Source organism: Sphaerimonospora mesophila (assembly GCF_001417795.1).
In the GTDB taxonomy this organism is placed as follows: domain Bacteria; phylum Actinomycetota; class Actinomycetes; order Streptosporangiales; family Streptosporangiaceae; genus Sphaerimonospora; species Sphaerimonospora mesophila.
This window is the reverse complement of record NZ_BCBX01000039.1, coordinates 228,734-282,111: the sequence shown is the minus strand read 5'-3', so window position 1 is coordinate 282,111 and position 53,378 is coordinate 228,734. Positions and strand designations below refer to the sequence as shown.

The window sequence follows — 53,378 nt, the reverse complement described above, 5'->3', positions numbered from 1 at the left end:
TGTGGGTGGGGGCGGGTGGGTGCTCCGGCCGGCTTGAGACCGTGCCCGAGACCACCGCGCCCGGGGAGGCCGGAGGCCTCTGCCGCCAGAGCGCAACTGTCACGGCCGGCCGGAGCAGCCACCCGCCCCTGCCCGCACTGTTGTGGCACCAGACCCCGGCCACCCCACCACAAAACCCGGCCGACCCGGCCGCCCCACCGCATCAGTCCCAACCCCAGCCACCCACCCACCGAACCCACCCGACGACCGAACCCGGCCGCCCACCCGTACTGGCCAGCGCACCGGACCGCTGACCGGCGCCGGATGGGACCCCCGTCCACCGACCGGCGCGGGGATGGGCAGGAGGTGCTGCGAGAGCAGGAGGTGCTGCGAGATGGGAGGCCGGGGGTGGAAGGCCGGTCTGGCCAGCGGGACCGTCTGGACAGCGAGACCGTCTGACCAGACCACATCGCGGCCGTCTGGGTCCGTGTCTTGGTAGCGGGATGGGTGGTGTTCTGGTCCAGGAGGCGTCGTCAGGATGCCGAGAACTCCACCGCCGCGGTGAGCCCGTACGCTGATGGTCGTGGAATACCGAGTCGCCGAGCAGGCCATCATGGCCAGAGGAGTGGAGTGGGATTTCCACCCCTCCCTTGAACGGATCAGCGCGCTGATGGAGCTCATCGGCGATCCGCAGAAAACGTTCCAAGTCATCCATATCGCCGGGACCAACGGCAAGACGAGCACGGCTCGGATGGTCGAGAGTCTGCTGCGGGAACGCAATCTGCGTGTCGGCCGTTACACGAGCCCTCATCTCACCTCGGTCCGTGAACGCATTTCGGTGGATGGGGAGCCTCTTTCTGAGGATCGTTTCACCGATGTCTATCGGGATATCGAGCCGTACCTTGAAATGATCGACACCAAGGTCGGACGGCTGAGTTTCTTCGAGACGCTCACCGCGATGGCATTCGTCGCGTTCGCGGATGCGCCGGTCGACGTCGCGGTGATCGAGACGGGCATGGGTGGGGTCTGGGACGCCACCAATGTCGCGGACGGCGCGGTCGCCGTCATCACGCCGATCTCGTTGGATCACACCGACTATCTCGGTCCGGACGTCGCGACGATCTCCAAGGAGAAGGCCGGCATCATCAAGCCGGGGGCGACGGCCCTGCTCGCGCAGCAGCCGCTTCCGGCGGCCGAGGTGCTGATGAGACGGGTGGCGGAGACGGGAGCCGTCGTCGCGCGTGAGGGGCTGGAGTTCGGCGTGCTCCATCGCGAGCTTGCGATAGGCGGTCAGATGCTTCAGCTCAAAGGCCTCAAGGGGGTGTACGAAGAGGTCTTCCTGCCGTTGTACGGCGCGCACCAGGCCGGGAACGCGGTGTGCGCGCTCGCGGCGGTCGAGGCGCTCACGGGTGGTGACGATCCCCTGGGTGACGAGGTCGTCCGGCAGGCGTTCGCGGGGGTGACGAGCCCGGGGCGGCTGGAGGTCGTGAGGCGTGGCCCGACGGTGGTCCTCGATGCCGCGCACAACCCCGGTGGCATGGAGGCCACGGTTGAGGCGCTGACCGAGGCGTTCGGCTTCACCCGGCTGGTCGCCGTGGTGGCCGCCATGGGCGACAAGGACGTCAACACGATCCTTGAACTGCTCGAGCCGATAGCCGAGGAGGTCGTGGTCACCAGGAATTCCTCGCCGCGTTCGATGAAGCCGGACGAGCTGGGTCTTCGGGCACAGAGCATCTTCGGATCGGATCGGGTCCATGTGGCGGAACGGCTCGATGACGCGATCGACATGGCCGTCACCCTGGCCGATCAGGGTGACGAGCTGGGGTCGGGGGTGCTCATCACGGGTTCCGTGGTGACCGTCGGCGAGGCCCGCATTCTGCTCGGGGTCGAGCGATGAGGCGATCTCGCGGGGCGGGGGCGACCTTCCGGGGTGCCCGCGACGTGCGGCGCCGTGGAGGCGGAATCCGGACGGACGACATGGGAAGAGCGAGATGAACTACCTGTTCGAGGTGACTCCCGGCAAGCGCCGGCTGTGCGCGAGCGTGCTCGGCATGGAGGCCATCGTCGTAGCCCTGACCACTCCGGTCGCCATCGCGATCAACCATGTCCCGGTGCCGCTCGCGGTGACGGTCGGGATCGGGCTCGCGGTCCTGTGCGTCGTGGTGACAGGTATGCTCAAGCGCCCGTTCGCGTACGTCGCGGGATCAGTCGTCCAGATCCTGGCGATTGCCACCGGATTTCTCGTTCCGGCCATGTTCTTCCTTGGATTGATCTTCGCATTGCTCTGGATTACGGCCATCTTCGTCGCTCACCGTGTCGAGGGGGCGACGAAGCGCTAAAGTCGGCAAGCATGGCCGTCCCTCCCGTTTCGCAGGCCCGGACCGCCGTCGCGGTTCGCGCCGTGCGCGTCCCCCTGCTTCTGGACGTCGTCGCAGGGCTGCTCACCGTGGTGGCCCTGCCGCTCGCGGTGGTCGCGATCCCGAACACGATTTCGGTCGTCGCGGCGCTGCTGCCTCCGGGCGTCTCGCACGTCGACATGATGCGGGCGCATGGTCTGGCGCTGCCCGCCATGCTGCTGACCGTGCCGCTCGCGTCGGTGGCCGTACGCCGGTTCCGTGCCGCGCCGATTCTCGTCGCGGGGCTCGCGCTGCTGGCGGTGGCCGACGCGGCCGGCGGGTACGCGGACTCGACCGGTGTGGTCGGAGTGCTGCGTGTCCTCCACGGCGTGGGGGCCGGGGCGCTGATCCCGGCGACGCTCGTCGTCGTCTCAGAACGGCCGCGCAGGAACGTCCTGTTGCCGATCTGGGCGGGGATGCTCACGGTGAGCCTGCTGGCGGCCCAGGCGCTGGCGCTCTGGCCGCTCGACGGTTCGGGTTCCTGGCGGGTCACGCTTCAGCCGTACCCGCTGCTGACCGGCGTCGCCCTCGTGCTGGCCGCCGCCTATCTGGTCCTGTGGTTGATCGAGGGCGCGGGTGAGGCGGAGGAGGGTGGCGTCGAAGAGCCCGGCGGGGCACGCGCTTCCACGGCCGAGCGCAGGCGGCTCATGCTGGCGGTGGTGCCGGCGGCGGGCATCGCGGCGCTCGCCATCTTCCTGACCTTCGACTGGCCCCCGATCCTGGTCGTCGTCGCCGCTGCCGTCGCGGCGGCCGCTGTGCTGGCGATGCTGGGGCTCGGGGCGGCCGGCACGTTCGAGGGGCCGGGCGGGCGTACGCTGGCCTTCGTCAACGTGGCGATCGGTCTGATCGTGCTGCCCACGGCGGCGCAGACCACCTACATCGAGCTGGGCGGGCTCGGCGGGCCGGGGTTGAAGGGCCTGTGGCTGCCGTTCCTCCTCGCCGCTGTGATCGCTCTCGTCGCCGCCGTCGTCGTGGGCGTGCTTCCGGAGCGGAAGGTCGCGCAGTTGCCGGCCGCGGGGCTGGTGACGGTGGTGGCCGGTCTCTGCGCCATCTGGTGGCTTGTGCCGGAGCCCTCGGGGTGGCCGCTCGTCGTCCCGTTCACGCTGCTCGCGGCGGGTTCCGCGGTGGCGCTGGTGAGCGCGTTCCGGCTGGCGGGAGTGGGGTCGGCGCTGCTGGGCCTGTCCATGTGCTTCCCCGCGGTGCTCGCGGGCTTCCTGCTCGGCACCGGCATCCAGGTCCTCATGCTGAACCTGATCAGCGAATCCGGGCCGGCAACGGGAGAGGCGGTGGCGAACGGTTTCATCGACGCCCTGCACAAGTGGGCGCAGGTCGGCGGTGGCGTGGTCGTCGGGATCATCTTGCTGGCCCAGTTCCTGGCCCGTCGCGCCGCCGCGCTTCCCGGGGCGGCCACGGCCGCCGGTACGGCTTCGCCCGCGGAACGTGGGCAGGACGCGCAGGTGACGATCCCGGCGCCCACTCCGTCGCCCGAGGGGGACAAAGGCACGGCCGGAGAGGCGGGCGGGGACCGGTAAGCTGCCGTTGCGGTTGGAGCCCTGGGAGTGACCCGGGCGCCGGGATGATCTCGCCAGAAAACAGGGATCTCCGGGTGGACACCGCCACCGAGCCGCGTACATCCGGCGAGCAGCCCCGCTGCCCATTCGACAAGGAGAGAAACCGTGTCCGAGCGTACGCTTGTCCTGATCAAGCCGGACGGGGTCCGTCGCGGCCTCATCGGCGACGTCATCGGCCGGATCGAGCGCAAGGGCCTGAAGGTCGTGGCGATGGACCTGCGCACGCTCGACGCCGAGACCGCCAAGGCCCACTACGCCGAGCACTCCGAGCGCCCGTTCTTCGGCGAGCTGGTCGAGTTCATCACCTCGGCTCCGCTGGTGGCGCTCGTGGTGGAGGGGCCGCGCGCGATCGAGGCGTTCCGTGCGCTGGCGGGTGCCACCGACCCGGTCAAGTCGCCTCCCGGCACCATCCGCGGCGACCACGCGCTGGAGATCGGCGAGAACGTCGTGCACGGCTCCGACTCGCCCGAGTCGGCCGCCCGCGAGATCAAGATCTTCTTTCCTGACCGATTCTGAGTCTTCGCTTTGCCGCACCGCAGGCCCCGGGCTAAACCCGGGGCCTGCGGTGTTTTCCCAGGTGGTGACCATCATCTGGCCGGGGTGGCGGCGATTTTCCCCGTGCCTGATGGCTCGATGTGCCGAGTCATGGACGCACCGAGTTACGATTCGAGTGCGATGAGTTATCCCGCTAACCACCTGAAGGAAGGCTTCCTTCCGCATGGGCAGCAAGCTGACATTCCTGGGCCGTGACATGGCTGTCGACCTTGGCACGGCGAACACTCTGGTCTATGTGCGAGGCCGCGGCGTCGTGCTGAACGAGCCGTCGGTCGTCGCCATCAACGTCACGACAGGAAAGATCGTGGCGGTTGGCATAGAAGCGAAGCGCATGATCGGGCGTACGCCCGGCAACATCGTCGCGATTCGCCCCCTGCGCGACGGGGTGATCGCGGACTTCGATGTGACCGAGCGCATGTTGCGATATTTCATTCAAAAGGTGCACAGGCGTACGCACTTCGTGCGGCCTCGCATCATTGTGGCGGTTCCCAGCGGCATCACCGCGGTCGAGCAGCGCGCGGTGAAGGAAGCGGGATACCAGGCCGGTGCCCGGCGCGTTTACATCATCGAGGAGCCGATGGCGGCCGCGATCGGGGCCGGTCTGCCCGTCCACGAACCCACCGGAAACATGGTGGTGGACATAGGAGGTGGCACCACCGAGGTGGCCATCATCTCGATGGGCGGCATCGTGACCAGCCAGTCGATCCGGGTGGCGGGTGACGAGCTCGACGAGGCGGTCGTCGCCTTCGCCAAAAAGGAATACTCCATGATGCTGGGGGACCGGACCGCAGAGGAAGTGAAGATCTCGATCGGCTCGGCCGGCCCCTCCGGGGAGGAGATCCACGCCGAGGTCCGCGGCCGGGACCTGGTGACCGGGCTGCCCAAGACGGTGGTCATCTCGAGTGAAGAGATCCGCCGGGCGATGTGCGAGCAGGTCAACGTGATCGTCGACACGGTCAAGACCACGCTGGACAAGTGCCCGCCCGAGCTCTCGGGCGACCTCATGGATCGGGGCATCGCGGTGACCGGCGGGGGCGGCCTGCTCAAGGGCATGGTCGACCGGCTGCGCGAGGAGACGGGGATGCCCGTTCACCTGGCGGACAACGCGCTCGACTCGGTCGCGATGGGGTCCGGCAGGTGCGTGGAGGACTTCGAGGCCCTGCAGCAGGTGCTTGTTCCCGAGCCCCGCAACTAGGGAGCGTCTGGCAAATCGGCGACGGGCGGCATTTGCCAGACACTCCCGGGGCTCGCCCGGACCCGTGTCGCCCTGCCCAGTACAGGTGCGGTCGCCTGACCTTCTCGGTCCCTGGACACACGACTTAAGGAGCGGTCATGAGAGACACCCGCCGCGCCCGTCTCGCGGTCGGACTTCTCCTCGCCGCCGCACTGGTCCTGATCACCGTGGATCACCGGGTGGGCAGCGGGCCGGTCCTCGGTCCGGTGCACGACATGGCATCCGGGATCTTCTCCAAGGCCGAGCAGGTGAGTGCGACGGTCACCAAGCCGGTCAGGGACTTCGTGGGCATGCTCCGGGCGGCTCCGGAAGCGGAGCGGACCATCGCCGCACTGCGCAAGGAGAACGCGAAGTTGCGCACCGAGGTCGCCTCCCTGCAGCTCGACGGCACCCGGGCCGCGAAGCTGGACCGGATGCTCGGGCTGGCGGGCCTGGGCCGCTATCGGGTCGTGCCGGCGCAGGTGCTGGCGCGGCGGGACTTCCCTGGGTTCGAGGACGCCGTCGAGATCGACGCGGGCGCGAACGACGGAGTGCGGCCCGACATGACCGTGCTCACCGGGGACGGGCTCGTCGGCCGTGTGGTCAGGGCGGCCGCCGACAGCGCGACCGTGGCGCTGCTCACCGATCCCGCCATCTCGGCGGGGGCCCGTCTCGAAGGCGGCAACCAGATCGGTGTCGTGAGTGGTCTGGGTGAGGCGGGTGGCGGAGAAAACCTGATCAAGTTCCGGCTGCTCGACTCGACGGTGCCGCTGCCCCCGGGCGGCCGCATCGTCTCCTTCGGCTCACAGCGGAGCAAGCCGTACGTCCCGGGCGTGCCCATCGGCGTGATCCAGCGGGTGGAGTCGCTGCCGGGAGATCTCACCAAGATCGCCTATGCCAAGCCGTTCACCGACTTCTCGTCGCTGGACGTCGTCGGGGTCGTGGTCCAGGCGCCCAAGCGCGATCCGCGCGACTCGGTGCTCCCGCCGGTTCCGCAGCAGGCCAAGCAGGCGCGCGAGCGTGCGGACAAGCGGGCCGGTCGTGACGACGAGGCGGCCGATGAGTCGCGGGCCCAGGCCGAGCCGTGGGCCCAGATGGAGGAGGGAAGAGCCGGTGCGGCGCCGGGGAACCGCCGTCCGCGCGCACATGAGGCGCCGCGCCGCCGTCCGGCGGCCGCAGGTGCGGCGCGCAGCGACGGGAGGAACTGACCCTGATGCTCCGCAACCTGTCCGCGGCACTGATCATCTTCGCCGCTCTGGTGCTGCAGGTGAGCCTGGTGAACCGGTTGCTCGGCGCGTACGCACCGGATTTCGTGCTGCTGACCATTCTGACGCTCGCCGCGCTGCGGGGGCCGACGGCCGGCGCGGTGATCGGCTTCTGCGGCGGCCTCGCCTATGACCTGCTGCCGCCGGCCAGCCACACGCTCGGGCAGTACGCGCTGCTGCTGTGCGCGCTCGGTTTCGTCGTGGGCCGGTTCGGCGAGAACGCGCCGATGCTCACGGTGGCGGTCTTCGCCGTCATCGCGCCCGGTCTGGCGGCGGGCATCGGCGCGCTGCTGGGCAATCCCGGGGTCACCTGGACCGTCCTGAGCTCGGCCTGGCCGCGGGCCGCGCTGTGCGATCTGGTGGCCGCCCCCGCCGTGGTGTGGCTGCTGTCCGGCCGCTACCGGCTGCGAAGACGCGGCGGCAGGAGCGGGTCGACCGGGATGGGGCGGACGACGAGTTGGGGACGGGGGATGGCATGACACGGTTGCGGGGGCGACTGTTGGTCCTGCAGGTGCTCGTGATCGCGATGATCATGGTGCTCGTCGTCCGGCTGTGGCAGGTGCAGGTCGTGCAGGGGGACAGGTACGTCACCGTCGCGACCGAGACGCGGACCCGAGAGGTGCGGGTGCCGGCCGTACGCGGCTCGATCCTCGACTCGTCGGGCCGGCCGCTGGTCCGCAACCGCACGAGCCTGGTGGTGTCGATCGACCGGTCCAGGCTCGAACGGATGCCCGACGGCGGCACCGCCGTGCTCCGGCGGCTGTCGCCTGTGCTGGGCGTCCCGTACGAGAAGCTGAAGACGCAGATCCGTGCCTGTGGGCCGGGCGTCTCGAAGCCCTGCTGGCCGGGTTCGCCGTACACCCCGATCCCCGTCGCCGAGCACGTGAAGACCCGGCAGGCGCTGCAGATCCTGGAACGCCAGGAGGACTTCCCGGGGGTGACGGCCGAGATCCAGGCGAGGCGCGACTACCCGCACGGCAAGGACGCCGTCCAGTTGCTCGGCTACCTCCAGCCGGTCACCGAGCAGGAGTTGGAGAAGCGCGAGGGACTCAAGGCGAACTACTCCGGTGTCGACCTGACCGGCCGGGGCGGGCTTGAGGCGACCTATGACGCGGCGCTGCGCGGCAAGCCGGGCCTGCGGCGGGTCCAGGTGGACCGGATGGGCAAGGTCATCAGGGTGGATCAGCGGTCGAACCCGGTGCCCGGCGACATCCTGGTCACCAGCATCGACGAGCGGGTCCAGCGGATCGTGGAGAAGTCGCTCGACCAGGCGATGAAGGAGACGCCACAGTCCGACGGGGCGGCGGGCGTCGTGCTCGACGTGAAGACCGGGCGGGTGGTCGCGATGGCCAGCAGGCCGAATTACGATCCCAAGGTCTGGGTGGGCGGCATCTCCGAGAAGGACTATCGGTGGCTGCTGTCGGATAAGTCGGGCAAGCCGCTCATGTCGCGGGCGATCAGCGGCACGTTCGCCCCCGGGTCCACCTTCAAGATCAGCTCGGCCTCGGCGATGATCGCCGACGGCGCCTCGCTGAACGGCACCTACGAGTGCCCGAGCTCCTACACCGCCGCCGGCCGCTCGTACAGCAACGCCGGCGGCATGTCCCTGGGATCGATCTCCCTGCACACGGCGCTCGAGAAGTCCTGCGACACGGTGTTCTACAAGGCGGGATACGAGCAGTGGAAGCGCGACGGGGGTGAGAAGCCGACGGGCACCCCCAAGGAGCCGATGACCCACATGGCCAAGGCGTACGGCTTCGGCCGGCGCACCGGCATCGATCTGCCGGGTGAGAGCCCGGGCCTGATCCCGAGCCGGGAGTGGAAGAAGAACCTGTGGGCCTCGATGAAGGACACCATGTGCCGGCGGGCCAAGACCGGCTATCCCGAGATGAAGGACGCGGCCAAGGCGGCGTACGCCAAGCGGCTCGCCCACGAGAACTGTGTGGAGGGCTACATCTGGCACGCCTACGAGGCGATCAACTTCTCGATCGGCCAGGGCGCCGTGCTGGTGACGCCGCTCCAGCTCGCCCGCGCGTACGCCGCGCTCGTCGGCGACGGCAACGTGCGCAGCCCGCGGATCGGCTGGGCCCTGGTCCGGCCGGACGGCACGCTGGTCAAGGAGATCCCGGTGCCGATCGAGGGCCATCTGCCCATCAGCGACGAGGTGCGCGACTACATCCGCAAGGCGCTGGCCCAGGTGCCCGTGACCGGTACGGCCGCGGCCGTGTTCCGCGGGTTCGACTTCAACCGCGTGAAGGTCGGCGGCAAGACCGGCACGGCGGAGGTCTACGGCAAGAACGACACGTCGTGGTTCGCCTCCTTCGCCCCCGCGGACAAGCCGCGCTTCGTGGCCGTCGTGATGGTGTCCCAGGGTGGATGGGGCGCCTCCACCGCCGCGCCCGCCGTACGCCGGATCTGGGAGGGGATCTTCGGAGTGGGCAAGGGCGAGGACGGCAAGCCGCTCAAGCCGGCGCTTCCGGACGGCATGCCCCCGGCGGCGCTGCCGGTGATCAGGGATGGGGTGGCGGCCCAGTGATGCGAGATGACTGACGCGCTGCGGGTTCGAAGGCGATCGTTCGTACGGCGGGCCGTGGGCCAGGGGGCGCCCCTGTGGCGGATGGACGGCATCCTGCTCGGTGCGGTCGTCGCGCTCAGCGTCATCGGCACGCTCCTCGTCTGGTCGTCCACCCGGCAGTGGAACTCGGCCGAGCCGACCGTGATGGTCAAGAAGCACGTGCTCAACCTGGGCATCGGCCTCGCGCTCTACAGCGCCGTGGCGGTGTCCGACTACCGGGTGCTGCGCCGGTACGCGCCGCTGGTGTTCGGCATCGCGACCCTGGGGCTGGTGCTCGTCCTCACCCCGATGGGCGCGACGGTCAACGGCCACCACTCGTGGATCATGCTGGGGGGCGGCTTCGCCGTACAGCCGGGCGAGCTGGCCAAACCGGCGCTGGTGCTGATGCTGGCGATGCTGCTGGCCCGGACCGGGGACAAGAAGAAGGACCGGCCGCGCTATCTGGACGTGGGGCTGTGCATCGTCATCTGGGGCGTCACCGTGACCCTGGTCATGATGGAGCCCGACCTCGGTACCACGACGGTGTTGACGGCGATCACGGCCGGCATGATCGTGTACGCGGGTGTGCACAAGCGGCTGATCCTGGCCGGGGTGGTGCTGGCGGCCGCGGGCGCGGCGGCCGTGTGGTTCCTCGGGCTGCTCAAGCCGTACCAGGTGGCCCGGTTCACCGCGCTCATGGACCCCTCGACCGACCCACGCGGGATCGGCTACAACAGCAGACAGGCGCTGGTCGCGATCGGTTCGGGCGAGCTGTTCGGCAAGGGCCTGTTCCACGGTGGGCAGACGACCGGCCGTTTCGTGCCGGAGCAGCACACCGACTTCATCTTCACCGTGGCCGGGGAGGAGCTGGGCTTCGTCGGGTCGGCCGTCGTCGTGCTGCTGCTCGGCGTGGTGCTGCTGCGGTGCCTGCGGATCGCCCGGCTGTGCGAGGACCGGTTCGCCGCGCTCGTGGCCGGGGGCGTCGCCACCTGGCTGGGGTTCCAGACTCTGGTCAACGTCGGCATGACCATCGGGATCATGCCGATCACCGGTGTGCCCCTGCCGTTCGTCTCGTACGGCGGCACCGCGACGTTCGCCAACATGATGGCGGTCGGTGTGCTACAGGCGATCCACATCAAGGACCGGGTGTTCGGCTGAGGGCATCTCCGTCGAGCGAGCCGAGGCCGCGTTGGAGCCGATACCCTGGAGCCATGTCTGTCGAGTCGTTGTTTCCCCGCCTGGAACCGCTGCTGCACAAGGTGCAGAAGCCGATCCAGTATGTCGGAGGTGAGCTGAACTCGACGGTCAAGGACTGGGACGAGGCGACCGTCCGGTGGGCGTTGATGTACCCGGACGCCTATGAGGTCGGCCTGCCCAACCAGGGGGTGCAGATCCTCTACGAGATCCTCAACGAGCTGCCCGAGACGCTGGCCGAGCGGACGTACACGGTCTGGCCGGATCTCGAGGCGCTCATGCGGGCCGAGGGAGTTCCCCAGTTCACCGTCGACGCGCACCGGCCGGTGCGGGCGTTCGACATCCTGGGTGTGTCGTTCGCCACCGAACTCGGCTACACCAACCTGCTCACCGCGCTCGATCTGGCGGGCATCCCGCTCCGCGCGGTGGAGCGGACAGCGGAGGACCCGATCGTGCTGGCCGGTGGCCACGCCGCGTTCAACCCCGAGCCCGTCGCCGACTTCCTCGACGCCGCCGTGCTCGGCGACGGCGAGCAGATCGCCATCGCGATCAGCGAGGTGCTGCGCGAGTGGAAGGAAGAGGGCTCGCCCGGGGGCCGCGACGAGCTGCTCATGCGCCTCGCCTCCACCGGCGGGGTGTACGTCCCGAAGTTCTTCGACGTCGAGTATCACCCCGACGGCCGCATCAAGCGGGTCGTGCCGAACCGGCCGGGGGTTCCCTCGCGGGTGTTCAAGCACACGGTCATGGACCTGGACGAGTGGCCGTACCCGAAGAAGCCGCTGGTCCCGCTCGCCGAGACCGTTCACGAGCGGTTCAGCGTGGAGATCTTCCGCGGCTGCACCCGCGGCTGCCGCTTCTGCCAGGCGGGGATGATCACCCGTCCGGTGCGTGAGCGGTCGATCACGACGATCGGCGACATGGTCGAGGTGGGCGTCAGGGAGTCGGGCTTCAGCGAGGTCGGCCTGCTGTCACTGTCCAGCGCGGACCACTCGGAGATCGCCGACGTCACCAGGGGCCTCGCCGACCGCTACGAGGGCAGCCAGATCGGCCTGTCCCTGCCGTCCACGCGGGTCGACGCCTTCAACATCGACCTGGCCAACGAGCTGTCGAGGAACGGGCGCCGTTCGGGGCTCACCTTCGCGCCCGAGGGCGGCTCCGAGCGGATGCGCAAGGTGATCAACAAGATGGTCACCGAGGAGGACCTGATCCGTACGGTCACCACGGCCTACAGCCAGGGCTGGCGGCAGGTGAAGCTGTACTTCATGTGCGGACTGCCCACGGAGGAGGACGCCGACGTCCTCGCCATCGCCGACCTGGCCAAGAAGGTCATCAAGGCGGGGCGGGAGGCGACCGGCTCCAGGGACATCCGCTGCACGGTCTCCATCGGCGGGTTCGTGCCCAAGCCGCACACGCCGTTCCAGTGGGCGGCCCAGTGCGACCACGAGACGGTGGACCGCCGTCTGCGCGCGCTGCGCGACGCCATGCGCGCCGACAAGGAGTACGGCAGGGCGATCGGCTACCGCTACCACGACGGGAAGCCGTCGATCGTGGAGGGACTGCTGTCGCGCGGTGACCGCCGCGTCGGCGCGGTCATCCGGGCCGTGTGGGAGGACGGCGGCCGGTTCGACGGCTGGAGCGAGCACTTCTCCTACGACCGCTGGATGGCGGCGGCCGAGCGGGTCTTCGCCGACGAGCCGGTGGACGTCGACTGGTACACCACCCGGGAGCGCGACGAGCACGAGGTCCTCCCGTGGGACCACCTAGACGCCGGGCTCGACCGCGAGTGGCTGTGGCAGGACTGGCAGGACGCGCTGAGCGGTGCGGAGGTCGAGGACTGCCGCTGGACGCCCTGTTACGACTGCGGCGTGTGCCCCACGATGGGGACGGAGATCCAGGTCGGCCCCACCGGAAAGAAATTGCTGCCGCTCACGGTCCTGTGACCTCGGGGTCGTGCCCGACAAATCACGACCTGCCGGGCACGGCTCGGCGGGTCGTGTGATCTGGTGGCGGGCGGCACTCTCCGGGCGCGGCTATTCTGGAAGATGATTGACCGAAACCGGAAGGATGGCGGAACCCTGAAACCCGTACCCGATGGGCCATCGCCCGAGCCCGTGGTGCAGCGCCTCAGGGTGCGGTACGCCAAACGGGGGCGGCTGCGTTTCACCAGTCACCGTGACATCTCCCGCGCCGTCGAGAGGGCGGTACGACGGGCCGGTGTCCCGGTGGCCTACAGCGCGGGATTCAGCCCCCATCCGAAGATCTCCTATGCCGGCGCCGCTCCGACTGGAGTGGCGAGTGAGGCCGAGTACCTCGAGATCGGTGTGAACCGGCCGTGCGACCCGCGGCGGATCCGTGCCGAACTCGACGCGTCGCTGCCGCCGGGCCTCGACATTCTGGACGTGATAGAGGCGCGCACCGGGACCCTCGCGGACCGGCTGGAGGGCTCGGTGTGGGAACTGCGGCTTCCCGGGGCCGATCCGGCCGCGGTGGAGCAGGCGGTACGGGAGTTCTCGGCGGCCGACCGGGTGGAGGTCGAGCGCCTGACCAAGAAGGGGATGCGGCGGTTCGACACACGCCAGGCGGTGTGTTCGCTGGCCGTCGTGAACGGGACGGGAACAACGGCAGGTCAGGAGACCGTTCAGCCGTGTGTCATACTTCGTATGGTTGTTCGGCACGAAACACCTGCCGTCCGACCCGACGACGTGCTCATGGGTTTGCGTCTCGTGGCAGGCTTCGCGCCGCCGTCGCCTCCCGAGGTGACCAGGCTGGCGCAGGGGCCGCTCGACGCTGCGACCGGTGAGCCCGCTGACCCGTTCGACCTCGACCGGGCAGGCGGAGACCGATAAGACTTGCCGCTGCGGCACCCTCGCGGAGCGCGGCGGACCACGAGAGACGAGAGCCTCCGTGCGGCGCGGCGACGCGCCCGGAGGCTGACGGGAGAGCGCCCGCATGCTCGACAACGAGCCCACTGACGGGGCTGTGAGCCTTGACGGTGATACGACGACAGGTGATACGACAACCGAAGAACGGGAGCCCGGCCTCGGCGTGAGCGAAGCCTCGCCCGCCGGCGCGGCCGAGCCGCCGCGGCGCCGTGCGGCGAGCCGCCCGGCAGGGCCTCCGCCGGAGCCGGACGAGCTGCCGCCCGTCGCCACCGTGAAGACGGTGGCCGCGGGCGCCGCGCACGTCGTGGCCGAGCCGGCCGAGGCGCCGCGACCGCGGCGGGCCACCCGTCGCCGTGCCGCCCCCGAGCCGGAACCGGCCGAAGCGTCCGGAGCGGCCCCTGTCGAGATCTCCACCGAAACCCCGGCCGCGACCGCGGAGGCCCCCGAGCAGGTCGCGGAGGAGCCCGCCAAGCCCGTACGGCGCAGCCGTACCCGCAAGCGGGCCGAGGCACAGGAACCACAGGATGACCACGAGGCGACCGGCGAGACCCGGGCGGAGCGGCCCGAGGCGGTCGAGACGGTCGAGGAGACCCCGGCCAGAAGCCGGCGGCGTGTCGGCCGGAAGAAGGACGACGAGGCGTCGGCTGCACCGAAGCGATCCTCGGTGACGGAGCGGGCGGCCACGGAACGATCCAGTGCGGCGATGAGCGCGGCCGAGGCCGAGGTCGCGGCGGCGCTGCAGCTCGGCGTGCCGTCGGCCGATCTCCTGGCGGAGCCGGCCGATGTGGAGCGGCTCGACGAGGAGCCAGAGGAGCCACTCGACGAAACCGATGCCGGTGCGGAAGCGGCCGAGAACGGGCCGCCGGCCGTGCTGACCGACCCGTTCGGCCTGCACGTGCAGCGGCCGGCCGTCCCATCGGTGTCGTTCCAGGCGCCGTCGGCGCTGTTCCAGCCGCTCTTCCAGGCACCGGATCCGTTCGCCGTGCCGGCCCAGCGCACCGCGGAGCCGGAGGAGCAGGCCGAGCCCGACGAGGCGACCGCGGCCGCCGAGGAGGAGTCCGAGGGGGAGGGCACGCCACGCCGGCGCCGCCGCCGCCGGGGCGGCCGCGGACGCAACCTGCGCGGCCGGGACGGCGATGAGGGCGAGGACGGCGAGGAGTCCGATGCCGAGTCCGACTCCGACTCCGAGGCCGAGGAGACGCAGGAGGAGCCGGTCGAGGACGAGGACGGCGCGGAGACGGAGGCCGAGGGCGCGCAGGGCACCTCGCGCCGCAGGCGGCGCCGCCGCCGCAGGGGAAGCGAAGAGGCCGAGCCCACCGCCGACGACCCGCCGAACACGGTGGTGCGCATTCGCGCGCCCCGCGCCACCCGCGCCACCTCCCTCGACGAGGTGCAGGGCGTGCGCGGCTCCACGCGGCTGGAGGCGAAGAAGCAGCGCCGCCGCGAAGGCCGCGAGCTGGGCCGCCGCCGTCCGCCGATCATCACGGAGTCGGAGTTCCTGGCCCGCCGTGAGTCGGTCGAGCGCGTCATGATCGTACGCCGTCACGGCGGCCGCACCCAGATCGCGGTCCTGGAGGACGGCGTGCTCGTCGAGCACTACGTCGACCGCGAGTCGAGCCAGTCCTACGTCGGCAACGTGTATCTGGGCAAGGTCCAGAACGTGCTGCCCTCGATGGAGGCGGCGTTCGTCGACATCGGCAAGGGCCGCAACGCCGTGCTGTACGCGGGCGAGGTCAACTTCGACACCGTCGGCCTCGAAGGCCAGCCGAAGCGGATCGAGGCGGCGCTGAAGTCGGGCCAGTCCGTGCTCGTCCAGGTCACCAAGGACCCGATCGGGCACAAGGGCGCGCGGCTGACCTCCCAGATCAGCCTGCCCGGCCGCTACCTGGTCTACGTGCCGGACGGTTCGATGACCGGGATCTCCCGCAAGCTGCCCGACAAGGAACGGGCACGGCTCAAGCAGATCCTCAAGAAGGTGATGCCGGAGAACGCGGGCGTGATCGTCCGTACGGCGGCGGAGGGCGCCTCGGAGGAGGAGCTCAGCCGCGACGTGGCGAGGCTGTCGGCGCAGTGGGAGAACATCCAGCGCAAGGCCAAGTCGGCCAGCCCGCCCGAGCTGCTGTCCGGTGAGCCCGACCTGACGATCCGGGTGGTCCGCGACATCTTCAACGAGGACTTCAGCTCGCTGGTGGTCGAGGGCGAGGACGCGTGGGTGACGGTGGACGAGTACGTCCGCTATGTCGCCCCGCATCTCGCCGACCGCCTGTCCAGGTGGGAGGAGGAGACGACCGACGTCTTCACCGCCTACCGGGTGGACGAGCAGATCGCCAAGGCGATGGAGCGCAAGGTGTGGCTGCCCTCCGGCGGCTCGCTCGTGATCGACCGTACGGAGGCGATGACGGTCGTCGACGTCAACACGGGCAAGTTCACCGGGCAGGGCGGCAACCTCGAGGAGACCGTCACCCGCAACAACCTGGAGGCGGCCGAGGAGATCGTCCGCCAGCTCCGGCTGCGGGACATCGGCGGCATCATCGTGATCGACTTCATCGACATGGTGCTGGAGAGCAACCGCGACCTCGTGCTCCGCCGGCTGCTGGAGTGCCTGGCGCGGGACCGGACCAAGCACCAGGTGGCCGAGGTCACCTCGCTCGGCCTGGTCCAGATGACCCGCAAGCGGGTCGGCCAGGGCCTGCTGGAGGCGTTCTCGACGCCGTGTGACTGCTGCAACGGGCGCGGCATCATCGTCTCCACCGAGCCGGTCGAGGCGAAGCCGGAGCCACGCGGCACGCAGGGCAAGATGGCCGTCGAGAAGGCGGTGGCGGACAAACTGGGCGGCTCCGGCGAGAGCGCGGCGGTGGCCGCGTCCGCCACCGTACGGAACGGCGTCACCGACTCCCTGTCGTCGGCCGCGTCCTCGGAGGAGGACGACGTCTCGGCGCAGCCGCGTACGCGACGCCGTTCCCGCAGGAAGACCGCGGATTGACGGCAGTGACATCCGAGTGATGTCCGAGTGACGACTCGGGCTCCCCGGCTCTCCACCCGGTTCGACCTCGGTGCCGATAATCCGGTACTCTAGTCAACCGGCGCGTCTGGTGAGCGCGCCTGGCTTCGCGCGCCTGCCCGGAAAGCCGGTCGTTTAATCGACAGCAGCTGGATGCGGGGCGCGGCATCTCAGCACTTAGCCAGAAGAAGGGTTCCGCGGTGTACGCGATCGTTCGTTGCGGCGGCAGGCAGCAGAAGGTCTCCGTCGGGGACGTCCTCGAGGTGGACAGGCTCGCCGGCGAGGTCGGTTCCTCGGTGTCGCTGCCGGCGGTGCTCGTCGTCAACGACGGCGATGTCACCACCGACGCTGCCACGCTTGCCAGGTTCCAGGTGACCGCCGAGATCCTCGGCGAGATCAAGGGCCCCAAGATTCGCATTCTGAAGTACAAGAACAAGACCGGTTACAAGAAGCGCATGGGGCACCGTCAGCGGTACACCCAGGTCAAGGTCACCGGTATCAACCCCGGACAGTGATTTCCCGGGGGGACGACCCCCGCTACCCCCGAAAGGGAGTGAACCATGGCACACAAGAAGGGCGCCTCGTCCACCCGGAACGGCCGTGACTCGAACGCGCAGCGCCTCGGCGTCAAGCGCTTCGGCGGGCAGCTGGTGAACGCAGGCGAGATCATCGTCCGCCAGCGCGGCACCCACTTCCACCCCGGCGACAACGTCGGCCGCGGCGGCGACGACACCCTGTTCGCGCTGGCCGCCGGTCACGTTCAGTTCGGCATGAAGCGTGGTCGTCGCGCGGTGAGCATCGTCCCGGTCGCGGAGTAGATCCGCCGGGACAGCAGCACGACCTTATGAGGCGGATCGAGGATTCGGTCCGCCTCATTTGTTGTTCATAGGAGCGTTTCGAAGGGGGGCGCGGCTGATGGCCGAGTTCGTGGACACCGTCATCCTGCACATCAAGGCGGGTGACGGCGGCAACGGCTGCGCCTCCATCCACCGGGAGAAGTTCAAGCCGCTCGGCGGCCCCGACGGAGGCAACGGCGGCCGTGGCGGTGACGTGATCCTCGAAGTGGATCCCAACACGGCCACCCTGCTGGAGTATCACCACCGTCCGCACCGCCGGGCCGGCAACGGCAAGCAGGGCATGGGTTCGAATCGGGACGGCGCCAACGGTGAGGACATCGTCTTGACGGTGCCCAACGGCACCGTGGTCAAGGACGCAGAGACCGGCGAGGTGCTGGTCGACCTGATCGGCGTGGGCACCCGCTACGTCGCGGCCAAGGGCGGTTTCGGCGGCCTCGGCAACGCGGCGCTCGCCAACGCCAGACGCAAGGCGCCGGGTTTCGCGCTGCTCGGCGAGCCGGGCGACGAGGCCGACATCATGCTGGAGCTGAAGACCGTCGCCGACGTCGCGCTGGTCGGGTTCCCCAACGCAGGAAAGTCGTCCCTCATCGCCGCGCTGTCCGCGGCCCGCCCCAAGATCGCGGATTATCCGTTCACCACGCTCATCCCCAACCTCGGCGTGGTCACGGCGGGGGAGACCGTGTTCACGGTCGCCGACGTGCCCGGCCTCATCCCCGGCGCGTCCCAGGGCAGGGGGCTCGGCCACGAGTTCCTGCGCCATGTCGAACGCTGCTCGACGATCGTGCACGTCCTCGACTGCGCCACGATCGAGCCGGGCCGCGACCCGGTCACCGACTTCGACGTGATCGAGGCCGAGCTCGCCGCCTACGGCTCGCTGACCGACCGGCCCCGGCTGGTCGTGCTGAACAAGGTCGACGTCCCGGACGGCCGCGACCTCGCCGACATCGTCCGTCCCATGCTCGAGGAGCGCGGCCTGCGGGTGTTCGAGATCTCCGCGGCGACCCACGAAGGTCTGCGGCCCCTGGCGTACGCGATGGGCGAGATGGTGGCGCAGGCCCGGGCGCAGGCCCCGATCGAGGAGCCGACACGGCTGGTCATCCGGCCCAGGCAGCTCGGCGAGACCGGGTTCTCGGTGCGGCGCGTCGACGACAACACCTTCCAGGTGACGGGTGAGAAGCCCGAGCGGTGGATCCGGCAGACCGACTTCGCCAACGACGAGGCCGTGGGTTACCTGGCCGACCGGCTGAACCGGCTCGGAGTCGAGGAGGCGCTGGTCGAGGCCGGCGCCCGGCCGGGAGCCGAGGTGATCATCGGGTCGATGGAGGATGGTCACGTCTTCGACTGGCAGCCGTCCCAGGAGGCCCGGGTCCCCATGGGTCCGCGTGGCTCGGACAGTAGGCTCGGCTGAGGATCGACACCGCGACCGGATGGGGACGAGTGAGATGGCGTGATGGACGGAAATCAGGAGGGTCGGCACCAGATCGGCTCCGCCCGGCGGTTGGTCGTCAAGGTGGGTTCGTCCTCCCTGACGACGCCGAAGGGCATGATCGACGTGGATCGCGTCGACGCGCTCGTCGACGTGCTCGCCGCGCGCAGACGGGCCGGCACGCAGCTCGTGCTCGTCTCTTCGGGGGCGATCGCGGCCGGGCTCGGCCCGCTCGGGCTCAGGGCGCGGCCCAGGGACCTGGCCACCCAGCAGGCCGCGGCCTCGGTCGGCCAGGGCGTGCTCGTCGCCCGCTACACCTCGTCCTTCGCCAGGTACGGCCTGCGCGTCGGCCAGGTCCTGCTGACCGCCGACGACATGATGCGCAGGTCGCAGCACCGTAACGCCCGGCGCACGCTGGCCAAGCTGCTCGAGCTCGGCATCGTCCCCGTGGTCAACGAGAACGACACGGTGGCCACCGACGAGATCCGCTTCGGTGACAACGACCGGCTGGCCGCGCTGGTGGCCCACCTGACCCACGCGGACGGCATGGTGCTGCTCTCGGACGTGGACGCGCTCTACGACGGCGATCCGCGCCGGGCCGGGGCCTCCCGGATCGCCGAGGTGCGCGGGCCGGAGGACCTGGAGGGAGTCGAGCTGGGCACCTCCGGCCGGGTCGGCACCGGCGGCATGATCACCAAGGTGGAGGCGGCCCGCATCGCCACCGGCGCCGGCGTGCCCGTCGTGCTGACGGCGGCGGCGCACGCGGCGCAGGCCCTCGCCGGCGCCGACGTCGGCACCTACTTCCACCCCGGCGGCCGCCATCCCGGCACCCGGCTGCTCTGGCTCGCCTACGCCACCACCGGGCGGGGGCGGCTGCACCTGGACGAGGGCGCCGTCGAGGCCGTCGTGGCGCGGCGCATGTCGCTGCTGCCGGCCGGCGTGGTGAAGGTCGAGGGCGACTTCGCCGAGGGCGATCCCGTCGACCTGTGCGGCCCCGCGGGCGTGCCCGTCGCGCGGGGTCTCGTCAACTACGATGCGGCCGAGATCCCGGAACTGCTCGGCAGGTCCACCCGGGAGCTGGCCAGCACGCTCGGCCCGGAATATGAGCGCGAGCTGATCCACCGGGACGACATCGTCATACTGGAACCCGCCCGGACCTGATCGGCGGGCGGTGCACGACCAATGGAGCGCGAGGCGAATGTCTGAGGCAGAGGACTTCCTGAAGGTGGCGCACGCGGCGCGGGAGGCCGCCACGGTGCTGGCGCCGATGCCGCGCGCCCCGAAGGACGCGGCGCTGCGCGTCATCGCCGACGCCCTCGTGTCGGCCACCGACGAGATCGTCGCCGCCAACGCCGTCGACGTCGACAAGGCCAGGCAGGGCGGCATCTCCGAGGCCATGATCGACCGGCTCCGCCTCGACGCGGCCCGGGTCGAGAAGATCGCGGAGGCCGTACGGCAGGTGGCCGACCTGCCCGATCCCGTCGGCGAGGTCGTGCGGGGGAGCACGCTGCCGAACGGTCTGGAGCTGCGTCAGGTCCGGGTGCCGCTGGGCGTCATCGGGATCATCTACGAGGGCCGTCCGAACGTGACCGTCGACGCCGCCGCGCTGTGCCTCAAGAGCGGCAACGCCGTACTGCTGCGCGGGTCGTCCAGCGCGTACTCCTCCAACACCGCGCTCGTCGAGATCATGCAGAAGGCGCTGGAGCGTACCGACGTGCCGGCCGGAGCCGTACAGCTCGTGCCGGGCCTCACCCGCGAGTCGGCCAAGCACCTCATGCGCGCCCGCGGGCTGGTCGACGTGCTGATCCCCCGCGGCGGCGCCTCGCTGATCAACAGCGTGGTGGAGGAGTCGACGGTCCCGGTGATCGAGACCGGCACCGGCAACTGCCACGTCTACGTCGACGCCGACGCCGACGTCGAGACCGCCCTGGAGATCCTGGTCAACGCCAAGGCGCAGCGGCCCTCGGTGTGCAACGCGGCGGAGACGTTCCTCGTGCACGCCGCCATCGCCGACGCGTTCATCCCGCGGGCGCTCGCCGCGCTCAAGGACGCGGGCGTGACCGTGCACGGCGATGAGCGGGTGCGTGGGTACGGCGCCGACGTGGTGCCCGCCACCGAGGACGACTTCGGCGCGGAGTATCTCTCGCTCGACATCGCCGCGGCCGTCGTCGACTCGCTGGACGACGCGGTCGCGCACATCAGGAGGTACGGCTCGGGCCACACCGACGCGATCGTGACCCGTTCGCAGCGCGCGGCCAGGAGGTTCACGGCGACCGTGGACTCCGCCGCCGTGGCGGTGAACGCCTCGACGCGGTTCACCGACGGCGGGGAGTTCGGCTTCGGCGCCGAGATCGGCATCTCCACGCAGAAGCTGCATGCGCGTGGTCCCATGGGCCTGCCCGAGCTCACCTCCACCAAGTGGATCTACACGGGCGAGGGGCACCTCCGTGACAGTCCTCGTACGGTGACGGACTGCGCGGGAAGATAACGGACACATCGTGGGCGGCGCGCCTCCGGGTATTCGCCGCCGCGGGCCGCTATGGTTGGCGCTCCTATGGCTGGACGTCTTGGGCGGGTCGGCCCGTACGCGCTGCTGGAGCGCCTGGGCCGGGGTGGTATGGGCGAGGTGTACCTCGCCGCCAACCGCCGGGGGGAGCATGTCGCCCTGAAGATGCTCCGCGACCCGATCGAGAGCGACCCCGACGCCCGATTACGCCTGGAACGCGAGGTCCGGGCGCTGCGGCGGGTCGAGAGCCCCTACGTCGCCCGGGTGCTCGACGCCGACCTGTCCGGTGACCGGCCCTACCTGGTCATGGAGTACATCGAGGGGGAGACCCTCCTCGACGCCGTACGGCGCGGGCCGCTGCCCGAGGCCGAGCTCATCCCGGTGGCCCAGGGCCTCGCCACCGCGCTCGCGATCATCCACGCGGGCGGGGTGGTGCACCGTGACGTCAAACCGGCCAACGTGCTCATCGGCGAGGACGGTCCGGTGCTGATCGATTTCGGCATCGCCCAGGTGCACGACGCGACCAGGATGACCATGACCGGGACGTTCCTGGGCACCCCCGGCTACAGCGCTCCCGAGCTCTTCGCCGACGAGGCGGTGGGGGAGCCTGCGGACGTCCACGCATGGGCCGCCACCGTCGCCTTCGCCGCCACCGGCCGCCCCACCTTCGGGCGGGGGACGGCCGAGTCCCAGATGTACGCGATCCTCAACGGCAAGGCCGACCTCGCCGGGGTGCCGGCCGCCCTGCTGCCGCTCGTCCGCGCGGCGCTCCATCGCGATCCGGCCCGCCGTCCCACCGCCGCGCTGCTCGCCGACCGGCTCACCCGCCTCGCCCGGGCCACGATCGAAGCGCCGAGCCGTACGGCACCGGCCGCCGCTGCCCGGCGCGCCAGGCCGGAGCCGAACGGCAAGCCCGTGCCGAAGGCGGACAGGCCCACCACGAAGGCGGAGAAGGCCGCGGCGAAGCCGGGGGCGAGCCCGGCGAAGACCGCCGTGACCGAGGTGGAGCAGCGGCCCGCGGAGGCTCCGGAAGGTGAGCGACCGGAGAAGCCGGGGAAGGCGGAGAAGCCCGGCAAACAGGGGAAACAATCGGGGAAGGCCGATGGCGGCCCGGCGACGGTGCCCGGAACCCGGCCGGTCCGTCGGAGAGGCGGCGCCACCACCGGTCGCGGTCGCCGGGCCGGCCGTCCGGTGGGCGAGAGCCGTACGCAATCGGCGCTGGCCGTCGAGACGCCGCCCGACGCGGCGGGCTCGGAGCAGTCGCTCGGCATCCCCACGGGGAACGCCGCACTGGCGGCGCTGGCGGTGCTCGCCGTGCCGTGCGTGGTGCTCTCGGTGATCTATCCGCTGGCCACGGTCGCGATCACGGCGGCGTTCGTCGTCGTGACGAGAGCGGGCTGGCTGAGCCACTGGGTCGTACGCAACCGCAGGTCGGCACGGATGCGCGGCCTGCTGCGCGTGCTGAGCTTCCCGCTGACGCTGCTCGCCTCACTGATCACGGCGGCGGCCTGGCCGGGGCTGCCGGCCGCCACCGCCGGCTTCGTCGCCCTGTGGCTCACGGCGGGAACGCACCTCGAACCCCAGTGGTGGACCCAGACGATGCCCGTCACGATCGCCGGCGTGGTCTTCGGTGTCATCTGCGGCGGCATCATCGGCAGGGAGATCGAGCGCGCCTGCGCCAAGATGCCGGGCCTGCGCAGCGAGGGCCTGCGGGCGCTGGCCGTGCTGGGCGGCTTCGTCGCCCTGTGCGCCGCCGCCGTCCACGCCGTGGCCCTGTTCTTCTGACGGCGCGTTTCTTCTGATGGCGGCGTTCTGCTGATCGTGGTCTACCATCCGCAGGCTTTGGCGGATCCGCTTCTGCGACCGGCACCGGTATTGATGCCACCGAGAGAGTCCAGCCCTGACGGTCAAGTCACGGCTGTTCGCGTCTTGCCGCCATGACGTCCTCCGACAATTCCGGAGCAGCACGAGGAGATCCTGCAGGTCGCTGAGTCACGTGGTGGGCGTGATCGTCCAGATGTCCCGGCCACTCGACCAGAGTTCGTTGACGTGGGAAGAGAACCGGTCATAAAGGCCGTCGTTCCGGTGACGCTTGAGATGCAGCATCGGTTAGTCGTGACCGACCAACCTGGCCAGGTGGGGGGTGACAAGCGTCTCGTCGTCGAACTGGAACACCGACAGTGAGATGTGCTCATCCCCGAAACGCGCCTCGACGCCGGAAACCTACCGCAACTGATCGAGCTCGGCGAGCGTGATCCGGATCCGGGTGGACACCGTCAGCGGTACGGCCTCGGCCTTCTCCCGTCGGTGGGTGACCTCGCTGTTGGGATCTCCGAGCAGGAAGCGGACACGGCATCCCTGCTCTGCCCACGATCATGGCCAACGGTCTTGTAATTAAAAGGATGTCGAATCGATTTTGGCGCAGAAAGCCATGTAACGGGCGAACCGAGCAGATGGTATCGCTTCCTTATGGAAGGGATGACGGAGCACGGGGCCTTGGGTCAAGATTGCTATGTCTGTCGGTCAGATGGTGGAGGTAGGGGCGTGCGCGGTGCGCGGATGGCGATGGCGGTTCTGGTGGTCGGTGGGGTGATTTCCGGGTGTGGGCCCGGCCCGACCCTGCAGTCCGCCACCGCGGAGCTGCAGAAAGACATGCAACGCCTGGAGACGGATAGGTATTTCAAGAACCCCCTGACCAAACTGCGTATCGTGGAGCGTCCGGACAAGGACCTGCCCTGTGACAAGGACAAGTTCCAGCGGGTGCTGCGTGCTACGGCCGATTACGGACCGAAAACTTCGGATGTGGATGGTCATCTTGACCTTGCCCAGTCGTTGATGGAGAGCCGACTGTCTCGGGTTCTCCACTACAAGATGACCTATGACCTGAGCCAGGCGGACTGGAAGGATGCCCGGTTGGTAGAGGGCAGGAAGGAGGTCCCCGGAATCACGGTCAAAGTGATCGTGGTGCCGGAGTCTCCCACCTGGAGGTTGGTCGTGAAGACCGACTGTCTGCCTCGTTGATGGATTCGTTATCCCCAAAGCCGGATGAGTTCCTTGGCCTGCTCGTTGGTCATGTGGTCTGAGGCGTCCTCGACTTTACGGTCGAGGGGGTCGTTGCTGTCCATCCAGTGCTCGTAGGGGGTCAGCTTCGTCCGGAGAATCTCCTCCCAGCTCTTTCCGGTGCGGGTTGCCTGCTGCTTGGCCTCGGCCATCAGTTCATCGAAGCTCCTGAGACGGCCTGTTTTAGGGCTGATCAGCTCAGCCGGTGGCTTGCTCGCCGGGTAACCGGCATTGTGCAGCAGCTCCGCCATGTCGTACTTCTGCCGCAGAGCGAAGTTCGCCCGGGCCTCGGTTAGCTTTTCGACACGAGTTTCGAAGCTGGCGGCCCAGCCGTCGAGGAGCTTGCTCGCGCCGTAGGCATTCGCGAGCGTCCAGCCCGTGCTCACAGCGGTGTTCGCCATGGGGACCTCGCCGAGGCCCATGGCTATCGTGTTCTTCGCCAGATCTCGGATCAGGTTGTCGGTGGCGTCCTTCGCGCCGCGCACCTCCATTGCCGCCTTGAACTCCAGCCCGCCGAGGTCGCCGAACATTTTCGCGGCACGCTGGAAGTGGTTGTCGTCTCCCTTGGCGTCCAGCTTGGCGGCGGTGGTCAGGGTGTCGTAGCGGAAGCGGGCCGCGGTCTTGTCGAAGTCGTCGGTGAGGCGTTCCTCTCCCACGAAGGTCTGCAGGAAGCGGTAGGTGTCGGCGGGGCTCAGGTAGAAGCCGGGGGTGACGCCCGGGATCGGCACCCACTCATCGGGCACCGCCATGCCCGATGTCCGATAGACGGCTTTGTCGAAGCGGGCGCCGGCGGCGAGTTCGTGGATGTAGGACTTGGCGATCACGGACATCGAGTCCCTGGCTCGGCTGGGCAGGTCCCTGCCGAGGGAGCCGGCCGCCAGCATCGCGTCCATGGTGAACGCCGCGGCCTCCGGTGAGTGCTTGCCCGGCTTCTCGGTTGTGACCTCGCTGCCGGCCTCCATCACCCGGCCGAAGGCGTCGGCGACGTCGTCGCCCGTGCCGACTCGTCTGGCGTAGTCCAGGAACAGCTTCATCTTGTCGACCTGGCTGAGCTTGACGCTCTCGCCGCCCATCTGGGCGAACGCCGCCCGCGCGGCAGCGCCGTCGCCGGCCAGCACCTCAAGGGCGAGGGCGACCACATCGGAGGAGTAGCCGTACGTCTTCGTCTCGTTCGGTCCGGCGCCGCGCCAGTCCCGCTTGGGGTTCTTGACGAACTCGTCCAGTGCGAGTGCGCGGGCCGCGGCCACGCGGTAGGCCGTGGGGGCTTTCGCCCCCGCCAGCAGCGCGAGCCGGTTCCAGGCCCCGGCCGGGCCGGCGGGCTTGTTCAGCAGGTCGGTCTTCACCTTCTCCCACGCGGGGACGCGGCCGGGTGCGCGCAGCGCCGCACCCAGCACCGCGCTGAAGGCGGCCAGATCCTCCTTGGCGGTCGGGCTGCCGGTGTTCATGATGAGATTGGGCAACGCGTCGCGCACCGAGGCGGGCAGCGTGGCGAAGAACGCCGCGGCGGCCGCGGGATCCTTGGCCAGCCCGGCGAGCTCCTTGACGTGCTGGTGGACGAGCTCGCCCTTGGATTCCGTGCTGATGTTGTCGTTGGCCAGGATGCCCCCGCCCCCGAGCTTCGCATCTCCGCCGTACATCAGGGCAAGCCCGCGGCCGGTTTCGAAGCTCTCCAGTGCGTCGGGCAGGCGGGCGAAGGTGTGATCGCCGGTACCGTTCAGCGCTTTGATCAGCTCGGCCCGCTCGGCGAGCATCGGGGCCTGGCTTCTGCCCCAGTCGGCGATAGAAGCGATCTGCGCCAGCGGCGTGGTGCTTATCTCATTGGCCCGAAACAGCGCCTCGAAATCGGAGCAGAAGGTGGTGAGCTGCTTGGCCGCCTCATGTAGATCGTCCGCCATCGCGTGCATCGCGGCCGGGTCGATGCCACAGAAATCACCGGTGGGGGATGTCATCGCGGGTCCTCTTTCTCCGGGGATCTGGGATCTCGGGTTGGAGGGGCGGCACAGCTCCTCGCCGGGCGCCCGGGACCTCGGGTCAGCCGCCTCTGATCTGCCGTCTGATGAGCTCGGCCTGGGAGCGTGTCACCGATGGCGGATGCCGGTGCAGCTCGCTTTCGATCGCGTGCACCATCGCCTGAACAAGCCGGCCCAGGTGGTTGTGCCGGTCGCCGACCTCGTTCGTCCACTTTCCTGCGGTCGGCCCCGTCCAGACCTTGCCCGACTGCATCGAGCCGTAGACCCGCTGATAGGCCTGCCTGACCTCTTGCGATCTGTTGTGCACCTCTTTCAAGAGGTACTTCAGCTGCTCGTGGCGAGGGTTGGGCACCAGCTCCTCTGCCATGCCGTCCCCCGTTCCTGGCTCATCGCCCGCGCCCCCAAGCCACATTCGATGTCAAAGGTAGACATCGTCCGGTATTGGCGGCAACCCCCGAAATATCAGACCATTTTGTCGATAAGGGACTGCCGAAATGCCTTGCGCTTTTTGGATGTCGGAGGAGGAAAGTTTCTACCCGAATAGAAACTTATCCACAGCACAACGGCGCCGCCAGAGTGCAATCCCAATTACCTGGAGCGACAGCCAACTGTGCTGTCGCTTGTGAAAACCTCCGGAGGCGCCGTGCTGAGCATGTCGCCGTCAGGGGGCGCAAAAGCGCGGTCCGGCCCATCTCCCTGGAGCCTGCGCCCTTCACTCGGCAACGGGTTGGGGGACGGCCCGACCTCGCGACCGGGTGATCGCTGCCGGGCGACGGATGAGTTGTAGCCGGGGGCCGATGGTCCGGACGATTTCATCAGGTGACATGGAGCTGATCGGCTCCAGGCGAAGGATGTAGCGGGTCACTATCAACCCGGCGACCTGCGCGCAGAATGTCGTCGCGCGTTGACGGGCGTCCGCTCCGCCGATCCGGGCGGCGATCTTGTCGACGACTTCCCGCTCCAGCATCTCTTTCACCAGGTGGGCAAGAGTTTCATCCTGTACGGCGCCGGCCAGTAGCGCACGCAGGGGCGCGCCGGCTTCGGGGTCTTCCCAGGTGATGAGCAGGTCGCGTAAAGCGCGCTGGGGCAGGGTGGCCGGGTCGCCTTCCACCGCGCGGGCGAGGATGTCGGCCGGGTTCGCGGACAGGGCGAGCGCCGCTCCGAACAGGCCCTTCTTGGAACCGAAGTAGTAGCTGATCAGTGCCAGGTCCACGCCGGCCTCGGCGGCGATCGAGCGCAGGGTGACGGCCTGGTATCCGCCTTCGAGGAAGCGGCGGCGGGCGACGTCGAGGATCTGGGCACGGGTGTCGGGACTTCCGACCCTCCGTCCTCGGCGTGGCGTTTTATTCATCACAGTTGAGATTTTAGATGTGTCGCGGCGAATCTTTGCTGGTCGTATCTCCCCAGTTCAGGAGGCCGCCTGTCATGCCCCACCCGTACCCGCCAAACGGTTTCCAACAGGCCGGGCGCCACGGCGTGGTTCTCGCCGTCACCTGCCTGGCGTTGGCCGTCGTGGTCTCCAGCATGGCCTCGCTCAATGTGGCTCTTCCGGATATTGCGCGACAGACGCAGGCCGACCAGACCCAGCAAACCTGGATCATCGACGCCTACAGCCTGCTCTTCGCCTCGCTGCTGCTGCCCGCGGGTGCGCTGGGCGATCGATTCGGCAGGCGCCTGGCGCTGCTCGTGGGGTTGGCGATCTTCACACTGGCGGCAGGACTCGCCGCCCTCGTCACCGACCCCGGCCAGCTGATCACCCTGCGCGCGGTAATGGGGATGGGAGCGGCGCTGGTCATGCCCGCCACGCTCTCGACCATCACCGGCACCTTCCCACCCGCCCAACGGGCTCGTGCGGTCAGCGTCTGGGCGGCGGTCGCGGGTGCCAGCGGCGTGCTCGGCCTGCTCGCCTCGGGCCTTCTTCTTGAGGTCTGGTCCTGGCCGTCAGTGTTCTGGTTCAACATGGTCGTCGTCCTGGTCGCCATGGCCGGGACCCTGCTGTTCGTGCCGGAGTCGGCCGAGTCGGCTTCGTCTCCGTTCGATGTGGTGGGCGCCATCCTGGCCGCGTGTGGGGTGGCCGTGCTCGTGTACGCACTGATCGAGGCCCCGGTGAACGGCTGGACCGCGCCGACCACCGTGGGCGGGCTCGCGCTGGGCGCGCTCATCCTGGTCGGCTTCGTCGGGTGGGAGCTGCGGCGGAGCCATCCGCTCCTCGACCCGCGCCTGTTCCGGAACCGGCGATTCGCAGCGGGTTCCCTGTCGATCACTTTGCAGTTCTTCGCCCTGTTCGGCTTCCTCTTCCTGCTCATGCAGTACCTGCAGATGATTCGCGGCTACAGCGCGCTCGCCGCCGCGCTCAACCTCGTGACGATGCCCGTCGGTATGATTCCGGCAGCCCGGTTGAGCCCTCGGCTGAGCGCGCGTTTCGGCGCCCGCGGCCCCTGGACCGCCGGGCTGCTGCTCCTGGCCGCCGGCCTCGCCGTACTCGCCCACCTCGACGTGGACAGCCCGTATGGGATGCTCGCCGCCGGTCTGGTGCCGCTCGGGGCCGGGCTGGGCCTGGCGATGCCTCCGGCGACCACCGCCATCACCGATGCGCTGCCCCCGGCTCTGCAGAATGTCGGCTCCGCCGTCAACGACCTGGCACGGGAGCTCGGCGGGGCACTGGGCATCGCGATCCTCGGCAGCGTCCTCAACGGCACCTATGAAGCCCGGCTCGACCTGCCCGGCGTGCCGGTCCGGATCGCGGACGAGGCCCGCTCCTCCCTGGCGATCGCCGAGGCCATCGGCGGACCGGTTCTGGATCAGGCGCGAGACGCGTTCACCGCCGGCCTGCAGTTCGCCCTGCTCGGCGCCTCGGTCGCCGTCCTCATGGCAGCCGTCGCCGTGCCCACGTTGTTGCGGCGGCGCGCCGGGACACAGCCGGCAGACCGCTCATCGGTGGTGCATGCGGCACCGGAGTCGAAGCGACGGTTCGAACACGGGTGAGTTGGTGAAGCCCGAGGGCGACCCCGGGCCTCCTCCGCTGTAGACGGGCCTAGTTCTCCCTGCGGGCGAACCTGTTGAAGATGCGCTCGCCGGCGCTGACGGCGCCCTCGGCCACGTCGCGCAGGACACCGATGAAGGGGTCCTGGGACTGGGACCACGACTCGCGATAGGAGTTGGCCGCCGCCTTGACCTCTTCGGAGATCTTCGCGTTGGCATCGTCCTCGCGGCGGGGGTAGTCGCCGCGGAGGATGCGGTCGTAGTCGCCGCCGCGGCGCCAGCGGTCCAGCTCGGCGACCCGGGACACCGCGAAGGGGTGGGTGGTGCCGAGCATGTTGAGGACCTTCAGCAGGCCGTCGCGTACGTCGCCTGCCGTGTCGTACTCCCTGGCCTGGTCGAGGAAGGCCTCGATGTTCATCTCGTGGAGGCGTGAGCCGCCGGCCAGCTTCATGAGCGCGCGCAGCGCGGCGTCGGGGTCCTGCCCGGCCAGCAGACCGCCGCGGTCGGCCGACATCTCCGCCTTGCGCTGCCACTCCTCGAGGGCGGCGACGATCACCCGCAGGCCGATGTAGCCCAGCGGGATCCACGCCACGCGGGTAGCGAGCTGGGTGAGGATGGCCAGCATGGTGCCGTACACTGCGTGGCCGGACAGGATGTGGGAGGTCTCGTGACCGACCACGAAGCGCAGCTCCTCCTCGTCCATCAGGTCGAGCAGACCTGTCGAGACGACGATGAACGGCTCGTCGAAGCCGATCGCCATGGCGTACGCCTTGGGATCCTGCTGGACGTACACCTCGGGAATCCGGGGCATGTCCAGGATGTAGGCGCTGTCGCGGCCCATGTCGTGCAGCGCGCGGAACTGGGTGTCGGTGCAGCGCACGGCCGACGCCAGGAACATCAGGCGTAGGCGGCGCTCGCTGAACAGCCCCGACATCCGCTTCAGGACCGAGTCGAAGCCGCTGAGGGAACGCATCGCCACCAGCGCGGAGCGATCAGCGGGGTGTTCATAGGCTCGGGAGCTGATGCCAGGCAGCTGCACGCGATTGCGGTCGGGAGTGGTCATGTTCCGCATGCTATGTCTCCCACGCTGCGTGCGCGCGGGCGAAGGCGACGAGGTCGAGACGAGGCGAAACCGTGACCGAGACGACCCGGTTTTCCACCGAACCCGGTACGCACGTTATGGTCCGTTCCATGAAAAATGGGGCCCCAACCAGGCGTCTGGGCGTCATGGGTGGAACCTTCGATCCGATCCACCACGGTCACCTGGTGGCGGCGAGCGAGGTCGCACACCACTTCGACCTGGACGAGGTGGTGTTCGTCCCGACCGGGCAGCCCTGGCAGAAGGCCGACAAGACGGTGTCATCGAGCGAGGACCGCTACCTGATGACGGTGATCGCGACGGCGTCGAACCCACGTTTCTCGGTCAGCCGGGTGGACATCGACCGTCCCGGCCCCACCTACACGATCGACACCCTGCGCGACATCTCCGCCGTCTACGGTCCCGAGGTCGACGTGTACTTCATCACCGGGGCCGACGCGCTGGCGCAGATCCTCAGCTGGCGCGACGTGGACGAGCTGTTCGCCATCGCCCATTTCGTCGGCTGCACCCGGCCCGGCCACGTCCTGCACGACCCCGGTTTACCCGCTGGCAAGGTCAGTCTGGTCGAGATCCCGGCCCTGGCCATCTCCTCGTCCGAATGCCGTCACCGCGTCGCCGCCGGTGAGCCGATCTGGTACCTGGTCCCCGACGGCATCGTCCAGTACATCAACAAGCGCGGCCTCTACCGCGATCTTTCGGACTGATCTGGGTCTCCGTCATTCGTCGATCACCACAGGGCACACCGAGGGCACATCGGCGAAGATCGCATCTCGACGGCTACCCTGGCCCGGTCGTCGGCGTCCGGCCATAGGTGCGCGTAGATGTTCAAGGTCGTCACGGCGGAGCCCTGACCCATCAGGTGCTGCAGGTTTTGACACTCTCGCCGTACCGGATCAATGCCGAGGCGTAGGTGTGACGGCAAACATGCAAGCCCGTACCCTGCGTCAGACCCGCCTCGTCGGCAGCCGGCCGCCAGATGTCGCTCCACGATCCCCGCTTGATCGGTGTGCCCCGAGAGGTGGTGAACACCAGATCGGCCTGGCGGCGGATCGGCTGACGAGGGTTGGTTCGATCGTCAAGATCGACTGTTTTCGCCGGAGATTCAGCGAGATGAGCAGCGAACATGGCCACAACGCTGTCTGACAGGGGAGTGATGCGGTAGCTCTTCGGAGTCTTCGGCGGCCGGATTGGTGGAGCCGCCCCGGCCAGGTGCGGGGATAGTGGAGTGGTGGATCTTTCCAGCCTGGAGCGTCAACGCCTGGTCGCGGTCACCGCGGCCCTGTTCACTCATGACTCCGATGCCCCCGAACTCCAGCACGTGTGGCTCCACCTGGAGGCGATGATCGTCCTGGTCTATGTCGCGTCCGACTGGGCGCTCCGGATCACGCCGGACGAGCCGGGGGAGAGCTACACGATGGAGGAGTTCGACAGCCGCGTCGACATCGTCCCTGCCCCTGCCGATGTTCCCTTCGTGCGGCATATCGGGGAGCGACTTGTGCGTGTGACCGAGGAGTTCGACATTATGGACCCGGCCCAGTGCGTGGAGGCGGAGTTCGTCTTCGACACGGGCTGCGTGGCCGCGCGGAGCTTCAGTGGTGACCTCCACCTCACCGGCGCCTAGGCCCGCCTCGTTCGGGGGCCCTTTAGCTCGTCTCGCCCAGGAGGCCGGCCGGGAAGGCGGCGCCGAAGGCCGTCCAGGGGCCCACCCACGGGGCGAGCAGGACGAGCGGCAGCGGTGCGATCCAGGTCAGCGCCGCGATCGGTGTCAGGCCGGTACCGAAGTAGAACAGTACGGCGGAGGCCGCCAGTGCGGCCGGGACTCTAAGGCTCGAGACCACGGAGGATCCTCCTCACGGTCCGGCGGCACAACTGGCGGAAGTCGTCCTCACCGAGGCTGATGCGGCCCCCGAGGAAGATCTGCACCAGCCCCTGGGCCGACGCGGTCTTCCACGTATACGGCGTGAACATCGGTATGGCCGGCCCGGTGTGAACTCGATCAGTGGCATCTGGCGATACAGGGTGTCCGTTGATCGAGAGAAAGGCCGACGCGATGCCGTGGTGCTCGGGATGACCACCCCATCGATGATCAAGAGCCTCGGCTCCCAGGAGCCCGCCGGGTCCGCGGCCGGTGTCGAGACGTTCGCCGCCCTCTTCGACCGGTATTCGGGAATGCTGTGCCGCTACGCGTCCCGGCGACTGGGACCAGAGGTCGCCGAGGACCTGGTGGGGGAGACGTTCCTGGTGGCCTTCGCCCGGCGGGAGAGCTACGACCCGGCCCACGGCGACGTGCGCCCCTGGCTGTTCGGCATCCTCACGAAGCTCGTCTCCCGCCATCACCGGACCGAGGCCGCTCGTTATCGCGCGCTGCTGCGTAGCCCGGTCGACGGCGCTGTGGAATCGCCCGCCGACAGCGTCGTGACCGACGTCACGGCAGAAGGCGCCAGGTCCGCGCTGATCGAGGCACTGGCGGTCCTGCCCCGGCGTGACCGGGACGTCCTGTTGCTGATCGCCTGGAGTGACCTGTCCTACGAGGAGGTCGCCCAGGCGCTCGGGATTCCCATCGGCACCGTGCGCTCCCGATTGAACAGGGCCAGACGCAAGGTACGTGCCGCGCTCGGAGAAACCAACCCGATGGACGAGGAGGCGTGACCATGGACGAAATGGCAATGCTGCGCGATCTTGGTCGCGAGTTGGAGACCGAACCTCCCGCCACGCTCGGCCGGCAGCGCCGTCGCCTGCTCGCCGCGCCGTCCAGACCGCGGCTGCGTTTTCGCGTGCGTGGATGGCCGGCGGTCGCCGTCGCGGCGACGGTGACGGCGGTCGCGCTTCTCCTTCCGGCCTTCCTGGTCTCCCGGCAGGTCACGTCACCGGGCGTCGGCGGCGAAGACCCGGGGGTGCCGGAGGGTCCGATCAACGTGTTGATCATCGGCACGGACGGCGAGATGGGCAAGCCCGCGTACCGCTTCGGTGCCCGCTCCGACACGATGATCCTGGCTCACCTGTCGGCCGACCGAAAGCGGACGACCATCCTCAACATTCCGCGGGACACGATGGTGATGATCCATGGTTGCGGGTCCGCGCCCGCCCGGCTGAACATGATCAACCAGGCGTACGACATCGGCGGCCTGGGCTGCGCCGTGAAGACGGTCGAGTCGGTGACCGGCCTCCGGGTCGACCACGGGATGGAGTTCGACTTCAGCGGATTCAAGTCCATGGTGGACGCGCTCGGCGGGGTCGAGGTCCACCTGCCACGGCCGGTCGATGACCCCAAGGCAAAGCTGACGCTGCCCGCCGGCAGGCACGTGGTGAACGGCGAGACGGCGCTCGCCTACGCCCGGCTGCGCTACTACGGCGACGGTTCGGACCTGCAGCGGATCAAGCGCCAGCAGTGGCTCATGAGCGCGATGGTGAAGAAGGCGCGGGAGAGCCTGACAGACCCCGCGCGGCTTTATGCCTTCCTGCGGGAGGTGATGGATTCCGTGAAGACCACAGACGGGTTCGACCTGGAGACGCTGGCGACGCTCGCGCGAAGTCTGGAGCGCACGGGTTCCGTCACCTACCTCACCGCTCCATGGCGGCCGTACCCCACCGACCGGAACCGGCTCATCCTCAAGCGACCCGAGGCGGACGAGGTGTTCGACGCGATCAGGAGGGACGACACCGCTTCGCTGTGCTCCGGCGGCGTGCGTGCCTTCTGCGAGTGACCACGCCATCGGCGATGTGGCCGGCAACCAGGACGCCGGCAACCAGGGCGTGGGCAACCAGGGCGCCGGAAACCAGGGCGTTGGAAACCGGGGTGAGGACGCCGATGGCGGTCGTACTCGGCCGGCCGGAGCCGGCTCATCCGCGCTCGCCACGCACACGCCGGGGGTGACCCGCGTCGCGGCGATCGTCGCGGCTTTTCCCCTGGTGGAATCTGCTGCCGGAAGTGGACGTTGAAATCCTGGTCCAGGCGATAACTCCGGATTGCCGACGCGTCTCCGGGTAGGGTCAACTCCGGGAAAGTCGGTTGTCCGGCCGGCCAGGACTGGGCACTGTTTGAAGGAGCCGTCAATGGAGGACAGAACCGCATCGTGACAGCAACCGAGAGATCAGTCCAGCTTGTGCGGATCGCGGCCGAGGCCGCCGCCGAGAAGCTGGCCGACGACATCATCGCGTACGACGTGAGCGACCAGCTCGTGATCACCGACGCGTTCCTGCTCTGCTCGGCGTCCAACGACCGCCAGGTGCGGGCGGTGGTCGACGAGATCGAGGAGCGCCTGCGCGTCGAGGCCGACGCGAAGCCGGTACGCCGCGAGGGCGAGCGGGAGGGCCGCTGGGTGCTCCTCGACTACCTCGACATCGTCATTCACGTACAGCACGAAGAGGACCGGAACTTCTACGCGCTGGAGCGCCTCTGGAAGGACTGCCCCGCCATCGAGCTGCCGGAGAGCGTGAAGCGGGTGGCCGCGCAGCGTGGGGCGGCTCGATGAGACGACCGGGTGAGGCGGCGCGGCGGTCCCTGCGCCGGCGGCGGGGGGAGCGCCGGTGAGCCGCCGGGTCATCTGTCTGCGACACGGTCAGACGCTGTGGAACGTGGAGAAGCGTTTCCAGGGACACACCGACATCCCGCTCGACGAGACCGGGGTGGCGCAGGCCGCACGGGTGGCGTCCCTGCTCGCGGCGCTGCGGCCCACGATGATCGTCTCGTCTGATCTGCGCCGCGCTTTCGACACGGCCTCCGCTCTCGCCCGGCTCACCGGCCTGGGCGTCACCGTCGACAAGGACCTCAGGGAACGCGGCGGCGGCGAGTGGGAGGGCCTCACCCGTGACGAGATCAGGACGGGATGGCCGGTCGAGTTCGAGGCATGGGAGGCGCCCGGCGGCGAGGACGTCGCCGACGTGGCCGACCGCGTGTCCGACGCGGTGCTCCGCTGGTCCGCGCGGCTCGACGAGGGCGGCCTGCTGGTCGTGGTCTCGCACGGAGCCGCGCTCCGGCTGGGCATCGCCCGGCTGATGGGTCTGCCGCAGGAGCTGTGGTCGTCGCTCGGCAGCATCGGCAACTGCTCCTGGTCTGTGCTGGAGGAGGGCCGCAAGGGCTGGCGCCTCATGGAGCACAACGCGGGCACGCTGCCGGAGCCCGTCAGCAGCGACGACAGCCCCGAGGCCACCACGGCCGGAAGCTGAGCGCGTCCCCGGCCGGGGGACTGAGTCGGCGGGGAGCCGGCCGGGCCGATAACCTACTGGCCATGTCCCCGACCTTCGACGGCGCCGTGTCCCGAGACGAGGTCCGATGATCGGCGCGTTCTCCGGCTGGCTGATCGGCGCCACGCTGCTGCTCGCACTGGTGGCCGTGATCACGGCGATCCGTGACCGGCCGATGGGCGTGGTGCTGCTGGCCGGACTGGCCGTGCTGGAGGTGGCGCTGCTCGTCCAGGCGGGACTGGCCCTCGCCGATCTCGGCCAGGTGCGGGAGAAGGCCACCTTCATCGGATATCTCGCTGCGACGGTCGTCCTCCCACCGGCCGCCGTGTGGTGGGGCCGGGCGGAGCGCACGCGCTGGGGCCCGGGCGTCATCGCGGTGGCCGCTTTCACCGTGGCCGTCATGACCGGGCGGCTTCTGCAGCTGTGGGACGCGACGGCATGACCTCGGGTGCGTCGGCCGAGCAGACGGTCGGGTCGGGGCCCGGCCGCGTGCTGGTCGCGTTGTACGGAGTGTTCGCCCTGGCCGCCTCCGCCCGTGCCGCCGTACAGATCGCGACGAAGTTCGCCGAGGCGCCGCTGGCGTACCTGCTGTCGGCCTTCGCGGCCGTCGTCTACATCGTGCTCACCGTGGCGCTGGCCCGCGGTGCCCGCCGGACGGCCCTGGTCGCCTGCGCGATCGAGCTCGCCGGGGTCCTGATCGTCGGCACGCTGAGCCTGGCCGACGCCCAGGCCTTTCCGCATGCGACGGTCTGGTCCGGTTACGGCAGCGGGTACGGCTTCGTGCCGCTCGTGCTCCCGGTGATCGGCCTGGTCTGGCTGCTGCGGCCACGTCGCTCCTGAGTCAGTCCTCCGGGCAGACAGTCCTCCGGGCAGACAGTCCACCGGGGCGATTGAGATACATTTGAGACGATTGTGACACCTGTTCGGGAACATTCGGCGATTCTGCTATGCTTCATCCGGTCATAGGATGTTTACATGATCGGATAGGAGTGTGTTGCCGGCATGGGTGCCGTCGCCGAATTACCGGGGAAGCGTCGCCGGGGCCTGATGCCCTGGCTCATCGCCGGGGGGATCGCCCTGGCGGCGCTGAACCTGCGGACCGCCGTCAGCAGCGTGGGCCCGGTCCTCGACCAGGTCACCGCCGGCCTTCGGATGTCCGCGGCGATGGCGGGTCTGCTCACGACGCTGCCGGTGCTCTGTTTCGCCGCGTTCGGTGCCGTGACGCCCGCGCTGTCCCGCCGCATGGGCGAGCAGCGGCTGATCCTGGTGGCGCTCGTCCTTCTCGGCGCCGGCATGGCGGCGCGCTCGCTGGTCGACAGCGCCGGGGTGTTCCTGGCGGCCAGTGTGGTGGCGCTGGCCGGTGGGGCGATCGGCAACGTGGTGATCCCGGCGCTGATCAAACGGCACTTCCCCAGGCGCGGCGGCGCCATGACGACCGTCTACACGACGGCCCTGGCCGCCGGGACGATGATCGCTGCCGCCGCGACCGTGCCCATCCAGCAGGCCGCCGGCGGAAGCTGGCATGTGGCCCTCGGTGCGTGGGCGGTCCTGGCCGCCGTCGCCGCCATTCCGTGGCTTGCGCTGTGGCGCGGTGAGCCGGAGCGGCGAAGCACCTCCCCGGGGCCCGCGGATCCCGCCGGGCGCAGCGGCAGGATGCTGCGCAGCCGGCTCGCCTGGGCGGTGGCCGGATATTTCGGCTCCCAGTCGATGATCGCCTACGTCATGTTCGGCTGGCTTCCCCTGCTGCTGCGGGACGGCGGGTACGGCCCCGGAGAGGCGGGGCTGATCCTGGCGGTGTTCACCGGCCTAGGGATCCCCGTCTCGATCGTGGTGCCGGTCCTGGCGACCCGCTTCCGCGACCAACGACCCATGGTGGCCGGTTTCGTCGTCTTCTACCTGATCGGGTTCGCCGGGCTGCTGACCGGTCAGGCGCTGTGGTTCTGGTCGATCTTCGTGGCCGTCGGCATGGGGTCCTTCCCCCTGGCGCTGTCCATGCTGGCGCTGCGCACCAGGACGGCGGCGGCCACCGCAGGACTGTCCGCGTTCGGGCAGAGCGCCGGTTACCTGATCGCGGGGGCCGGCCCGATCGCCTTCGGCGTCCTCTACGAGGTGGGCGGCGGCTGGACGCTGCCGTTCTGCCTGCTGTTCGCCGTGGTGGCGGCGCAGGCCGTCACCGGTTGGTACGCGGGGGCGGACCGGGTGCTCGACGACGAGATGCCGCTTTCCCGGCGGGGTGGGCGATTGCGTGCCCGATTCCGGGGCAGTGGCGTCCGAGTCGACGACGGAAGGGGGAGACATGAGCTCGATCGAGCACTCCGTCGAGGTGAAGGTCCCGGCCAGGACGGCGTACAACCAGTGGACGCAGTTCGAGAGCTTCCCGGAATTCATGGAAGGTGTGGAGTCGGTCAAGCAGATCGACGACACGCGAACGCACTGGATCGTCGAGATCGCCGGCGTCCGCCGGGAGTTCGAGGCGGAGATCACCGAGCAGCACCCGGACGAGAGAGTGGCCTGGCGGTCCCTCGACCGGCCGAGGCAGGCGGGCGTGGTGACGTTTCACCGGCTGAGCGACGACACGACTCGCGTGACGCTGCAGATGGAGCACGATCCCGAGGGGCTTGCCGAGAAGGCGGGCGAGTTGCTGCAGATCGTCCGCCTGCGCGTAAGAGGTGACATGGAGCGCTTCAAGGACTTCATCGAGAAGCGCGGCGGCGAGACCGGGGCTTGGCGGGGCGAGGTCCCCGGCCCACATCAGCGGAACGGGGACGGGGAGTACGGAGAACGACGGGGTTCCGGCACCGGATACGACATCGACGAGCCGATGCCGCCGCAGCCGGTGCAGCCCGAGTATCCGCCGCAGGTGCCGCTGCCGCCCCCGGGCGCCGGCCCGATCCCGCCGGTTCCGCCGAGCGGCCGGGGCTCGGTCCCCCCGCCCGGAGCGCCGGGGCCCGTCATCTAGTGCGGCTAGTGCGGCGCGGGTCGATGACCGGCCGTCTCGGCCCGTGCCCGCCGCGGCGGCCTCACCGCGTCCACGCGGCTTTTCCCGAATCGATGGAGGATCCGGCGCGGACGTCGGCCGGTCGCGCATCCGCGAATTCCCGTGGGCGGCGGAGTGGCACGCTCCAACGGTCTGGAATGGCAGCCCGAGGCGACCTGACCTCGCCTCGGGCTGCCGTGACGTAAGCCTAAGGCCTCGCCCCGCGTCGCCGCGCCCCGGGGCACCCCTTCGGCGAGAAGGTGTCGACCCGGCGGTCTCCCGGGCGTCGGCGGCCGGTCTCCCGCACCTCGTTCCCGCGGCCTCCCGCGCGCCGGCGGCGGGTCGAGCCGGGCATCGGAATCATTGAGAGTCTCGTCCATCCGCGTGAAGGGTGGGCCTTCGGGCAGAGAGCGAAGGACCAAGGTCCCTGATATCCGGTCTGTGCTTTCCGACAGGCTGGGACCGTGAAAGCGACGCTCGCCCCCCGGAGGGATGGAATGACCGCCGTTGCCGCCGCACCGGAGACGAGGAAGGGCGGCAGGACGGCCGCTCTCGTGCTTGCCACCGCCGGGTTCGCGGTGAACTTCTGGGCCTGGGCCCTGCTGAGCCCGCTCGGGCCGGCGTACAAGGAACTGCTCGGCCTGACGCCCTTCGAAGTGTCGGTCCTGGTCGCCATCCCGGTCATCGTCGGGTCGCTGGGCCGGATCGTGCTGGGCGCGCTGACCGACCGGTACGGCGGCCGCCTGATGTTCGGCCTGGCCAGCCTGGTCGGCGTGGTCCCGGTGGTCTTCCTCGCTTTCGCCGGCAGTTATCCGGCGCTGCTGGTCGGCGGGCTCGTCCTCGGTCTCACCGGGGCGACCTTCGCCATCGGCGTGCCGTACGTCAACGCCTGGTTCCCGCCCGAGCGCCGAGGTCTGGCGCTCGGGATCTTCGGCATGGGCAACATCGGCACCGCGATCTCCGGATTCGCCACGCCGTGGCTGGCCGAGGAGTTCGGCCGTACGGTCCCGTTCTTCGCGGTCGCCGCCGCGCTGGTGGTCGTCGGGCTCGCCTTCCTGGCGGTCGGCCGCGACGCACCGGGCACGCAGCGGGCCGCCGAGCCGTTCCTCGCCCGGTTCACCGCCGCCGCGCGGCTGCGGATCACCCGGGAGCTGGCCGCGATGTACGCGCTGACCTTCGGCGGTTTCGTGGCGTTCGGCGTCTACCTGCCGCTGTACCTCAAGGAGGTCTACGGGCTGAGCACGGCCGACGCCGCGGCACGCGCCGCCGGTTTCGTGGTGCTCGCCACCCTGGCCCGGCCGGTGGGCGGCTGGCTGGCCGACCGCGTGGGCGGCGCTCCGGTGCTCGCCTACTCGCTGGCCGCCGCGTTCACCTGCGCGATCATCGTCTCCTTCGCCCCGGCGATGCCGCTGGCGACGGTGGGCTTCCTGGCCCTGGCGGCCGCGCTCGGCCTGGGCAACGGCGCGGTGTTCGCCATGCTCGGCCGGAAGGTCCCCGCCGCCATGGTGGGCAGCGCCACCGGCGTGGTCGGCGCCGCGGGCGGCCTGGGCGGGTTCCTGCCGCCGATCGTGATGGGGCTGATCTATCAGGCCACCGGGTCGTACTCCATCGGGCTGATGCTGCTCGCCGCCGTCACCTCCGCCGCGTTCGTCTACTGCTGGTTCATCCTCAGGAGGTCCGGGCAGCCGATGGCACACGCGGGCGATACGACATGATCCGGCACAGACAATGATCCGGCAGAGAAAGAGGACATAGATGTCGAGGATAGACGGGCCGGTCGACGACGCCCTGGTGAAGCTCGGCCGGCACCTGCGGCGCGGCCAGGTCGGCGACGACCTGCGGACGCTGCACCAGATCGGGGGCCGCCGGGGCGACGTGTTCTACCGGGACCGGTGGAGCCATGACAAGGTGGTGCGCTCCACCCACGGGGTGAACTGCACCGGCTCGTGCTCCTGGAAGGTGTACGTCAAGGACGGGATCATCACCTGGGAGGCGCAGCAGACGGACTACCCCAGTGTGGGCGGCGACCGGCCGGAGTACGAACCGCGCGGCTGCCCGCGCGGCGCGGCGTTCTCCTGGTACACCTACTCGCCGACCCGGGTGCGCTTCCCGTACGCCAGGGGCGTGCTCGTGGAGATGTACCGCGAGGCCAAGGCGCGGCTGGGCGACCCCGTGGCGGCCTGGGCGGAGATCACCTCGGACCCGGACAAGCGCCGCCGCTACCAGTCCATCCGCGGCAAGGGCGGGCTGGTCAGGGTGACCTGGGACGAGGCCACCGAGATCATCGCCGCGGCGCACGTGCACACGATCAAGACCTACGGCCCCGACCGGGTCGCCGGGTTCTCCCCGATCCCGGCCATGTCGATGGCCTCCCACGCCGTCGGCGCCCGGTTCGTGTCGATGATCGGCGGCACGATGCTGTCGTTCTACGACTGGTACGCCGACCTGCCGGTGGCCTCGCCCCAGGTGTTCGGCGACCAGACGGACGTGCCGGAGTCGGCCGACTGGTGGGACGCCGCCTACCTGATGCTGTGGGGCTCCAACGTCCCGGTCACCCGTACCCCGGACGCGCACTACATGGCCGAGGCGCGTTACCGCGGGCAGAAGGTCGTCGTGCTCGCCCCCGACTACAACGACGCGGCCAAGTTCGCCGACGAGTGGCTCGCCCCGCATCCGGGCACCGACGGCGCCCTGGCCATGGCCATGGGACACGTGATCCTCAAGGAGTTCTTCGTCGAGCGGGAGACGCCGCGCTTCGCCGACTACGTCAAGCGGTTCACCGATCTCCCCTTTCTCGTACGGCTCCGCGAGCACGACGGGGGCGGCTACGTCCCCGGCAAGTTCCTCACCGCGGCGGATCTCGGCGAGGAGGGCGAGGAGGCCGCGTTCAAGACCGTGCTGCTGGACCGGGGGACCGGCGAGCCCGTCGTGCCGGGCGGCTCACTCGGCTTCCGCTACTCGGCCGAGGGGCAGGGCCGGTGGAACCTCGACCTCGGCGACGTCGACCCCACGCTGACCCTGATCGGAGCGGGCGAGGCCGTGCCCGTCTCGCTGCCGCGCTTCGACGCGGCGGAGGAGGAGGCCGGGGACGGCGGGGTGCTGCGCCGCGGCGTGCCGGTCCGGCGGGTGGGCGGCCACCTCGTCACCACGGTCTTCGACCTGCTGCTCGCGCAGTACGGCGTGGCCCGCGACGGGCTGCCGGGGGAGTGGCCGGCCGGATACGACGACCCGGCCGTGCCGTACACACCGGCCTGGCAGGAGAAGATCACTTCGGTGCCCGCCGCCGCAGCGGCCAGGATCGCCCGGGAGTTCGCGCGGAACGCCGAGGAGTCCGGGGGCCGATCGATGATCATCCTGGGGGCCGGCACCAACCACTGGTTCCACTCCGACACGATGTACCGGTCGTTCCTCGCTCTGGTGACGCTCACCGGCTGCCAGGGCGTCAACGGCGGCGGCTGGGCGCACTACGTCGGCCAGGAGAAGTGCCGCCCGATCACCGGCTGGGCACAGCTGGCCTTCGGCCTCGACTGGAACCGGCCGCCCCGGCAGATGATCGGTACGGCCTACTTCTACCTGCACACCGATCAGTGGCGCTACGACACCCACACCGCCGACGTGGTCGCCTCGCCGCTCGGCTCGGGCGTGTTCAACGGGAAGACGAGCGTCGACCTGCTCTCGCAGTCGGCCCGGATGGGCTGGATGCCGTCCTATCCCACGTTCGACCGCAACTCGCTGGATCTCGCCGACGAGGCCGAGGCGGCCGGCGGACAGCCCGGGCCGTACATCGCGGAACGGGTGAAGGCGGGCGAGCTCGGCTTCGCCTGCGAGGATCCGGACGCGCCGGAGAACTGGCCGCGGGTGCTGACGGTCTGGCGTGCCAACCTGCTCGGGTCCTCGGCCAAGGGCAACGAGTACTTCCTGCGTCACCTGCTCGGCGCCGACTCCTCCGTACGCGCCGAGGAGCTGGGGCCCGACCAGCGGCCCGTGGACGTGACCTGGCGTGAGGAGGGGCCGCGCGGCAAGCTCGACCTGCTGCTGTCGCTGGACTTCCGCATGACCTCGACCACACTGTTCTCCGACATCGTGCTGCCGGCGGCCACGTGGTACGAGAAGCACGACCTGTCGTCGACCGACATGCACCCGTTCGTCCACGCGTTCACCCCGGCGATCGATCCGCCGTGGCAGACCCGTACGGACTTCGCCGCCTTCCACGCGATCGCCAAGGCGTTCAGCGCGCTCGCCCGCACCCACCTGGGGGTGCGCAAGGATCTCGTGGCCGCTCCGCTGCTGCACGACACCCCGGACGAGCTGGCCAACCCGCACGGGACGGTGCACGACTGGCGGGAGACCGGCCAGGCGCCCACGCCGGGCCGTACGTTCCCCAAGATCGTGGTGGTGGAGCGGGACTACGGCGCGATCGCCGAGCAGATGGCGGCGCTCGGGCCGCTGGCCGACAAGCTGGGCGCCACGACCAAGGGCGTCACGTTCGACGTCGAGGCCGAGGTCGACCGGCTGCGCCGGACCAACGGGACCGTGCACGGCGGTGTCGCCGAGGGGCGGCCGTCCCTCGCCACCGACGTGCAGATGTGCGAGACGATCCTCGCGCTGTCGGGCACCACGAACGGCCACCTGGCGGCCCAGGGGTTCGCCACGCTCGCCCGGCGCACCGGGACCGACATGTCCGGCCTGGCCGACGAGCACCGGCGGATCACCTTCGCCGACACCCAGGCCCGCCCGGTCCCGGTGATCACCTCGCCCGAGTGGTCGGGCAGCGAGACCGACGGGCGGCGCTACTCCGCCTTCACGATCAACCTGGAGCACCGCAAGCCCTGGCACACGCTCACCGGGCGGCAGCACTTCTACCTCGACCACGACTGGATGCAGGAGGCCGGCGAGACGATGCCCGTCTACCGGCCGCCGCTGAACACGGCCGCGCTGGTCGACGCCGCCACCGGCGGCGACGGCATCGCCGTACGTTATCTGACGCCGCACTCCAAGTGGTCGATCCACTCCGAATATCAGGACAACCTGCTGATGCTGACGCTGTCGCGCGGCGGCCCGACCATCTGGATGAGCCCGGCGGACGCGGCCAGGGCCGGGATCTCGGACAACGACTGGGTGGAGGCGGTCAACCGCAACGGCGTCGTCGTGGCCCGGGCCGTGGTCTCCCACCGGATGCCCGAGGGCACCGTGTACATGTACCACGCCCAGGAGCGGGTCGTGGACGTGCCGAAGAGCGAGACCTCCGGCCGCCGCGGGGGCATCCACAACAGCCTGACCCGGCTGCTGCTCAAGCCCACCCACCTCATCGGCGGCTACGCCCAGCTCTCCTTCGCCTTCAACTATCTCGGCCCGACCGGCCACCAGCGCGACGAGGTCACGGTGATCCGCCGCCGTTCCCAGGAGGTCGACTACTGATGACCAGGGTTATGGCGCAGCTCGCCATGGTGATGAACCTGGACAAGTGCATCGGCTGCCACACCTGCTCGGTCACCTGCAAGCAGGCCTGGACCAACCGGGCGGGCACCGAGTACGTCTGGTTCAACAACGTCGAGACCCGGCCGGGCCAGGGCTACCCCCGCACCTATCAGGACCAGGAGAAGTGGAAGGGCGGCTGGGAGCTCGGCAAGAACGGACGGCTGCGGCTGAAGGCCGGCGGGCGGCTGCGCAAGCTGCTGACCATCTTCGCCAACCCGCTCATGCCGTCCATCAACGACTACTACGAGCCGTGGACGTACGACTACGACCGGCTGTTCTCCGCCCCCGTGAGCGAGGACACCCCGGTGGCCCGGCCCAGGTCGCTCATCACCGGCGAGCCGACGAAGATCAGGTGGAGTGCCAACTGGGACGACAACCTGGCCGGGGCCCCCGAGCTGGCGCCGGCCGACCCGGTGCTGCGCAAGGTGTCGGACGAGGTCAAGCTGGAGTTCGAGCGGGCCTTCATGTTCTACCTGCCGCGCATCTGCGAGCACTGCCTCAACCCCTCGTGCGTCGCCTCCTGCCCGTCGGGGGCGATGTACAAGCGCTCGGAGGACGGCATCGTCCTGGTGGACCAGGACCGCTGCCGCGGCTGGCGGATGTGCGTGACGGGCTGCCCGTACAAGAAGGTGTACTTCAACCACCGGACCGGCAAGGCCGAGAAGTGCACGTTCTGCTACCCGAGGGTGGAGGTCGGCATCCCGACCGTGTGCGCGGAGACCTGCGTCGGCCGGCTGCGCTACATCGGGCTGATCCTCTACGACGCCGACCGGGTCGCCGAGGCCGCCTCGGTCAAGGACGAGAAGGCGCTGCTGGAGGCGCAGAAGAGCGTCATGCTCGACCCGCACGACCCCGAGGTGATCGCCGCGGCCCGCGAGTCCGGCATCCCGGAGGACTGGCTCGAGGCGGCGCGGCGCTCGCCGATCCACAAGCTGATCTTCGAGTACGGCGTGGCCCTGCCGCTGCATCCCGAGTACCGCACGATGCCGATGGTCTGGTACGTCCCGCCGCTGTCGCCCGTGGTCGACGTGCTGACCAACACCGGTCACGACGGTGAGAAGGCGGGCAACCTGTTCGGCGCGATCGACGCGCTGCGCATCCCCATCGGCTACCTGGCCGAGATCTTCAGCGCCGGCGACCCGGAGCCGGTCCGCGCCGTGCTGCGCCGCCTCGCCGCGATGCGGGCCTACATGAGGGACATCAACCTCGGCCGGGAGCGCGACGAGTCGATCGCGGCGGAGGTCGGGATGACCGGCGCGACGATCGAGGAGATGTACCGGCTGCTGGCCATCGCCGCCTACGACGAGCGGTACGTCATCCCGAAGGCGCACGCCGAGCAGGGCGCCAAGCTGGAGGAGCTCGCCACCGGATGCAGTCTGGACTACGAGGGCGGCCCCGGCATGGGCGGGCCGTTCGGCGAGGCGTCCGGAGGGCCGGCGCCGGTGGCCGTGGAGAACTTCCACGCGCTGAAGGAACGCCAGGCCACCGACGATCTCGGCCGGGCGGACGAACTGCGCGGCCGGGTCAACCTGCTGAACTGGGACGGCAAGGGCACACCCGACGGGCTGTTCCCGAAGCGGAAGGAGAAGCCGTGAGCGGCGACCAGGCCATGCGAAACGTGCACATGGCGGCGTCGGTGCTGCTGGGCTACCCCGACGAGGGGCTCGTCGAGGCGCTGCCCGTGCTGTCCCGGACCGTGGCCGGGCTGCCGGCCGGCGGTGGGCCGGGGGAGGCCGCCGCCCGGCTGACCGCCTTCCTCGACCACGTGGCCGCCACCCCGCTGCCCGAGCTTGCCGCGCACTACGTCGCGATATTCGACCTGAAGCGGCGCTGCTGCCCGTACCTCACCTATTACACCTACGGCGACACGCGCAAGCGCGGCATGGCCCTGCTGCGCTTCAAGCACGCCTATCGGGAGGCCGGGTTCGAGGTGGCCGACGAGCTGCCCGACCACCTGGCCGTGGTCTGTGAGCTGTCCGGCCGGGGCGCCACCCAGGCGGCCGGGCGGCTGCTGCGTGAACACCGCGCCGGCCTGGAGACCCTGCTGCACGCGCTGCGCACCGAGGCCTCGCCGTACGCCGAGGTGGTCGCCGCCGTGCTGGCCACGCTGCCCGAGCCCACCGCGCGCGAGCGCGCGGCCGCCCTGCGGCTGGCAGCGGAGGGACCGCCGGCCGAGGAGGTCGGCCTGGAGCCCTTCGGCCTGGACGCGAGCCTGGACAGCGCCGGCCTGAACGCCGCCGGTATGGCACGGGGAGGAACCCGATGAACGCTCTCGACGTGACGCTGTGGGTGGTCGCCCCGTACGTGTCCCTGACCGTTTTCGTGCTCGGCCACGTCTGGCGCTACCGGTACGACAAGTTCGGCTGGACCACCCGCTCGTCCCAGATGTACGAGTCGCGGCTGCTGCGGATCGGCAGCCCGCTGTTCCACTTCGGCATCCTCGTGGTGCTGCTCGGTCACATCGGCGGCCTGGTGATCCCCAAGAGCTGGACCGAGGCCGTCGGGGTGAGCGAGGAGGCCTACCACATCGTGGCTGTCGTGCTCGGCACGATCGCGGGCGTCTGCACGGTCGCCGGCATGGTCATCCTGATCTACCGCCGCCGCACCGTCGGCCCGGTGTTCACCGCCACCACACGCAACGACAAGCTGATGTACGCCCTGCTCGCGCTGACGATCCTGCTCGGGCTGGCCGCGACCGTCATGGCCAACATCGTCGGCGGCGGCTACGACTACCGCACCACGATCTCCCCGTGGTTCCGGTCGGTCTTCTACCTCCAGCCGGAGGCGAGCCTGATGGCGGGCGCCCCGCTGCTGTTCAAGCTGCACGCGCTCAGCGCGCTGGTGCTGTTCGCCGCGTGGCCGTTCACCCGGTTGGTGCACATGCTGACCGCACCGGTCGGCTATCTGACCCGTCCGTACATCGTCTACCGCAGCCGCGAGGACGTGGCGGGCTCCCGCCCGCCGCGCCGCGGCTGGGAGCCGATCGGGCGTCCCTGACGCCCGCCGTGCCGTACCGGAACCCTGTCGCCGCTCACGCGCCGGTACGGCACGGCGGACCTGACCGGGCCCTTCCCCGGAGCCGCACGGGGAGGGGCCCTTCGCCTGCTTACAAGCGCCTGCCCGAGCGGCTCAGGCGGCCCGGACGCGGGGGCGCGCCGACAGCGCGGCCCGCGCGGCGGAGACCGCGCTGTTGATCGCGACCTCCCCGAGCAGGCCGGGAGCGGCGACGCCGTCACCGGCCAGCCAGACGCCGTCGCCGCGGTCGATGGCCGGCCGGTCGCGCCAGGTCGTCCCCGGCAGGTCGAGCGCGCCGGTCCGCCGGTTCGCCACACCGTCGCGGCGCCAGGTCACCCGCTCGCGCCAGCCCGGCATCCCGAGATCGGCCAGCCGTTCGAGCCGGTCCAGGGCCTGCGCCTTCGACTCGCCGGCCCGCATCGGCATGTGCGACTGCACGAGGCTCTCCCCGGGCGGAGCGAGCGTCGGGTCCGACAGCGAGCAGCGCTCCAGGAAACCGCCCTCGTCCAGGTCCGAGACCAAGAAGAGGTCCGCCCGCTCTCGCCGTACGCCCAGGTCGAGCAGGACGGCGCGGCCGCTCTCCCAGCGCAGGGTCTCGTCGCCGAGCAGCACCCGGGCGGCGTCCAGCGAGGTGGCGACGATGACCGGGCCGTCCGGGAGCCGGTCGACCCGGGAGCCGGTCTCGATCCGGACGCCCAGCGCGCGGGCGTGTTCGGCCATCCGCCCGATCAGGCGCCCCCACCCGCCGATGACGTAGCGGGCCTGCGGGGGCAGGGCGGTCACCCGCCGGAACCGCTCCCAGACGAAGGCCGCCGACAGCCTCCCGGGGTCGGCTTCGAAGGTCACCACGCCCAGCAGGCCGCCGACCGCCCTGGCCGCCTCGGCGCCGAAGTGCCGGGTGGCCCACTGGCCGAACGCCTCGTCGACCGGGGCCGTCATCCCCCGCCGGGCGATCATCCGGAACAGGCTCAGCGGGGGCCGCCCGATGACCCGGTCCGCGTGCCGGAACCGCACGCGGCGCAGTTCCCGTACGCCCGGGGTGACGATCGGGTGGGCCAGGCCGCGTTCCGCCAGCCAGCGGAGGGACGCGCCGGCGTAGAGAGCGTGCGGGCCGTCGTCGGCGACGTACGGCTCGGCGGACGACCGCGCGCGGCCGCCCAGCGTGCGGTGCGCCTCGTACAGGGTGACGCTCGCGCCGCCCTCGGCACAGGCGATGGCGGCGGTCAGACCGGCGAGTCCGCCGCCGACGACGGTGATGGTGTTGTTGTCGCTCATGCCCGTCCGGACGCACCCGGCTCCCGCGGATGTGACATCGACCGGAGACGACTCAGCTTCTCGGGGTTGGCGACCAGGTAGACGGTGGTGATCAGGCCGTCCTCCACGACCAGCGAGAGCATGGTGATCACCACTCCGCCGACGGTCACCAGCACGGCCGGACCGCCGTTCACATCGGTGATCTCCACGCCGAAGCCCGCCGGTCCGATCTCCGCCGCGAGCCCGCCGGATGGTGGGGCCGCGAACGCCCGCCGCAGTCGCCGCAGGCTGCGTTCGCCCGCAAGAGAGGCCATGAACCGGGCGACGTGGTCGGCGCCGTACAGCACGCGCAGCGGCGCCTTCGCCTTACCGCCGCCGTCACCGACCAGCGTCACGTCCCGGGCCAGCAGCGACGTCAGCCCTTCGAGATCGCCCTCGACGCAGGCGGCCAGGAACCGTTCGGTCATCCTCCTGCGCTCGCCCCGGTCCACGTCGAACCGGGGCCGGCGCTCGCGGACGTGCTCTCGGGCCCTGCGGGCGAGCTGCCGCACGGCCGGCTCGCCCCGTCCCACGACCTCGGCGATCTCGGCATGGGGGAGGCCGAAGGCCTCGCGCAGCACGAACACCGCCCGCTCCAACGGCGAGAGCGTCTCCAGGACGACCAGCAGGGCGAGCTCGACGCTGTCCGCCAGCTCGGCGCGCTCTGCCGCGTCCGCCGTCGTGATGATCGGTTCGGGCAGCCAGGGCCCGACGTACGCTTCGCGGCGGGCCCTGACCCGGCGCAGCCGGTCGATGGCGAGGTTGGTCGTCACGCGGATGAGGTACGCCTTCGGTTCGGTCACCTTCGCGTGATCCACCTCCGACCAGCGGAGCCAGGTCTCCTGGACCACGTCCTCGGCGTCGGCGACACTGCCGAGGATCCGGTACGCCACGCCCGTGAGCAGGCCGCGATGCTGGGTGAACAGGTCAGCGGTCATATGAGTGCAGACCTATCACGCTCGCTCGGATGTGACATCCCGGCGGCGGCTCGCGCCGATTACCGCACTCGCACGGACTCCTATACACTGGGCTCGCAATCGCAAGGGGCTATAGCGCAGCTGGTAGCGCACCTCCATGGCATGGAGGGGGTCTGGGGTTCGAGTCCCCATAGCTCCACACACATATGAACGCGGACGAAGAGCCGCCTCCGACCGGGGGCGGCTCTTCGGCGTCTTCGGGTGGTTCTCGCCCGTGGTCTTCCACCCGCGCTCTTCCGCCCCGTGGGGGACGGCCCAGGGCCGAAGGTCCCGGCCAGGTCGGGACCTCGGGTGCGCCGCGGACGAGCCGTACGGCTCTGCGATCCGGACGCCGGAAGCGATGTGATTAAGGCGTCGAACAAAGGAATCGCAAAGCGAAGGAAAGGGGCCGGTCATGGCCACCATCGAAGGACGTCGCCAGAGGAACAACGCCGGTGTCGTTCCCCCTGCCACCGAGACCGGCAGGCACACCGTCCCCGTCACCCGGATCCCGGTGGACCCGGCCGCCGGCCGTAAGCGTGAAACGGACGGAGCACGCACCGGACCCGCCGCCTACGCCTGGGCGCTCGCCCGGATCGCCCTCGGCTGGGTGTTCCTGTGGGCCTTCCTCGACAAGACCTTCGGCTGGGGGTTCGCCACTCCCGCCGACAGGGCCTGGGTCCAGGGTGGCAGCCCGACCACCGGTTTCCTGAAGGGCACGGCCGACAACGCGCTCGGCGGGTTCTTCGGCGGGCTGGCCGGTCAGGGCTGGGTCGACCTGCTGTTCATGCTCGGGCTGCTGGGCGTCGGCGGGGCGCTCATCGTGGGTGCGGGGATGCGGATCGCGGCGGTCGCCGGCGGTCTGATGATGGTCCTGATGTGGGCCGCGGCGCTGCCCCTGGTCACCAACCCCTTCATGGACGAGCACATCGTCTACGCGATCGTGCTGGCCGGTCTGGCCATGGCGAACGCCGGCGACACCCTGGGCATCGGCGCCTGGTGGGGCCGGACCGCCCTGGTCAAGCGGCTCCCGATCCTCAAGTGAGGCCGCCCGCGGCGACTCGGCCGCATGTGGCGACGCGCCCACCCCCAGCCCCCGGGGGTGGGCGCTTTTCTCTGCCGGCGCACCGAGTGGAGCAACGCGCAGGTCATGGAGGTGGCCGCGGAGTGACGCGGCGGAGGGTGACGTAGTGATCACTTGTCCTTGACAGTGATCTCTGACCGGAGAACTGGTTAAATATCAAACTAGCTGTGGAATGGCTTGACTTTGCCCGTCGAGGACCCCTATTTAAGAGAAGGTAAAGACAGCTGATCAGTTGGCGGCGAGGATGACAATCGAATCAGGGTCGGGCGGCCTCGGTCACGAGTACCGGGTGCTCCAGGCCGAGGCGTTCAATCGCATCGGCTCGCGGTATGACGAGGCCTTCCCCCACAAGGACGGCCAGGTCGCCGCCGGCGAGTGGATGATCAAGCAACTCAAGCCGGGCGCCCGCGTCCTCGACGTCGGCTGCGGCACCGGGTCGCCCACGGCACGGCAGTTCGCCGACGCCGGATGCGAGGTCGTCGGCATCGACATCTCGCCCGTGATGCTGGACCTGGCCAGGCAGAACGTTCCCGTGGGCACGTTCCTCGAGGTCGACGTCCTCGACCTCGACACCTCGCTCGGCACGTTCGACGCCGTCGCGGCCTTCTTCAGCCTGCTCATGCTGCCCCGCGCCGAGATCGGCAAGGCGCTCGCCAACCTGCGCACGGTGCTCGCACCCGGCGGTCTGCTCTCGCTGAGCATGGTGGAAATCGACCTCGACGACGTTCCTTTCCAGTTTCTCGGCGCCCCGGTCCGGGTGACCGGATATCTGCGCGACGAGTTGCGCGAGGTCGTCGAGGCCGCCGGTTTCACTGTGCTCTCACAGAATCACATTTCGTATGCCCCGGCGACCACCCAGGCACCGCCGGAAATCCAGCTGTTCCTCAATTGCCGCAGCGACGGATTCTGAACGGCGGGATGACCCGTGTCGTGGGACGGGGACACCTTCACCGAGCTGGCCTACCTCGGCCAGGCCGTACAGGCGATCGGCGACAGCCCGAGCCCGCAGGAGGCGGCACGGCTGCTGTGCGAGGTGGCGGTCCCCAGGCTGGCGGACGCCGCCGCGGTCTACGTCGAGGGCGAGGCGCGGCACCGCGTCGACCCGGCGCGAAGGTTGCCGCACCGGTGGTCCGGCGAGCTGCCGCGCGGTCCTGAGCTGCTCGATGAGCATCTGATCGCCGTGCCGCTGCGCGCGTACGGCAAGCCGGTCGGCTGCGCCCTGTTCGCCAGGGACCGGGCGCGCCCGCCGTTCGACGAGGGAGACGTGCTCGTGGCGGGCCAGTTCGGTGTCCCCGCCGCGCTCACGATCTTCCATGAGCGGCTGCACCGCCAGCAGCTCGAGACCGTGGAGATCCTCCAACGGGGGATCCGCCCCGAGAGCCCGCCCGATCTGCCCGGGGTCGACATCTCCTTCCGCTACCGGCCGGCGGCGGAACGGGTCGGCGGCGACTGGTTCGACGTGATCCCGCTTCCGGGCAGCAGGGTCGCCCTGGTCGTGGGCGACGTCATGGGCCACGGCCCGGCCGCCGCCGCGGTGATGGGCCGGCTCCGTACGGCGGTGCAGACCCTGGCCTCGCTCGATCTGCCCGCCGAGCAGGTGCTCCACTCGCTCGACGAGATCGCGCAGCGGCTGGCCGACCAGACGCTCACGACCTGTGTCTACTGCGTCTATGACCCCGTGCTGCGCCGCTGCACGATCGCCAGCGCCGGGCATCCGCCGCCCGTCCTCATCGGATCGGACGGCCGGACGGAGGTGCTGTTCCCGCCACGCTGCCCGCCGATCGGTCTCGGCCGCACGCCGTACGAGACGATGGAGATCGCGGCGGACGACGGCAGCATGCTCGTCCTCTACACCGATGGGCTCGTGGAGGAGCGCGGCAGGGACATCGGCCAGAGCGTCGAGGAGCTGCGCGGCAAGCTCTCCCGGCCCGCTCCGATCGAGGAGATGTGCGACCGGGTGCTGCCCGCGGTCCATGCCGACGACGTCACGCTGCTGGCCATCAGGTTCCGCGGGATCCCGAGCGAACACGTCGCCCAGTGGCTGATGGAACCGCAGCCGATGACCCCGGCGCGGGTGCGCGGCCTGGTCAGCCGCACGCTGACCTCCTGGGGGCTCGAACAGATGGTCCCGGTGGCGCAGCTCCTCGCGTCCGAGCTGGTGACGAACGCGGTGCGCCGGACCTCCCGGCCCATCACGATCAGGCTGCTGCGCACCGATGTGCTGCTGTGCGAGGTGAGCGACGACGACCACCGGATGCCCGCGCTGCACGAGCCCGGCCTGCTCGACGAGTACGGCCGGGGGCTTTACCTGGTCAGCCAGCTCGCCGAACGCTGGGGGACCACCAGGGTCGCCGGCGGCAAGACCGTCTGGTTCTCGATGCAGTTGCCGGCCGAGACCGCCTCCAGGGGACCGTGATCCGGCACGCGCACTTAATCACGTCCGGGGTCACGTCCGAGGCGATGTCCGAGGCCATGTCCGGGATCACGTTGGGATGCGGTCGCGAAGTCCTATACACTGGCGTGGCGCCGCGATCGCAGCGGTGCGAGGGGCTATAGCGCAGCTGGTAGCGCACCTCCATGGCATGGAGGGGGTCTGGGGTTCGAGTCCCCATAGCTCCACCGGTTCGAGGCGGGGAAGGTTTCGTTCCCCGCCTTTCATCGTGGTCACCTCCGGCGGGTCCGCCATTCTTCGGCGAGCATGGCGTAGACGTACTCGTCGCCCCACTCGCCCTTGAAGATCTCGTTCTGTACGAAGTGCGCCTCGCGTCGCATGCCGAGTCGTTCCATCAGACGCCAGGACGGCTCGTTGCGCGGGTCGCAGCGGCCGATGACGCGGTGCAGCCCGAGCTCCTCGAAGCCCAGGCGCAGCATGACCTCGGCC

General features: G+C 69.9%; 47 protein-coding genes, 2 tRNA genes and 2 pseudogenes (1 of these 51 cut by a window edge). 42 read left to right on the top strand and 9 right to left on the bottom strand.

From position 1 onward, the window contains the following. Positions 1–592 precede the first annotated feature (592 nt). The 19 genes from AP234_RS21580 (at position 593) to AP234_RS21490 (ending at position 24,420) form a co-directional block, all read left to right on the top strand. A complete protein-coding gene (locus tag AP234_RS21580) occupies positions 593–1,876 on the top strand; it encodes a bifunctional folylpolyglutamate synthase/dihydrofolate synthase (protein ID WP_083502310.1) in 1,284 nt (427 codons plus the stop codon). A 94-nt stretch (positions 1,877–1,970) separates the two neighbouring features. Next, positions 1,971–2,318 carry a DUF4233 domain-containing protein gene (locus AP234_RS21575; RefSeq protein WP_055481479.1) on the top strand — a complete coding sequence of 116 codons (348 nt, stop codon included), beginning with the start codon at positions 1,971–1,973 and terminating at the stop codon, positions 2,316–2,318. Between the two features lie 11 nt (positions 2,319–2,329). Then, positions 2,330–3,907, top strand: coding sequence for a hypothetical protein (locus AP234_RS21570; RefSeq protein ID WP_055481478.1), 1,578 nt, complete (start codon positions 2,330–2,332; stop codon positions 3,905–3,907). A gap of 144 nt (positions 3,908–4,051) precedes the next feature. Further along, entirely contained in the window at positions 4,052–4,462 is a 411-nt protein-coding gene (ndk, locus tag AP234_RS21565) for a nucleoside-diphosphate kinase (protein WP_055481477.1), read from the top strand. A 202-nt stretch (positions 4,463–4,664) separates the two neighbouring features. Further along, positions 4,665–5,696, top strand: a complete 1,032-nt coding sequence (locus tag AP234_RS21560) for a rod shape-determining protein (RefSeq protein ID WP_055481476.1) — start codon at positions 4,665–4,667, stop codon at positions 5,694–5,696. Positions 5,697–5,833: 137 nt separating this feature from the next. Beyond that, positions 5,834–6,922: a rod shape-determining protein MreC gene (gene mreC, locus AP234_RS21555; protein ID WP_063843024.1), complete on the top strand. Its 1,089-nt coding sequence runs from the start codon at positions 5,834–5,836 to the stop codon at positions 6,920–6,922. A 5-nt stretch (positions 6,923–6,927) separates the two neighbouring features. Continuing rightward, positions 6,928–7,458, top strand: coding sequence for a rod shape-determining protein MreD (gene mreD, locus AP234_RS21550; protein WP_055481475.1), 531 nt, complete (start codon positions 6,928–6,930; stop codon positions 7,456–7,458). Next, the gene (gene mrdA / locus AP234_RS21545) at positions 7,455–9,515 is read left to right on the top strand and encodes a penicillin-binding protein 2 (protein WP_055481474.1); all 2,061 of its coding nucleotides are present in this window, start codon (positions 7,455–7,457) and stop codon (positions 9,513–9,515) included. The genes mreD and mrdA overlap by 4 nt, the downstream gene beginning before the upstream one ends. A gap of 6 nt (positions 9,516–9,521) precedes the next feature. Further along, entirely contained in the window at positions 9,522–10,691 is a 1,170-nt protein-coding gene (gene rodA, locus AP234_RS21540; protein WP_055481473.1) for a rod shape-determining protein RodA, read from the top strand. Between the two features lie 53 nt (positions 10,692–10,744). Continuing rightward, complete coding sequence (locus AP234_RS21535; RefSeq protein WP_055481472.1) at positions 10,745–12,667, top strand: TIGR03960 family B12-binding radical SAM protein; 1,923 nt, start codon at positions 10,745–10,747, stop codon at positions 12,665–12,667. 174 nt (positions 12,668–12,841) lie between these two features. Continuing rightward, a complete protein-coding gene (locus AP234_RS21530; protein WP_055481521.1) occupies positions 12,842–13,573 on the top strand; it encodes a TIGR03936 family radical SAM-associated protein in 732 nt (243 codons plus the stop codon). Between the two features lie 199 nt (positions 13,574–13,772). Then, positions 13,773–16,592: an Rne/Rng family ribonuclease gene (locus AP234_RS21525; protein WP_431998919.1), complete on the top strand. Its 2,820-nt coding sequence runs from the start codon at positions 13,773–13,775 to the stop codon at positions 16,590–16,592. A gap of 218 nt (positions 16,593–16,810) precedes the next feature. Next, positions 16,811–17,125 carry a 50S ribosomal protein L21 gene (gene rplU, locus AP234_RS21520; RefSeq protein ID WP_055481470.1) on the top strand — a complete coding sequence of 105 codons (315 nt, stop codon included), beginning with the start codon at positions 16,811–16,813 and terminating at the stop codon, positions 17,123–17,125. 45 nt (positions 17,126–17,170) lie between these two features. Continuing rightward, positions 17,171–17,428 (top strand): 50S ribosomal protein L27, encoded by a 258-nt coding sequence (gene rpmA, locus AP234_RS21515; protein WP_055481469.1) that lies wholly within the window; start codon positions 17,171–17,173, stop codon positions 17,426–17,428. Between the two features lie 97 nt (positions 17,429–17,525). Beyond that, positions 17,526–18,875, top strand: a complete 1,350-nt coding sequence (gene obgE / locus AP234_RS21510; protein WP_055481468.1) for a GTPase ObgE — start codon at positions 17,526–17,528, stop codon at positions 18,873–18,875. Positions 18,876–18,917: 42 nt separating this feature from the next. Further along, positions 18,918–20,054, top strand: coding sequence for a glutamate 5-kinase (gene proB / locus AP234_RS21505; RefSeq protein WP_200926635.1), 1,137 nt, complete (start codon positions 18,918–18,920; stop codon positions 20,052–20,054). 37 nt (positions 20,055–20,091) lie between these two features. Next, positions 20,092–21,381 carry a glutamate-5-semialdehyde dehydrogenase gene (locus AP234_RS21500; protein ID WP_055481467.1) on the top strand — a complete coding sequence of 430 codons (1,290 nt, stop codon included), beginning with the start codon at positions 20,092–20,094 and terminating at the stop codon, positions 21,379–21,381. 66 nt (positions 21,382–21,447) lie between these two features. Further along, complete coding sequence (locus tag AP234_RS21495; RefSeq protein ID WP_055481466.1) at positions 21,448–23,184, top strand: serine/threonine-protein kinase; 1,737 nt, start codon at positions 21,448–21,450, stop codon at positions 23,182–23,184. Positions 23,185–23,943: 759 nt separating this feature from the next. Further along, on the top strand, positions 23,944–24,420 hold the full coding sequence (locus tag AP234_RS21490) for a hypothetical protein (RefSeq protein WP_152990550.1): 477 nt from the start codon (positions 23,944–23,946) through the stop codon (positions 24,418–24,420). Positions 24,421–24,428: 8 nt separating this feature from the next. On the opposite strand, the gene AP234_RS21485 is transcribed toward AP234_RS21490, so the two are convergent. The 3 genes from AP234_RS21485 to AP234_RS21475 form a co-directional block, all read right to left on the bottom strand. Then, positions 24,429–26,408, bottom strand: coding sequence for a hypothetical protein (locus AP234_RS21485; protein ID WP_055481464.1), 1,980 nt, complete (start codon positions 26,406–26,408; stop codon positions 24,429–24,431). A gap of 82 nt (positions 26,409–26,490) precedes the next feature. Next, a complete protein-coding gene (locus AP234_RS21480; RefSeq protein WP_055481463.1) occupies positions 26,491–26,796 on the bottom strand; it encodes a hypothetical protein in 306 nt (101 codons plus the stop codon). A 345-nt stretch (positions 26,797–27,141) separates the two neighbouring features. Next, positions 27,142–27,780: a TetR family transcriptional regulator gene (locus AP234_RS21475; RefSeq protein WP_055481462.1), complete on the bottom strand. Its 639-nt coding sequence runs from the start codon at positions 27,778–27,780 to the stop codon at positions 27,142–27,144. Positions 27,781–27,854: 74 nt separating this feature from the next. On the opposite strand from AP234_RS21475, the gene AP234_RS21470 reads away from it, so the two are divergent. Beyond that, positions 27,855–29,414, top strand: coding sequence for an MFS transporter (locus AP234_RS21470; protein ID WP_063843023.1), 1,560 nt, complete (start codon positions 27,855–27,857; stop codon positions 29,412–29,414). A 49-nt stretch (positions 29,415–29,463) separates the two neighbouring features. Here AP234_RS21470 and AP234_RS21465 read toward each other — a convergent pair whose 3' ends face one another. Further along, entirely contained in the window at positions 29,464–30,474 is a 1,011-nt protein-coding gene (locus AP234_RS21465) for a M48 family metallopeptidase (protein WP_055481519.1), read from the bottom strand. Positions 30,475–30,590: 116 nt separating this feature from the next. On the opposite strand from AP234_RS21465, the gene nadD reads away from it, so the two are divergent. Further along, positions 30,591–31,214: a nicotinate-nucleotide adenylyltransferase gene (nadD, locus tag AP234_RS21460; RefSeq protein WP_083502309.1), complete on the top strand. Its 624-nt coding sequence runs from the start codon at positions 30,591–30,593 to the stop codon at positions 31,212–31,214. Between the two features lie 151 nt (positions 31,215–31,365). Here nadD and AP234_RS35205 read toward each other — a convergent pair whose 3' ends face one another. Further along, positions 31,366–31,665 carry a tyrosine-type recombinase/integrase gene (locus AP234_RS35205; protein WP_431998927.1) on the bottom strand — a complete coding sequence of 100 codons (300 nt, stop codon included), beginning with the start codon at positions 31,663–31,665 and terminating at the stop codon, positions 31,366–31,368. Positions 31,666–31,738: 73 nt separating this feature from the next. Between AP234_RS35205 and AP234_RS21455 the strand changes: the two genes are divergently transcribed. Next, on the top strand, positions 31,739–32,131 hold the full coding sequence (locus tag AP234_RS21455) for a hypothetical protein (RefSeq protein ID WP_235558301.1): 393 nt from the start codon (positions 31,739–31,741) through the stop codon (positions 32,129–32,131). Positions 32,132–32,153: 22 nt separating this feature from the next. Here AP234_RS21455 and AP234_RS21450 read toward each other — a convergent pair whose 3' ends face one another. Beyond that, positions 32,154–32,348: a hypothetical protein gene (locus AP234_RS21450; RefSeq protein ID WP_055481459.1), complete on the bottom strand. Its 195-nt coding sequence runs from the start codon at positions 32,346–32,348 to the stop codon at positions 32,154–32,156. 229 nt (positions 32,349–32,577) lie between these two features. Between AP234_RS21450 and AP234_RS21445 the strand changes: the two genes are divergently transcribed. The 15 genes and pseudogenes from AP234_RS21445 (at position 32,578) to narI (ending at position 47,146) form a co-directional block, all read left to right on the top strand. Then, complete coding sequence (locus tag AP234_RS21445; RefSeq protein ID WP_235558300.1) at positions 32,578–33,159, top strand: RNA polymerase sigma factor; 582 nt, start codon at positions 32,578–32,580, stop codon at positions 33,157–33,159. 2 nt (positions 33,160–33,161) lie between these two features. Further along, a complete protein-coding gene (locus tag AP234_RS21440; RefSeq protein ID WP_055481458.1) occupies positions 33,162–34,214 on the top strand; it encodes an LCP family protein in 1,053 nt (350 codons plus the stop codon). Beyond that, positions 34,198–34,449, top strand: a complete 252-nt coding sequence (locus AP234_RS36485; RefSeq protein ID WP_152990549.1) for a hypothetical protein — start codon at positions 34,198–34,200, stop codon at positions 34,447–34,449. Before AP234_RS21440 ends, AP234_RS36485 begins: the two co-directional genes overlap by 17 nt. A gap of 134 nt (positions 34,450–34,583) precedes the next feature. Continuing rightward, positions 34,584–34,982 (top strand): ribosome silencing factor, encoded by a 399-nt coding sequence (gene rsfS / locus AP234_RS21435; protein ID WP_055481457.1) that lies wholly within the window; start codon positions 34,584–34,586, stop codon positions 34,980–34,982. 55 nt (positions 34,983–35,037) lie between these two features. Next, entirely contained in the window at positions 35,038–35,676 is a 639-nt protein-coding gene (locus AP234_RS21430) for a histidine phosphatase family protein (RefSeq protein WP_055481456.1), read from the top strand. 106 nt (positions 35,677–35,782) lie between these two features. Next, the gene (locus AP234_RS21425) at positions 35,783–36,136 is read left to right on the top strand and encodes a hypothetical protein (RefSeq protein ID WP_055481455.1); all 354 of its coding nucleotides are present in this window, start codon (positions 35,783–35,785) and stop codon (positions 36,134–36,136) included. Beyond that, entirely contained in the window at positions 36,133–36,534 is a 402-nt protein-coding gene (locus AP234_RS21420; RefSeq protein ID WP_055481517.1) for a hypothetical protein, read from the top strand. Before AP234_RS21425 ends, AP234_RS21420 begins: the two co-directional genes overlap by 4 nt. Before the next feature lie 162 nt (positions 36,535–36,696). Then, positions 36,697–37,767: pseudogene (locus AP234_RS35200) on the top strand (MFS transporter); the annotation flags it as partial. A gap of 223 nt (positions 37,768–37,990) precedes the next feature. Next, positions 37,991–38,317 (top strand): annotated as a pseudogene (locus AP234_RS38805) (SRPBCC family protein); the annotation flags it as partial. 51 nt (positions 38,318–38,368) lie between these two features. Then, entirely contained in the window at positions 38,369–38,653 is a 285-nt protein-coding gene (locus AP234_RS38800) for a hypothetical protein (RefSeq protein WP_235558306.1), read from the top strand. Positions 38,654–39,168: 515 nt separating this feature from the next. Continuing rightward, positions 39,169–40,386: an MFS transporter gene (locus AP234_RS21405; RefSeq protein ID WP_055481453.1), complete on the top strand. Its 1,218-nt coding sequence runs from the start codon at positions 39,169–39,171 to the stop codon at positions 40,384–40,386. 40 nt (positions 40,387–40,426) lie between these two features. Further along, on the top strand, positions 40,427–44,089 hold the full coding sequence (locus AP234_RS21400) for a nitrate reductase subunit alpha (protein WP_055481452.1): 3,663 nt from the start codon (positions 40,427–40,429) through the stop codon (positions 44,087–44,089). After that, positions 44,089–45,744 carry a nitrate reductase subunit beta gene (gene narH / locus AP234_RS21395; RefSeq protein ID WP_055481451.1) on the top strand — a complete coding sequence of 552 codons (1,656 nt, stop codon included), beginning with the start codon at positions 44,089–44,091 and terminating at the stop codon, positions 45,742–45,744. The genes AP234_RS21400 and narH overlap by 1 nt, the downstream gene beginning before the upstream one ends. After that, on the top strand, positions 45,741–46,415 hold the full coding sequence (gene narJ / locus AP234_RS21390; protein WP_235558299.1) for a nitrate reductase molybdenum cofactor assembly chaperone: 675 nt from the start codon (positions 45,741–45,743) through the stop codon (positions 46,413–46,415). Before narH ends, narJ begins: the two co-directional genes overlap by 4 nt. Then, on the top strand, positions 46,412–47,146 hold the full coding sequence (gene narI, locus AP234_RS21385; protein WP_055481450.1) for a respiratory nitrate reductase subunit gamma: 735 nt from the start codon (positions 46,412–46,414) through the stop codon (positions 47,144–47,146). The genes narJ and narI overlap by 4 nt, the downstream gene beginning before the upstream one ends. Positions 47,147–47,278: 132 nt before the next feature. Here the strand turns inward: narI and AP234_RS21380 are convergent, their stop codons facing one another. Then, positions 47,279–48,439, bottom strand: a complete 1,161-nt coding sequence (locus tag AP234_RS21380; RefSeq protein ID WP_055481449.1) for an NAD(P)-binding protein — start codon at positions 48,437–48,439, stop codon at positions 47,279–47,281. After that, positions 48,436–49,395 carry an RNA polymerase sigma factor SigJ gene (gene sigJ, locus AP234_RS21375; RefSeq protein ID WP_055481448.1) on the bottom strand — a complete coding sequence of 320 codons (960 nt, stop codon included), beginning with the start codon at positions 49,393–49,395 and terminating at the stop codon, positions 48,436–48,438. Before sigJ ends, AP234_RS21380 begins: the two co-directional genes overlap by 4 nt. Before the next feature lie 105 nt (positions 49,396–49,500). Between sigJ and AP234_RS21370 the strand changes: the two genes are divergently transcribed. From AP234_RS21370 to AP234_RS21350, 5 genes are all read left to right on the top strand, one after another. Then, a tRNA-Ala gene (locus AP234_RS21370) sits at positions 49,501–49,573 on the top strand. 255 nt (positions 49,574–49,828) lie between these two features. Further along, positions 49,829–50,458, top strand: a complete 630-nt coding sequence (locus AP234_RS21365) for a hypothetical protein (RefSeq protein ID WP_235558298.1) — start codon at positions 49,829–49,831, stop codon at positions 50,456–50,458. Positions 50,459–50,741: 283 nt separating this feature from the next. Then, the gene (locus tag AP234_RS21360; protein WP_055481447.1) at positions 50,742–51,407 is read left to right on the top strand and encodes a class I SAM-dependent methyltransferase; all 666 of its coding nucleotides are present in this window, start codon (positions 50,742–50,744) and stop codon (positions 51,405–51,407) included. 15 nt (positions 51,408–51,422) lie between these two features. Continuing rightward, the gene (locus tag AP234_RS21355; RefSeq protein ID WP_055481446.1) at positions 51,423–52,913 is read left to right on the top strand and encodes an ATP-binding SpoIIE family protein phosphatase; all 1,491 of its coding nucleotides are present in this window, start codon (positions 51,423–51,425) and stop codon (positions 52,911–52,913) included. 130 nt (positions 52,914–53,043) lie between these two features. After that, positions 53,044–53,116: transfer RNA gene (locus AP234_RS21350), tRNA-Ala, on the top strand. A gap of 45 nt (positions 53,117–53,161) precedes the next feature. On the opposite strand, the gene AP234_RS21345 is transcribed toward AP234_RS21350, so the two are convergent. Continuing rightward, positions 53,162–53,378: the 3' portion of a GNAT family N-acetyltransferase gene (locus tag AP234_RS21345; RefSeq protein WP_055481445.1), read on the bottom strand. The gene runs 347 nt beyond the window's last position; only the last 217 of its 564 coding nucleotides appear in the window; its start codon lies beyond the right edge, outside the window — the gene reads right to left on this strand; its stop codon occupies positions 53,162–53,164.

What these genes read in the sequence shown, in the direction of transcription:
- AP234_RS21580 (WP_083502310.1), top strand. Translation starts at nt 593, where the DNA reads ATGGCCAGAGGAGTGGAGTGGGATTTCCACCCCTCCCTTGAACGGATC.
- AP234_RS21575 (WP_055481479.1), top strand. Translation starts at nt 1,971, where the DNA reads ATGAACTACCTGTTCGAGGTGACTCCCGGCAAGCGCCGGCTGTGCGCG.
- AP234_RS21570 (WP_055481478.1), top strand. Translation starts at nt 2,330, where the DNA reads ATGGCCGTCCCTCCCGTTTCGCAGGCCCGGACCGCCGTCGCGGTTCGC.
- AP234_RS21560 (WP_055481476.1), top strand. Translation starts at nt 4,665, where the DNA reads ATGGGCAGCAAGCTGACATTCCTGGGCCGTGACATGGCTGTCGACCTT.
- mreC (WP_063843024.1), top strand. Translation starts at nt 5,834, where the DNA reads ATGAGAGACACCCGCCGCGCCCGTCTCGCGGTCGGACTTCTCCTCGCC.
- mreD (WP_055481475.1), top strand. Translation starts at nt 6,928, where the DNA reads ATGCTCCGCAACCTGTCCGCGGCACTGATCATCTTCGCCGCTCTGGTG.
- mrdA (WP_055481474.1), top strand. Translation starts at nt 7,455, where the DNA reads ATGACACGGTTGCGGGGGCGACTGTTGGTCCTGCAGGTGCTCGTGATC.
- rodA (WP_055481473.1), top strand. Translation starts at nt 9,522, where the DNA reads ATGACTGACGCGCTGCGGGTTCGAAGGCGATCGTTCGTACGGCGGGCC.
- AP234_RS21535 (WP_055481472.1), top strand. Translation starts at nt 10,745, where the DNA reads ATGTCTGTCGAGTCGTTGTTTCCCCGCCTGGAACCGCTGCTGCACAAG.
- rpmA (WP_055481469.1), top strand. Translation starts at nt 17,171, where the DNA reads ATGGCACACAAGAAGGGCGCCTCGTCCACCCGGAACGGCCGTGACTCG.
- obgE (WP_055481468.1), top strand. Translation starts at nt 17,526, where the DNA reads ATGGCCGAGTTCGTGGACACCGTCATCCTGCACATCAAGGCGGGTGAC.
- proB (WP_200926635.1), top strand. Translation starts at nt 18,918, where the DNA reads ATGGACGGAAATCAGGAGGGTCGGCACCAGATCGGCTCCGCCCGGCGG.
- AP234_RS21500 (WP_055481467.1), top strand. Translation starts at nt 20,092, where the DNA reads ATGTCTGAGGCAGAGGACTTCCTGAAGGTGGCGCACGCGGCGCGGGAG.
- AP234_RS21495 (WP_055481466.1), top strand. Translation starts at nt 21,448, where the DNA reads ATGGCTGGACGTCTTGGGCGGGTCGGCCCGTACGCGCTGCTGGAGCGC.
- AP234_RS21485 (WP_055481464.1), bottom strand. Translation starts at nt 26,408, where the DNA reads ATGACATCCCCCACCGGTGATTTCTGTGGCATCGACCCGGCCGCGATG.
- AP234_RS21480 (WP_055481463.1), bottom strand. Translation starts at nt 26,796, where the DNA reads ATGGCAGAGGAGCTGGTGCCCAACCCTCGCCACGAGCAGCTGAAGTAC.
- AP234_RS21475 (WP_055481462.1), bottom strand. Translation starts at nt 27,780, where the DNA reads ATGAATAAAACGCCACGCCGAGGACGGAGGGTCGGAAGTCCCGACACC.
- AP234_RS21470 (WP_063843023.1), top strand. Translation starts at nt 27,855, where the DNA reads ATGCCCCACCCGTACCCGCCAAACGGTTTCCAACAGGCCGGGCGCCAC.
- AP234_RS21465 (WP_055481519.1), bottom strand. Translation starts at nt 30,474, where the DNA reads ATGACCACTCCCGACCGCAATCGCGTGCAGCTGCCTGGCATCAGCTCC.
- nadD (WP_083502309.1), top strand. Translation starts at nt 30,591, where the DNA reads ATGGTCCGTTCCATGAAAAATGGGGCCCCAACCAGGCGTCTGGGCGTC.
- AP234_RS21445 (WP_235558300.1), top strand. Translation starts at nt 32,578, where the DNA reads ATGACCACCCCATCGATGATCAAGAGCCTCGGCTCCCAGGAGCCCGCC.
- AP234_RS21440 (WP_055481458.1), top strand. Translation starts at nt 33,162, where the DNA reads ATGGACGAAATGGCAATGCTGCGCGATCTTGGTCGCGAGTTGGAGACC.
- AP234_RS21425 (WP_055481455.1), top strand. Translation starts at nt 35,783, where the DNA reads ATGATCGGCGCGTTCTCCGGCTGGCTGATCGGCGCCACGCTGCTGCTC.
- AP234_RS21420 (WP_055481517.1), top strand. Translation starts at nt 36,133, where the DNA reads ATGACCTCGGGTGCGTCGGCCGAGCAGACGGTCGGGTCGGGGCCCGGC.
- AP234_RS38800 (WP_235558306.1), top strand. Translation starts at nt 38,369, where the DNA reads ATGGAGCGCTTCAAGGACTTCATCGAGAAGCGCGGCGGCGAGACCGGG.
- AP234_RS21405 (WP_055481453.1), top strand. Translation starts at nt 39,169, where the DNA reads ATGACCGCCGTTGCCGCCGCACCGGAGACGAGGAAGGGCGGCAGGACG.
- AP234_RS21400 (WP_055481452.1), top strand. Translation starts at nt 40,427, where the DNA reads ATGTCGAGGATAGACGGGCCGGTCGACGACGCCCTGGTGAAGCTCGGC.
- narH (WP_055481451.1), top strand. Translation starts at nt 44,089, where the DNA reads ATGACCAGGGTTATGGCGCAGCTCGCCATGGTGATGAACCTGGACAAG.
- narI (WP_055481450.1), top strand. Translation starts at nt 46,412, where the DNA reads ATGAACGCTCTCGACGTGACGCTGTGGGTGGTCGCCCCGTACGTGTCC.
- AP234_RS21380 (WP_055481449.1), bottom strand. Translation starts at nt 48,439, where the DNA reads ATGAGCGACAACAACACCATCACCGTCGTCGGCGGCGGACTCGCCGGT.
- sigJ (WP_055481448.1), bottom strand. Translation starts at nt 49,395, where the DNA reads ATGACCGCTGACCTGTTCACCCAGCATCGCGGCCTGCTCACGGGCGTG.
- AP234_RS21365 (WP_235558298.1), top strand. Translation starts at nt 49,829, where the DNA reads ATGGCCACCATCGAAGGACGTCGCCAGAGGAACAACGCCGGTGTCGTT.
- AP234_RS21360 (WP_055481447.1), top strand. Translation starts at nt 50,742, where the DNA reads ATGACAATCGAATCAGGGTCGGGCGGCCTCGGTCACGAGTACCGGGTG.